Source organism: Paracoccus sp. PAR01 (genome assembly GCF_014851995.1).
GTDB lineage: Bacteria > Pseudomonadota > Alphaproteobacteria > Rhodobacterales > Rhodobacteraceae > Paracoccus > Paracoccus litorisediminis.
On the sequence record NZ_JACVAW010000011.1, the window covers coordinates 56,648 to 110,543 of the forward strand.

The following is a 53,896-nucleotide window of genomic DNA, read 5'->3' on the forward strand; positions in this document are numbered from 1 at the left end:
CGCGCAGTGAGACCAGCACCCGCATGCCGGGGGTCTTCTCGACACTCTCGACGATGAAGCGCTTGTTTACATAGCCGTTGCGGGCCGAGCTCCACGACACCATGTCCAGCGGCTCAAGGGCGTAAGCCTCGGCCGAGAGATAGAATTGGTGCGCACGGAAGCGCCGGAAGTCCTGCATCTGTGCACGCATCAGGCGCTGAACCTGCCGGGCATAGGGTGCGGCAGGGTAGCTCAGCGATACCGGCAGATATCGCCCGCCATCCTCGGCCGTGGCTGCCGCGTGGATGAACTCCTTTGCATCCTTGGTCGACCACTTTTCGTTCGGCTCGGGATAAGTCGCGCTGATCGCGTTGTAGGTGTCGCCCAAGCTGTTGAACGGCTTATAGCTCTGCCCCTCGGTGATCAGGATACCGCCGTCCGTGAACGAAAAGACCGATGCACCGGGCAGGTCAACCAGCGGCACCAACATGCCGCCGGTCTCGGCGAAGCGCATATTGGCGGCCCGGCCGATTTCCTCCAGCACGTCGGCGCCAGTCATGCTGGCCTCGATCTGGAGGCCGCAGCGGTAGGCTGGTTCGGTCGCGCCCGAGGCAAGGGTCACGCTGCGGGCGCAAGCGTTCATCGCCGCGACCCATGCGGAGCGCGGCAGCCGCCAAGCGGCGAGATTCTTGCCGCCGAATACCCATTCGTTGCCGAAATAAATGCCCCTGGCGATGTTATAGGAGATCACTGCCGGGTTGCGGCTCGGCTCATAGGTCGCGCGATTGCCCCAACGATGCGACCCGCTGCCGCCCGTGCTGCTATCCTTGCGCGGATCATACATGGGTAGCGGCTGCGGCTGGATCAGCACGTCAGGCCGGGCGGTCATCGACTCGGGGTCGTAGTAATAGGTCAGGACGGCATAGGCCTTGCCGGTGCCGATCATCGCAGCGGTCCAAGGGTAGTCCTCGTCCTCGCCAAAGCGGCTGATCAGGAAGCCGTCGGCAGAGGTCTGGGTGCCGTCGATGAACTTGATCCAGCAGCGGTCACGCTCATCGATGCCGCCGACGCCCTCGGAGAAATTCTTGACCGGGTAGCCCTGCAGGAAGCCGTCGCGCATTTCTGGCTGGTCAAAGCGAATGTCGCCCAGCTCGTCGTTGAACCAGACAGTCTGCACGCCCGGCACCGGCAGGGCCGAGAACTCGATGACTTCGGTGATGTAGCGGGTGTTCTTGCCCCAGCTGCCGACATATTTGCGTTTCCCGGCTGTGGCATAGTCGCCGACGATGAAGGACAGATCGGTGTCGTCGCCGAGCTGCACTTCAAATTGCACGTCAACCGCCGGACGTTCGGCGACCGCCTTGCCCAGCACGGTGGCAAGTAGGTTCGCGCCGATGCCGAAGGCCATTTGTGCCAACGCGGTGGCGGTGGCTCCGGCAATCGCGCCCCCCGTCACCGAGGTGATGAAGGTCGCCATGGCGGTGATCGGGTCAGCCGCGACCGGCCCGGCGAAGACGATCAGCGTTAGCAGGAAATGCAGGATGAATTGCATGGGGGTCCTATCCGACCTTGAACGCCCGCTGCATGTCCTCGCGGGGGCGGCGGCCGTGGCCGCTTTCGGTAATGACGATGAGGCCAGCGGCATCGACGACGCAGAGCGCCTGTTTCATCGGGCCGTCGCTCTCGATCACGCCGATATCGCCAACGTCGGCATCATCGGGGTGTATTTCGGGGGCAATCGCGGCGACGGCATCTGCCAGCGTGGAAAAGCCGCGCTTGTGCAGCGCCCGGCGCGCCCCTGCGGCGGTCTTGTAGCTGCCGCGCCAGCTGGTACACGGGTCGGCCCCGGTCAGCGCCTTGACCGCGCCAGCGGCCAGCCCAAGGGCGCAATCGGCCTTGCCCCACGCAAAGGGGTCGCGGCGCTGGCGGTCCATTTCGGCTGCCAGCCGCGCGCGCCAGTCCGGCAGGCGCATCAGTTGTCCGGGTCGCGATACCATTGGATTTTCCGGCTGTTGATGGTCGAGGCAAATTTGCAGAACAGATCGGCCGGGTTCCGGCGCTTCTGATGCGCATTCGAAGATTTCGCGGGATTGGTTGCGGTCAGCATCGCCATGATTTCCGAGCGGATCGACAGGCTGATGCCGCCGTCGCTGCCTACGGACGGGGTTGAAATTGGCCCCTCATCGACAATGCCGACGAATTGCAACTGTGGCGCGCTGACCAGCGCGGCCCCGGTCAGGGACGTGGCGTGGATCTCGCATTGCGCCAGCCGCAGATCGAGGCCGCGGATCAGGTATTGCGCGGCATCGGCGATCTGGCTCAGCGCCACGGTGATCGCGTTGTCGGTCAGGTCGGCGGTGTAATAGAGGCCAGAGACCGACAGGCCGCAGCCGCCGATATAGGTCCGCGTCTCCGCCCCGCTGCCGTCAGGCATTGCGACGTTCAGCGCGTAGTCGTGGTCACCGGACCAGAATCCCATATCCACCGCCGCGCCGGTATCCCGGTCGCGCCCGGTGAACCAGGCGAACCAGACCGGGACCACACCCTGATCCCGGACAGCCGCAATCGCGGCGGTGAAGCCGCTGTCGAAATAGCGCATGAGGGAGCCTTAGAGCTTCTGGATCAGCGTCAGGCTTGCGCCTGTGGACAGGCGGCCCGGCTGGTCGGTAAAGGGCGTGAAATTGCCCGCCGGCACACGCGCCCGAATGATCGGCTGTTCGATCCTGACCGCAGCCCCAAACGCGATCGGCAAGGGCAAGGGCGGATCGACCGGGATTGCCGTCGCCACGCCCGAGCCGTTGGCGGTGTCGTGGTCTGAAAACATGCCGAAATAGTATCGCCCCGAGCTATGGGTGATGCTGAGCCGGTCACCTGCTGCGATCCGGTATCCCGCAGGCAGGCCGGTGAGCGCGATTGTCGTTCGATCCGAGCCGATGGCCGAGATGGTTACGCCGGATCCAGCGGCCTGCCCATTGGCCGGGCTGTAACTGCCGTCCGCGAAAAGCAGCGACCGCATCGAACCGAGCGCTTGCAACTTGGCATTGATCTCGCGGGCGGCTTCCCAGTGGCGCGGGCCCAGTGACAGCGACACCTGCCAGAGCGGCGTGGCAAGCTGCGCGGTCCATTGCTGGCCGTTGCCCGAGCCGGATTGCTCCTCGAACCGCGAGAGGCTGAAGGCACAATCGGCCACGGGCGTCAGGATCGCCGACAGAAATGCCAGCGGATAGGGATCGGACAAAGCCATGTCAGCGCTTCCTGCTGTTGCGGCCGTATTGCTGGATCTGTGCAGGCACGGCCTTGCTGACCGCGCCTGCCGCGCTGGCCGCTTCCTGCTGGGCGATCTTGCGCACCTGCAGGTTGCCGCTCTCATCCATGCCGACGGTGACATGGACGTTGGCCATGGCGGGTTGGCCCTTGGTGTGGTCGATGACGGTTTCGCGGGGATGCATCATGGCAAGGAACCCGCCTTTGCCGTCGAGCCCCCCAGAACGCACGCCATTTCCGGTAGAACCGCCGCCGTCGAATGAGAGCAGGCTGCCAGCGGTGGCGATCAGCGACGAGCCCCACCCGGTCCCACCCAAGATGCCGAGCGCGCCCTTGGCGAACTGCACCTTGGCGATTTCCATCAGCAGGTTGGCAATGGCTTCTTTCGCGGCGTCTGCACCCTCCAGGACCGATCCGAAGAGATTGCGGAAAGCATCCTGACCGCGATTGGTCGCATTGCGCATGCTCTCAAGCTTTTCCTCGGCGTCGACATAGGCCTCGGCCATATCGGTGATGCCGCGTTTGACCTCCGGCGTAATCTCGACACCCGCCTTCTGCGCCGCAGTCAGGAGCTTCTGCTCCTCCTCGATCACTGAAAGAGCCCGCTCCCAATCGCCGCCAGCCGCCGTCACTTCAGCAAGGGCCTCTGCCTGCCGGAGATAGGCCTGCGTCTCGCCCTGGATATCAGCCACGCTGCGCTGGTATTCGTTCTGGCGCGCCGCACCAGCTCGCCCTTTGCGGGCCACCCCGCCTTTCCGGCCCCGGCCCGGCTTGCGCGGTTCGGTGAACAGCGCCGACCACGCATCCTGCTGCGCCGCATCCATGTCAATGTCGTCAAGTTGTCGCTGCACCTCGGCATCCGACATCCCGAAATACTGGGAATCAACGGTGTTGCGACCGTTCAGGATCTCCTGCTTTCGGCCGGCAATCTCGCCTGCCCGCCTGGCTTCCAGCGCACTACCCCCGGCATCGCGCACCGCCTGGGCGGCGTTGACCTTGGCATTCATGATCATCCTGCCGCCCATGTCCGAGATCAGGGAATAGGCCCCCTGCAGCTCGGCATTGACCTGCGCCATGGCATCGGCCCAGGCCAGCGTCTGGCTTTCGTTGTCATGGAGCGCGGCCAGCGCGTCGTAAAGCGCGTCCTTCTGCGCATCGGTGATGTTCAGTCCTTCGATCGCGGCGGCCTGTTTATCAAACTCCGCATCCAGCTCGGCTTGGCGGACTACCAGCGACTCCTTGCCATGTTCGGCGATCAGCTGGTTCATCGCCAGCTGGCCTTCCAGTGTCGACAGCAATTCCTCGGCCTTCGCAGCATCGGCGGCGCGGATTTCCGCACGTTTCGCTTCGCCTTCAAGCAGGGCCTGTTGAAGCGGCACCATGCTTGCGGTGATCGCGTTCAACGCCGCCTCGTCCGCGCCGGCCTCTTTCAGGGCGCTCAACTGCGAGGTGTAATCGTCGAGACGCTGGCGCAGGCCGACGAGATAGTCGTCAAGACCGCCTTCCGGGATGGGCTGGGCGACATAGTCATAGATCTCGCGCATGGCATTGCCGAGCTTCTCGGCAAGGGCGAGGTTTTCCCGGCTGACGCCGCCATATCCGAGCAGCGTATCGCTCCAGGTCTTGTCACCCAGCCCAAGCTGCAGTGCAGCCTCGGCGACATTTCCCGACTCGATCCGGCCAGCACCTTTGATGCCACGATCGCCGAATGCGTCGAAGCCCATATCGCTATAGGCCTTGGACAGGATGCCGGAGATGGAGGAGCGGGTCCTTTCCGCCTCGATCGTCATGATGCGGCGGGCGATTTCAGCCCCTTTCAGCGCCTCCTCGCCATATTTCTTCTCGGATTCGCCGGTATAGAGCAGCGAAAGGCTCAGCGCGTCGTTATAGGTCGACATGCTGTCCTTGAGGGCGTCGAAGGCATCCTTGGTCTTCCCTGCCTCATCCTGTGCCGGCATCAACCATTGCACGGCCGCCGCGCCGAAGCCGATGACGCCAATGGTCGCCAGAGAAACCGGGTTCAACATACCGACAAAAGCGGAGCCGACCGCGCGCAAGGCGCTGGTGCCGCCCCCCATCTGGGTCAGGACCTGACTGATCTGGGTGCCCTGTTGCAGCGCCAGCTGGAGCGGGCTTTGCCCGGCCGCCAGCATGACGCCAATGTCGTTGAACTGCGACACGAGGTTGGCATTGGCACCCGCTGCGGAACGCAGATCGCGGGCAGCAGCATCGGCCGTCTTCGCCAGCCCGCCGATTTCCGCCTTGGCCTTGCCGATCCCTGCGGAGAAGCCGGCCGCATCGAGGCCCAGCGTTGCCTTCAGAACCCCAACATTCGTGGCCATTCCCACTACCTCTCAATCAAATTTCAGGATGGCCGGCGATGCACGCTGCCGAAAGCTGCCGTCAGGTCCCGGACGGAGCATCTGCGCCCCAGGACGCGGCCAAGGCATACAAGGCCGCTTCCAACTGCGCGGCAGTTTGCGGGGTGGTGTCTGTCGCCACGGGTTCGACCGGAAAGAACTCGTCGTAGCGAGGCAACTTCCCGGCCATGGCCGCCCCGACCAAGGCGCCAGTGTTCCATGCCGCGCGGTTGCGCATGGTCATGTCCAGACGCAACCGCTCCAATGCGGCATGGATCTCGATCGCGTAGAGGCGCGGCGTCAGCGCCCAGAACCTGTCCCCCGAATGGCCGGCCTTCAGGAAGTTCCGGTAGAGCTGTGCCAGGGTTACGTCTTCGCCCGCCGCCCCCGCGGGCGTTTCACCTTTCCCGGCTTGGCCGTCGGATCGGGCGTGTCGCCCTCGGCCGGCATCGCCGCCCCGAGCGCCTGCAGCAGCATGTCGGGATTGGTGTCGATGATCTCTTCGGCGAGAGCGATCGTCATCTCGGGATCATGCGTCTTCAGACCGCCATAGAAAAGCGCGCGGATATCGCGCGCGCTGACCAAACCGGCATTCACGCCGCCCTGTGCCAGCAGGCGCAACATGGTTAAGCCGTTCTTCCCGGTTTCCGCTTCATAGGTGCAGATCGCGGCGAAGTTGACGGTCAGGGCATGGACCCTGCCCTTGTGGGTCAGGGTCATCTGTCCGTTCAGATTCATGGCGGCTCCTTACGGCGTGGCCGGAATCGTGGCGAGGGTTGGCTTTCCGGAGGGTTTGATGGTGACCTGCGCCGACAGCGCGCCCTCGGGCGAGATTTCGCCGGGCGTGTAATTGGTGACGATGCCGGCGAACTGCATGGCCAGCGTCCCAGACGGGAATGCAATCTGAAACTCGCCCTTGCCGGCCTCGAAGGCGGTGACCAACGGATCAGAGATCGCCGGGACCCAGTTGATGGTGAAGGTACAGTCCGAGGCGGTTTTCAGCCCGGCGATGAACTCGGCCCAACCATCGGGGCTCTGCAGATGCGTCACATCGACGGTATTGCGGGTCCAGCCCGGCAGGGTGATGTTCTTGACCTCGGCGGTATCGGTATAGGTCGAACCATTCTTGATCCCGAATTTGGAACCGAGGCCGATCTGGGCGGCGGTCTCAGGCATATTCTGCCCTCCTGATGATGGTTGGTTGGTCCGTCACCCCTCCGGGGTGATCGGCAAGGTTGCGGGCGAAAGCCACTGGGTCAGGCGGAAGCTCATCACCAGCGTGCCGACATTGCGCTGGCCATCGGTATTGGTGACCACCGAGGTCTCATCGAGAAAGCAGCCACGGCCCTGACGGCGGAGCGCCGCCGTGACCAGCGCCTCGATCACCGCGCTGTCTTGATCGAGAACGTCCTCGACCTCGTCATTGCCGGCGCGGCGCAGCGCGACCTGAAGCAGGGTCCGGCGCAGGGTGCTGGTCATGCTGTCCTGCTCGCAGCGATCCTGCGGCGTCAGCACCCCCAGCACCGGCAGGGTGTCGTGGTCGATCACGCCCGACCAGACCCGCAAGACGGTGAAGCCCTTGAAATGGCTGTGATCCGTCAGCGCCTCGCGCACCGCGTTGCGGTAATCCGTGCGGAAATGCGCCATCTTGCCCCCTCAGCTGCCGACGGTCTGCAATTCGCAGATCAGGCAAGCGTCCGAGGCGGGCGACCCGGTCGGATGCACCACCATGACCTTGTATGAGCGGCCACCCGGCACCGTGATATGATCACCGCGCCGGACCTCGGGTGCCAGATCGCGCCCGACCCGCCAGGTCGGGGCGTCGATGCGGACGATCTGGCCGTCGGCACCATCGATCTCGATCGGGGCTTCGCGAAAGATCGACTGGATCTCGCGCGCCGCCCCGCCGGCCGGGGCATATATGACCGGATCACCAAGGACACCTGCGATAATCCCTGCCATCCCATCAAAGATCGAGGCCATCAGCGGATGGAACCGTCGAGCAGCACGCTGCCGGTCACATCCGCCGCCAGCTTGGCCTCAACCGCCGCGCCGATCAGCGTATTTCCGGACGCCGTGGTGGTCACCAGCTTGTTGGTCGCGTCCCAATAGACCTTGACGCCCGCTGTCCACGCCTGCCCGGTGGTCTTGGGCAGGGTGAAGACGCCGGTCCGGGAAAGCGTCACCGAATCACCGGATGCGGCAGCAACCTGCGCCACCCCGAAGATCGCACCGACCAGCACCGCTTCCCCGCTCACCAGAGCGGCGGGAGCAGGCAGGGTGAGGCTGTCACCGGCCTGAAGATAGTTCTTTGCCATGGCATGAGCCTTTCAAAGGAGGTTTCGGAAAAACGAAGGGCACCCGAAGGCGCCCCACCGTCAGCTCAGGGGGCTCAGGCCCCGTTGTTCTTGTAGCCGCCGCGATAATCCGCAGCGCCCATGCCAAAATCATGCTCGAGGGTCATCGACAGACCCTGACGCCCAAAGGGCTCTTCGGTGCGCAGGCGCGGGGCCTCGGCACCTTCGAGATAGCCATGGATCCAGCAAGGATTGGCCGAGGACAGCAGGAACCACGCATTGCCGGCGATTTCGGCGGTTACCACCGGGGTCAGCCGGCCCGAGAATGGGTTCACGTTCGCCGTCGCGGTGGGCGTGATCGCCGCGACGAACATTTCCGCCTCGGTTTCCTTGTCCGGACCGACCAGCAGGATGTTCGGAACGATATTCAGCGTATTGCCGTCGATCGATTTCTGCTTGCGCATCGACGCCCGGCCCGCAGCGACAGCCGCAGTATTGATGGCCGAAGCCGATCCGCCCGAGGCAAGGTTGCCATGCGAGGCATGGAAGATCGCATTGCCGTCGGCCATCACCGCCGCCAAGGCGAAAGCATAGAAGGTGCGCTCCTCGAAGAGCGCGACGGTCATGCCGTAATTCGACAGCACCTCATCGATGGCACCCAGCTCATCATTGATCATCATCTGGCGGCTGATGGTGACGCCGACGCCGTAGGAGCTGATCAGCGCCTGCTCGCGGCCCTCGCCGAAGGTGCCCCATTTGATTTCGCCCGATTCCTTGATCGGTTGCAGCGTCGGGAAATCGCCGGTCCGGACCAGCGGCATCGGGCGGAAGTCGCGGAAATTGCGCTTGCGCGAGATCTGGCGATAGGTCGGGGCGGCCAGCTGGTATTTCTCCAGAAGCTGCTTGTTCAGGGCGTTCTCGAAGATCGCCGGGAAGTCGCTGGTGGTATGCATGGCCTGCATCATCACCTGCTCTTTTTCACCCCAGTTGCGCATCGGACCGCGATGGCCGATTGAGGCGGCAGCCATTTCGACAATGGACATGCCCATATAAGCCGAGGCCGGACCGGTCACATCGCGCTTACCCTGCAGCTGGGCTTGGATCGCGCCCGTCATGCCGACGCGGCTGGTATCGCGCTCATCGCGCTGGATGCGCGCCCGAGGCCCGCGGTTGGTGATGGTCATCTGGGTTCCCTGAAGTTCCGCTGCTGCCTGCGCGCAGGTCAGCCCGCGCCCGATCATCTCGAGGGCCGGGCCGACACCCAGCCCCTTGCGCTCGAAGAGATGCAGGATGGCCACGGCATCCGCTCCGAGGGTGGCCTCGGCATCACCCGCGTCATCCTCGCCCTGAGTGTCGGCACCGGGGCCGCTCTCCGATTCGGGGGTCTCGGCGTTGGTCGAGGTGTCATCCTCGTTGCGATCATCCTGATTTTCGTTCTCGGCGGTGGTCTCCGCCGAAACTGGGGGGTTCGCCATGGTGTGGTCTCCCGTAATGGCGGTGGAAATTGCAGCGCCGGCCATCATGGCCAGCACCGCAGAGAAAGGCCGTTGCCGCTGGATTGCGCTCGCCGCAGCCAGAAGCTGGGTCGGTGCGTGGCCATAGATGCGGTAGTCGAATGCGGCGGGCTCACTCGCCACGCCCTCACCCTCGACCGAGGTGGCAAAGCCTGCCTCGACAGCCGCGGGGCCGTCAAAATAGGTCTCGGCCTTCATGATCGCGCGGGCCTCATCGACCGAGATCCCGGCATGCTTGGCATAGATGCCGGCATAGGCGCTGGCGATCACCCCAAGCCCCTTGGCGGCCTGCAGGTGGTCCTCTTCGGTGCCGCGCCCATCGACGCCCCAAGAGGCCGGGTCATGGATCATCATGATTGCGCCCAGCGTCATGGTGATCGTGTCGCCGGCCATCGCGATCAGGCTGGCGGCTGAGGCCGCGATGCCTTCGACAATGATATGGACCTCGCCCTCATAGGCCCGCAGCGCCGAGTAAATCGCCTGTCCTTCGGTCGCGATCCCGCCGCCGGAATTGAGGCGCAGGGTCAGAGGTCCGGACATTCCGTCCAGTTGCTCACGCACCTGCCGCGCCGTGAAGTATTCCTCGTCCCAAAAGGACGAGCCGACCGTGCCGTAAAGGCGCAGTTCGTTCATCGCTGTCTCCTTAGCTGCTGGACTTGCGATTCCGGAGGATTTCCTCAGCCTCGCTCGGCACCGGGGCCTTTGCGCCTGCCGCCCCCGGATCGCTGTCGAAAGTGAGGCCGAGACGCTGCGCATCGGCCCGGTCCTGGGCGATTTCCTCGTTCAGCCGCTCGGGATCGACGCCGAGCTGGCGCACGACCTGCTGGCGCGAGGCAAAGCCGTTGCGCACCGCATCGCCGAGCGCCGAGATCTCGCGGGTCGGATCAACGATGACCTTGCGCGGCGGCTGCCATTCCAGCCGCAGATACTGCCAGATGTCTCCGGGCAGGTGATCCGCGACCATTTGGGTGCCATCGAGGGCGCTCCAGGCGTCGATGAAGGCCGCAGCCAAAGGCTGCATCATCTGCGGGATCAGCATCAGCCATTGCCAGGCGCTGATGTTCTGGTCCATCTCGAGCCGCCCCATCCGGGCGGATGAAAAATTCACCTGCCCCAGATCGCCGGTCAGCGCCTCATAGGTGATGCCCATGCCCGCCGCGACCGAGCGCAGCACCGAACGGGTGAATTCGTCATAACCGTCCACACCGGGCGGCTCGGCGAATTTCACGTCCTCGTCTTCGCCCAGCTCGTAGATCAGGCCGGGGCCCAGCTCGCCCAGTGCGGCCCCCTTCCCCTCGCTCCGGATGAGGAAGGCGGAAAAGCAGGCGGCGATCTTCTGCCGCATCAGCTGGGCGTCTTCGTGATCGGCCAGATCCTGCAGCCGCATCATCACCGGCGCGAACCACGTCACCCCGCGCATCTGGCCGGGACGGTCCTGCCGGAAGATGTGCAGGATCTCGCCCGCCGGGACGCGTTCCGATATGCCGGGTCGCTTGCCCGGAGACCAGTCGCCGCCGGGGTGCTGGGTGAACAGCCAATAGGCCACCCGGTGCCCGGCAGCATCATACTCGATGCCGTCGCGGATCTCGTTGCCGTCGGCCAGAAAGCCGAACTTGCCGTCATCCAGAAAATCCGGTTCCAGCACGTCGAGCTGCAGCTGCAACGCCTTGGGGTCGGGATGGCTGCGGTAGATCCTGACGAGACATTCCCCGGCATCAACCACGGTGTTCGCGACCAGACGCTGCAGCCCGTAAAGGTTCTGCCGGCCTTGGCGATCGATGTTGCAGCTGTCGAGACAGGTCTCGATCAGCTTCAGCCCGCGATCCCGCACCTTCTTGCGCGCGGTATCGTTCAGGCGCGGATGATCCAGCACCACCTTGGGCAAGATCCCGTCACCCACGATCCCGCCGCAAATCACCGCTTGCGCGCGAGTGGCGAAGGGGGTGTTTCGCACCATGTCGCGGGCATACCACGCCATGCGCTGGCGCTGACGCGCCGCAGCATCGGCATCGGTGCGCGCGGCCTTCATGGTCGAGGTCCGGCGTCCGACGCCTGCCGCGTCGTAATGCGCCGTCACCGCGCGGGCGCGGGCACGGCTCATCGCCCATTGCGGCGCAACGGCCGTAATGGCTCGTTCAAGCAGCTTCATCGCGTCAGCCCTTCCGATAGGTCGGGTAATGCAGCTGCGGCGCACGGGAGGTCGCGCCCAGCTCGGCTTCCATCAGCCCCTTGATCCGCAGCATCTCGGCAAGGCTGCGATAGGTGACCTTCTCGCCATTGACCTCGAGGCTGGTCACGCCCTTGGCGATCATCTTGCAGAGCGTCTGATACTGATCCTGTGTGTAGACACTCACAGCCATTTCCCCCTGCGGTTATTGAGCCAGCCAGATCCGGACGGGCGGGCTTCGGTTTGCGTTTTGGGCGGCTCGGGCGCGGGCGGCGGCGCAGTGGCCGTCGCGCGGACCGAAAGCGGCACCACGGGCAGGGCCGCGTCGAACAGGTCACCCTGCTCATCCGGGGCCGGGATCGAACGTTCGGCCTCGAGGATGTCCCATTGCCCGTCGGTCATCGCGCCCCAGCCCTTCTTGCGGGCCGCGGCCTCGGAATAGTTCATCGAATCGAGGCATTCGTTGCGCCTGCTGGCCTCGACCAACTCCCAGCGCGAGACCATGACGCCAGAGGCGGCGCGCTTCAGCACCCGGACCTCGGCGGTGATCTGGCGGTAGTATTCGTCACCCATGCCGACGGAAAAGGCGACATAGCCGCGTTCGGTCGGGTCCTCCTTGGCGAGCCAAGCGTAGAAATCCGCCTTCAGCTGGCTGACATTCAGGATCCAGCCCCGCTTCTGGCGCTTGACCTGCCGGCCGCTCGCCTTGCGGTCCGTCTGGGGGCGCAGGATCGGACCGTTGGACGAGGATGCCCCCTTGACCAGAATGACCCGTGTCCATGGATGGCGCTTGGCCCAGTCCCGGACATCCTCAGTAAAGCCGCCCTCGTCCACCGCCATCATGTCGAGCGGCAGGCGCAAGCCAAGTTCGGTGCGCCAGCTGGCCTTCAGCAGCGCGTCCAGCGCCTCGCGGCCCTCGGCATCGCCGATGTGATAGGGGATCACGACATGATCCACGACCCAGCGACGATAGTTCCGGCCATAGGCGCAGATCGTGACCTCGATGCGGTCGACCTGACAATCCGCCCCGGCCGTCAGCAGCACTCCGCAGGCGGGCACGATGCCGCGAGGCAGGAACTGGCCCGGTTCGGCAAGTTCCGTGCGGTCGCGCAGCGCTTCCCAGTCCGGCCCCTTCGATGCCTGCTCAAAGGGCAGACCCAAGACGTCGTTCCAGAAGGTCTGCTCGGTCTCGGCCTCGACCTTGCCGCGCATTTCCTCTTCGGTCGCCTGCGCGGCCGTCAGCCCGGTCCAGCCCATGACCTGCGCATATTCGACCGCGATCGAGGCCCAATCCCGCTGCGGCACATAGGCGCGCCAGAGATGAAAGCCGGGGTGATCGCCGCGCGGATTATGCGCGACCCACCTGCCACCGGCGACCATGGCCTGCTTGTGGCTGTGGGTGATCACCTCGTCGCAGGCCTCGCAGGTAAAATGCGCCGTATGCAACCGTTCCGGGTCGATCGAGCGCCGGAAATTCTCCCAGGTCAGCGGGGCCATGTTGCCGCAATGCGGGCATGGCACATGGTAGTGGCGTTGATCGCTGCGGGCGAAGGCCCGCGTGATCCGGCAGGTGCCGTCAATCTGCGGCGTCGAGATCCGCGCGATCTTGGCATCCTCAAAGCCCGAGGCCCGGCTTTCCGCCAGCTTCTCGGGATCGCCCTTGGGCGTCATCTCGAACTTGGCCGCGTCATCCATGATGACCAGACGGCGGGTGGTGCCGGCCAAATCGTCCGGGGATCCGGCACTGACCACCTTCAGCGAGCCGTCGCGGCGGATGGTCTCCTGATTGAACAGCGTATCCGTCTGCTCCCCGCGCCCCTCGCCGAAGATCTCGCGCAGGCTCGCGGCCTGCCGACGCATCGGCATCCACTTGTTGCGCACCCATTCGGTGGCGGCCGAGGTGGTCGGATGCACCACCAGACTGTCGAGCGGGCCATATTCATGCCATGCCGCCACGGTCGGGTTGAGCAGTGACACGGTCTTGCCCCATTGCGCGCTGCCGCGCACCGTCACCTCGCGCGCCGGATGCTCGGGGTTCAGCACCTCGTGAATCTCCCGCAGGAACGGGAATTTCTCGATCCGGAACGGCCCTGGCATCGGCGAGCGCTCGTCGAAGACGATGTTGTCTTCGCACCAGCGGGTGATGTCGGGCGATTGCGGCGGCACCAATGCCGCGGCGAGGCCGCGCAGCACCGCCGCCTCGGCCGAGGCCAGAAACCCCATCAGACATCGTCCTCATGTTCTGCGGCCGTCATCGCCATCGACTGCGCCTCGAGGCTGACGGCATCGGCCCGAGCGGCGCGGTAGCGACGCCATTCGTCCATCATCACCTTGCGCACCGAACGGAAATCGACGCCGAAGGTATCGGCTACCCCGCGGGCGGCATCCCGGATCACTGTTTCGAACTGCGCGATCTCCTGGCTCATGGCGCGGGCCGTATGGCGCTGCACCTCTTCGGCAAGCACCCAACTGCCCTCTTCGGCCATGTTCTGCCGCCGCAGCCGCCGCGCCTCTTCCTCGGCCTTGAGCGTCCGGGCCATCTCGTAGCGATCGGCATCGCTGGCCGGCAAAACGCTGTCAGGTCGGGGGCGCGACGATACAGAACCGTCGGAAGGGGTCAGATCGCGCAGCATGTCGCGGGTCGCCGCGCCGTTTCCCAGCATCTGGCCGGGATGCAGCTTGCGTCCCAGCGCATTGGCCACCTTGTCGAGGTCGAAGCGCCGTCCGCGCCCCTCACCCGAAAAGCAGCCATCCAGCTTTCCCTCGCTGACATATTGGCTGATCCGCGCTTTTGACACGGCCAGCCGCGCCGCGAGCTCCGTTGTGTTCAGCCCGGTCATCCTCTTACCGATCAGTTGTTAAGGGGGGTTAAGGCTTTCCCGACTGTTAAGGGGCGCGGAACCATCGAGGTGTGAATGACCCCCGTGCCGACCACCCCCGGAAGGACCCGAGGCCCGGTCGGGGGTGGTCGGTCGTCCAGCGCCTACGCCCCGCGCGCCGCCATCTTTTCGATGGTCCGCCGCAGATGATCGGGCAGCCGCGCTTGGTAGACATCCGCCGCGCCGTCGAAGAAGCCGAGGCGCTGGCCGTAGACCGGCATGGCGCGGGTGAAATGCAGCACCTTGCTGATGGTCCCGTCCGATGCCCGCTTCCAGATGCCAGCAGAGAGCTGGCTCTCCGCACTCGGCACGAAAAAGCCCGCGCGTTTGCGGTTGCGCCTGCGGGACGCCGAGGTTGTGTTCGTGGTCTTGTCGCGCTGTGCCTGCACAGCGGACAGCGCCTGATTGCGTTCCGCCGTCGACCAGTTGCCATAGGCATCAAGCCGCGCCTCGGAGGCCGGGGTCACCGCCGTGATGATGCCATCATAGGCCAGCCGCGCATCCAGCAGGCCCTCAAGACCGGTTCGGCTGCGCGCCCCGCCATGTTCCTGCACTTTCAGGAAATGGCGTCTGCCAACCGATGGCCGTTCCTTGACCTCGGCCTCAAGGTTGTCGGGGCGCGCGCCCCGGATCGTGAATGCGTTCAGCGTGAACCGGGTTGGCCGGTCGAAGACCTCGGCCATGCGATCCTGCACATGCGTCAGCACATCCTTGGCCGTATCGTTCAACGCCCAACTGGACGCGATGCGGATCTTGCGGTCACTCAGGGTCCGCAGGCTTTCCTGCAGCGCCCGATCGTCAATCGCGATCTTGAGCATGAGCATGAGCATGAGCCATGTTCCGGAAATGCAAAACGCCCGCGAGCTTCTCAGCTCCGGGCGCAATTGTGGTGACGGCAAGATGTCAACAAAGGCAGGGGGCAGTCAACAACTATTTGCAGCAATTTCATTCTTGGCCGTTTTGGCGCGGTCATTCACCGCCGCTGCTTCGCAACAATCATCATATTGCGTTCCCATCTACCCATTCCCCTACATCTTGTTTTCGTTGAATTCAGTCAGGGAGGATAGGGAGGATAAAGGAAAGAAAGGGAGGATGCAGGGAGGATAGCAGGGGAGGTTAAACGTATCAGAAACAGACACTTATGTCAGTTGGGGAGGATAGGGAGGATAATTCCCAACCACCGCACATGAGAGAGGATGAGGCAAAGCCCCAAGTTACGCGCGCGCATATGCGGGAGGTCGCACTTATCCTCCCTATCCTCCCTATCCTCCCCAAACGTCCCCTAACCCCTTGTTTCTGCCGCATCCGCCCCCGCGCCCCTTATCCTCCCCATCCTCCCCGCAGGGAGGATCATCCTCCCTGATCGCCGCGCCCAAAGAAGAGGTGCGGAGATCCGGCGATACCGAAACCCGCGATCAGCCGTTGCGCCCGCCGCGCCACGTCACCCGGCCCTCGATGTCGGTCGGCAGTTCGCGCCTGAACAGGTCGCTGAAGCGGATGCCGTCATAGCGCATGACGCCCTGACTCTTGCGATCGGCAAAGCCCTTGCCGCTGACCGCGCTGCGCCATGTCCGGGATTTTTCCTTGAGCCGCAGACTGATGGTGCGTTCCTTCCACTGACCTTCCCCGCGCTGGTCCATCCAATAGTTGAAGGCCAGCACCAGGTCCTTGGTCGGCACAGAGTCGGCCGAGTCTCCGGTGACGACGCAGGCGCTATCCAGAAACAGCCCGATCGGGTCAGACTGTTCGCGATATTCCTTGGTAGCGTCCAGCACGGCCGCAGGTTCGCGCAAGCCGCCTTCGAGATAGGACAGCAGTCCCGCGATCATCCAGTTCAGGATGCCCGACCGCTCGGCCCACAGCTTCTCGCCCAGGGCGGGATCACGCTCCGCCTTCGGGATCTGGACGTCGAAGGGCACCAGCAGCACCCGCCGCCAGATACCATCGTCCAAACCACGGATATCGGGCTTGTGGTTGCCGCTGATGGTCAGCTTGAACAGCGGATGGAATTCGAAGAAGTCCTTGTTCAACGCCCGAACCAGAATCGGCTCGCCGCCGGTCAGTTCCTTGATCAGGCCCTCCTGCAGCTTTTCGCCCTCCTCCGGTTCCGAGGCGCGCACCATCCGTGCCCCGACCAGCGGGATCAGGTCGGGCGTGGCCTCACCGCCCCCGCGACGATTGCGGCCGGTCAGGGACTCGATCTTCGCCGTGCTGGCATAATCGCCCATGATCCGGGCGATCAGATCGACCAGCACGGATTTGCCGTTGCCGCCGCCGCCGTAGAAGAAGCACAGCTTCTGCTCTCCGGTCAGGGCCGTCATCGACAGGCCAATCCAACGCTGCAGGAAGGCCCGCATTTCCGTTTGCGGCTGGATCCGGGTCAGGAATTTCTCAAACGCTGGCGCGCGGGCATCCGGGTCATAATCCACCGGCATCATCTTGGTCATCAGCAACTCGCGCGCATGCGCCAGCAGTGTTACCTTGGATTCAGGTCCGAAACCCATGTCACCGGTCGGATCGACGCTGAAGCGCAGCACACCTGAGGCGCAGTTCACGTCCAACCCCTCGGCATCCAGCACGGCCAGATAGCGGGCCAGATCAACAGCCCCCTCAGTCATAGCCGCCTGTATCCGGGCGGTATTGCCCGAGGTGCGGGCGAATCCGCGATGATCCTTGCGCTTACTGGTCAGCACCTTGCCGAGATTGTCGATATCGGCCAGCCGCGGGTTCAGGGCCGACCGCTCAGTGCGGGCGGCATCGGCCTCATCGCCGCCGCGGGCAATGATCTCATCGAGCTCGCCGGCGCGGCGGCGCAGATCCCGGCCCTCGCCCAACTTGCGCATCTGCCATTCCTCCAGCACGAGATGCGGGATTTCCTGCTCGATCAAGCCGCCCAGCCGTTGCGCGCGGCGGCGCACGGCGATCTCGTCGGCATCCTGTTCCCAGCGCTGCCCGGTCCAGACGAACCAGCCGACACGCGGCACCCAGATCACGTCATCGCCGAAATGGCGCACGAAACGCTGGCCATTGCCGTGATCATTCAGCGGAAGCTCGGCGCAATCACGGGGAGCTTGCGGGATATCGGGCGCGTCGGGATCAGGGGGTGCGGGGGATCCGAAATCGGCGGGCGGATCGAAGCGGCCTGAATCGTCGTCCTGATCGGCATCATCGAAACCATCCGCCAATCCCTCGGGCAGATCGATATCCTCGGCATTCCCCATCACAGCCCGCAGTTGCGCCAGCGGGTCATCATCGCTGCGGTCAGTCATCATGTTTTCCCATCAAGATGTCATTGAGGTCCCTGCCCTTCCCGGCATGGACGATGGCGCCGGTGAGGCCGGGCCGTTTCAGCATGGCACGGCGCAAACCGGCCTTGAGCTTCGCAGTTGTCAGATCGGGATCGCTGTCGCCGTCCTGGACAAAGATCAGCCGCCGCACCCAAGCGGGCGGCAGCCACGCATCCGCATCCCCCATGTCGGGCAGGCCGGCAAATTTCAGGCCGGGGCCGCGCTGCATACGACCCGCCATATTGCCCAGATCGACCCCGCACCAATAGGCAGCGGCCTGCGGGCCGGGTTCCGCGACCAGCGCCGAAAGCGTCGTTTCCACCCCCTCGGCCACGACCATCGCGAGCGCGCCCCGTGGCCTCAGGAAGCGGATCGCACCACCCTTCTTGGACCCCAACACCTTTTTGGAGGGCAGGGTCTCACCGGGCTTGCGCGGGTCAGGCAGAACCAGTTTGCCCTTGGGCTGATCCAGATCCAGCCATGTGCGATGCACCGCCGTCACCCGGCCCGAGGCATCGACCACGGCGCAGATCATGGCCGGGCCAACATGGATTACATCCCACTGGCCGGGACGATCTGCGGGGATGGTGTAGCGCGCAGCAGGATCAAAGCGGACGCATTGCGACAGAACAGGATATCGGTCCCGGCCTATGCCCCGGCGTGCCAGATAATCGCGCACCAGCGTGTTCTCTGCCGGCCCGGCCGCAAACCAGATGTCACGCGCCGAGCTGATCGAGGCCTCGCGATGGCGGCGGGCAATCTCGTCCTGCTGGCGCTGGTTGGCTGCGGCCTTGCGCCGGCGCTCGGCGCGATCGGCATCCGACAAGCCCTCAGCCGGGCCGCAAAGCCAATTCAGCGCCGCGCGGAAGTCCATGGTCAAGACATGCTGCACCAAGGCGATCTGATCACCCTTGGCGTTTGGTCCGCATTGCTTGCGGCACAGGAACTGTCCCGTCCGCAGGTTGATGCCGAAGCGGTCGCCCCCGCCGCATTGCGGGCAGGGCCCGACCAACTCACCCCCGGCGCGTACCAGACCGGTCAGTTCAAGCCGCGCAATGACATCTGTCATCGGCAGAGCTTTTGCCTCGGTCAAACGGTGATCATGGTTCACGATGCACCTACCCCATGCCAACAAAAAGGACGCGACGAGATGGAGCAGAAGCTAAGCGACGACGACGACGACGCGAAAATGGCTGACGACATCGACACATTAAATAGCCTGAACCGTCGCAACAGACGCGCGACCAGCGCTCTGGAGATTGCCGTGCTCACGCTGGTGGACACGCTTGAAAACATGTTTCCGGGCACGCGCGAACGTGTCGTCGCGGACATGTGCGTGGCTGCGGAAAGAGAAAGGGCGTTCATGCGCTATCTGCAAAGCGCAAGCGACGAAGGCGACCCGACCGACAAGGACATCGCGCGCGAACTGATGGCACTTGAGGATCTAATAACCAAACTGGAGAATCCCTGATCGGTAGCGGGCCAACCCTCATGCCCCACCACTCCGGACATGATCCCAGCCATCGGCCAGCCGCTGCCAGTCCCATGCATTCATTACGCGCCAAGCACAGTCATGCAGCCCGCCATAATAGCCGGGTGCCACGGTGCGAAAGGCCACGAACTGCTCGGCCGCGATGATCAGCGGCGCGAGACGCGGCTGATTGCGCGAGACCCGCCGCACCACGTCGCGTAAGATGCCAACCACGACCTCGAGGTCAGTGCGATCGGTCAACGCCGGGCGCGACAGCACCGACAGCGCCGAAATCATCACCCGATCATGCGCCGTGAGGCGAAGCGTGCCGCTCATGGCTCACACCGGGAGGCATTCGCCGCTGCCAGCAATGTGGCCGCCAACTGCCCGATCGGGCGAAAGTTGCCGCATGGTTTTGGGGACGCGGCTTCGACCGAGGCTGAGGCTGCAGTGATCGCTGGCTTCACGTGCTCAAGCTCCATGATCTCATAGGCGTATCGACGGGGGGTGACTTCGGAATGGCCTGCCCGGCGGGCAGCTTTGCCATGATCGAGCTCGCAGTTAAGGTGAGTCGCGATGCAGTATTGCTTTGGTAGCCCTCGCGGCGCGTGCCATGCTGCTCGTTCAGCGCGAGGAGGATCACATGTTGAAGTTCGAACAGATCCGCGACCTTGACGACATTCCCGACGATATGGCGTGTCTTGAGGTGTTTTCGAACGGCACAATCACCGTCCGTTATAGCTTTGAAGCTTCCGGCGGAACGAAGCCCGCAGCGGATCGAGAGCAACGTTATGTCAGCCCCCTTCGATGGCATCACTGCCGGCGTGGGGCCTATCTCCACCACGGGGCCAAGTGGAACCCTCGCTGGGGCGAGCTAATCCCACGGGCCTCATGAATTTCGGGCGAATATGCGCCGGCAACCTTTTTGAGGCACACTCGGCTCATCCAGATGGAAAGGTGAAACGAATGAGCGTCCCTGAAAATCTTCTGAGGTTGCAGCTGCCTAAACCCGCCCATCGCGATCCAGAAGGCGTACGTGTCTCCTATCACCTCAGCGTCCTGCAGAAGCAGAACGAACAACTGCAACGGCAGGTCAATGACATGACCGAGGTGGTGAACTGGCTCCTAGGTGAAGCCAGAAAGCGAGACGTTACCCAAGTCCAGTGGATCCGCTGAAGGCGGGTTCCGCGCGGCTTGCTGGTGAATTTCGGAAGGCGGCCCGCACGGCACGGAGGTGGCCGGGGTCAGCCTTCCCCGCTCGGGGAGGATCGAGCGGATGGTAATGGAAAGACCGCCGGATCAGTGCATAATCCGGCAATGTAGCTCTTGACTACATATGTAGCTATGCGCTACATATGGCCATGAAACAGATCACCTACACCAAAGCAGCCCTGAAAGCCCTGACGCGGATGCCGCGCAATATGGCTGACCGCGTCCGTGAGAAGATCGCCGAATACGCAGCCGATCCGGCATCGCAGGCGAACAACGTGAAGGTGCTGAAAGGCCGTGAGGGCATCCGGCTTCGGGTGGGTGACTGGCGTGTTATCATGGACGACCAAGGCAATGTGCTGGCCGTTCTGGAAATTGGCCCGCGCGGCGGGATTTATGACTGATAGGAGGCGAACATGAACGAGATGATCACGATCACCCGCGAAGAATATGACCGCCTGCGCGAAGCGGCGGAAGACCTTGCCGACCTGCAGGCCTATGACCGCGCCAAGGCGGCACTGGATGCGGGCGAAGAAAGCTACCCCGCAGATGTGGTCAACCGCATCGTGGACGGCGAGAACCCGATCAAGGTGCTGCGCGAGTTTCGCGGCCTGACCCAGATGGCCCTGGCCGAAGCATCCGGCGTCAACCGGGTGCAGCTGGTGACCATCGAGCAAGGTAAGCGCACCGGTTCGATTGCGACCCTGAAACGGATTGCCGAAGCCTTGTCCGTCGATCTCGACATGATCGCCTGATAAAGAAAACCCCGCGCCGATTGCTCGGGCGGCGCCGTATCGAGAGATCATGACGAAAAACCAATACGCCCGGACAGGCTGCCTGCCGTCCGGGCGCAATTGTGGTGACGGCAAGATGTCAACAAAGGCGGGGGGCAGTCAATGACTTTATGCACCTACCCGTTTCGAGCCGCAACACGGCGGCCTAGATCGGCTTACCTGAACGTCTCACATCCGGGCCATCACTCGCCATAAGGAAGCATTATCATGGACGTATAAACTGGCTTTCTGGACCTTGGACTCGGCTAGATTTGCGACCTTCCAGAACGGATACTGGCGGGGAGATCGTGGTTATACCACCGGATGGTTTTTGCAGGGAATTATGATGCGGATTATCGGAGTGGTCGCTGGTGCTACCTTGGCGCTTGGCACGAGCAGTGTTTTGGCTGGTGACACTTTCAAGAGCGGCAATGAGCTCCATGAACAGTGCCAAGATCATACTTCCCCTGCGGCCACGATCTATGTGATGGGGGTGTGGGATGCCTACAGCGCCTTGGAGGAACTGGAAGGCTTTGAGACAGGTATTTGCCCTCCCAAAGGGGTAAGTATGGGGCAGATGGAAGATATCGTCTGCACCTGGTTGCTGCAACATCCCGAGGATCGGCACCACGCGGCCTCTTCTCTGGCACTGAACGCTCTCCACCAGTCCTTCCCCTGCGCCAACTGACCTGCCCCAATAACGAAGATCGCATAGCCCGCTCTCTTCTGCGGGGATCGAAGGCCGGAAGCACTCAATCGCGCGATCCATGAAGACGGCTATGTGGCGGCCGGCATCTGTTTACCCTCCGTGACATAATGGGCGGTTTTCCGGGCGAGGCTCATGCCCCCGCCCTTCCGCGACCTTCCACGGCTCCACCGCTGGCATGCCGGCGGTGATCTCAATCGTGTGCAGCCGCCGCCAGCCCAACTCATATGCGAGGTGCAAAAGCGCCTCGCACCAATCGTGGTACTTCTGCCGCTTGTCGCTGATGGTACTCTCAAAGCCGGTATAGATGACCGGGCAGAACTTCCCTTTGACCTCGCGCCTTTCGCGCTTGCGGGTCTTCCAGCGATAGACGCTGCCCTTGTCGCTGACCTCCCAGCCGCTGGGGATGCATGCCGGGCGGTCCCACTTTCCCCAATCCTCGGATCGGTCGCCGCGCGCCAACTCGGCGACCCTCGTCGCCAATTTGCGCGTGATCACGCCCTGAAAGGTCAAATACTCCAAAGCGCCCACGATGATTTGCGCGTCCGCATGGGGATCGTAGCTGCCGCTGCCGTGGATCAGCACTCCACCCAACTCTTGCATCCGCATCCCGCGCCAAAGCGGATCAATGCCTTCGCGATCGAATTGGTGGGTGCCGTATTGATCGAAGTCCAACTGGGCCTTCTCGACCGAGAAAGCCCAGAACAGCGCAGCTTTGATCGACATGCGGCGCAGAACTGGCTGATGGATCACTGGCCCCTCATCATCTGCTTGAGCTTCTGCTTGCTGACGTGCCTCTCGGATTGCTTCGCAACCTTGGCCCATTCCCGGCGCTCTTGGCGCCTACGCTTGCTTTCGGGGCTCGGCTTGGCAGCCCCGCCCCTGATGGGATCGCTGAAATCAAGCATCAGCGGCCTCCGCCTTTGCGGCGTCGGTGCGGTACTTCAGCGCGGCCAGCAGCCATTTCTGGCCGTCGATGGTCAGCACCCCTTTCGGCGTCTTGATCTCGGGCAAGAGGAAGCTTTGCCACCGGGCGATGATCTGCTCCTCGGTCCAGCCGGTATCTGCGGCGAGGGCGTCGATTGCCATGCCCCGCGCCAGATGCGTCGCGATCAGGCGATCCTGCGCCGGGGTGAAATCTGCGGGCAGCGATTCCAGATGGGTGACAAGGCGTTGCTCGGCCTTGTTCAGCCCGGCCCAAGCCTTGGGGCGGTCGAGTTGGTCGATATCGCTCCGGCTCGCTGTGCGGGTCGCTGGCTGTCCTTTCGGCTTTTCGGCGGCAGAGGGGGTGGCGGCTGGGGCGGCTGGCACCACTGAGCGCGGGTCTGCGTCGGACTCCGTCACGGTCGCGGCGGGTGGGTCGGCGGGAACCTCGACGCGGACAGCTTCGCCTTTGATGAACTCGCGGGGCGGCGCTATCTTGATTTCCATAAGGTCCCAGTCAGCTGCCGACCCCAGATCCTCGGCGGGCGCTTCGCCCGGCATGAACTGCGAGGCCTGAACAGCAACCCAAGCCTCACCCGTCAGGGCCTGCATCTCGGTCAGCGCGGCGCTGAGGCGCTGCCGTGCATCGGCCTCGTCCCTCATGGACTTGGCTTGCAAGTCCAGCATCTCAGCGGTCAGGGGAAATTGAAAACTCATGCCGTCAGGCTCCTTGTCGTGTTTCGGTTTTGATGAGGGATTGGGATTGGCGACTGCAGGTCATACCGCCACCCCGACCTTGCGAAGCTCGGCTGCAGTGACCAGCCCCAGCGCGATCATGCGCCGCGCAGTCGTCGCGTTGATGGCCGAGGCGCAGTAGCTGTGCCCTGCCTTGACCGCCTCGGCCCAATGGCGGGCGACGGCATCCCGATCGGCGGCAACCGCAGGCGCAGCAGCCTCGGCCCCCTGCCCGGCTACAGCGACCCGCCAGCCGCCACGGGCCAGCCAGTTCGCGGCTTTCATCGGATAGCCACGCCCGACCTCCCGGCTCCCGGCATAGGCCTTGGCCGCTGCCACCAACGCCGGGCCATCGATCTCACCCGAGGCCAGAACCTTGGCAAAAGCTTTGCGGGCTGCATCGGGTTCGATCTGGCTGGGGAAGGCAGACCAGAATTCATCGAAATGAATATCCACCCCACCAGCCCCCACTCCCCGCAAAGGGGTAGGGGGTTGGTTTAAGGATGGTTCAAGGACGGTTAGGGGTTCACCCTGAACCGGGTGGGGGTTCACCCTGATACCGGTGGGGGTTCGTGGTGAACCGGGTTCACCCTGAACCGGGTTCACTGTGATACCGGTATCGCGTTGAACTGCCCCGATGCGGCGGCCATCCTTCCACTTCGGCAGTGCCAAAACCGCTTCAAGGTTCATGTCGTAAACGATGGTGTGGCCGTTCGCGCAGGCGCGGGTTTCGCCTGTCTCACGGATAAGCCCGCGCTCAAGAAGCGCCTTCACTTCGCGCTTGACCGTGGGCAGGCTCAGCTCCGTTTCAGCCGCAATCGTGGCCTTTGAACAGAACACACCTTCGCCGCCTGCGCTGGCCTTGTCGGCCATGTTCAGAAGCACGGCCTTTGCTGCCGCGCTGCCGACGATGCGACTGGAAACTAGGGTGATTACTTCGTGGCTCATTCGTCGGTGGCCTCATCCCCGACGATGCGGTCGCGCAGATCGCGATAGTCATTCTGCTGCCAGCCGCTGAAAGCGCGCGGGCACGGCCCGACCTCGACCAGCGTTTCGTTCCGTTCGCCCCAGATTTTCACCGTGCGAACGTCCGCAACCTGACTGTCGTCTCGCCACGCGATGCGGTTCATTCCGTCGCACAAGTTTTTGCAAAGATTGTCGAAATCCGGCTTTGACGTGTGCAGTGTGCCGAGCGCCTCGCGCTGGCGCTTCTTGCTCCAGCTCTTAGGGATCTCGAACACGGCGACAATCTGGACCCGGACGGGCCCCTCGATCGGCGCCGGGATCGCCTGCCCCGCGTAATGCGCGACGGACACCTCAGCCTCGGCGTTGCCGGGCGCGTTGAAGGTGATCGAGCGGCCGAGCTTCGGGCTGTAGCCAGCACGCGGGCGGCGCTTGGCGTAGGGCTTGCCGGGGATGGTGAAGCGATAGACGGTCATACCTGCAGCCTCCCTAGGGCCGTTGCCAGCCTCTGCCGCCAGCTCTGCGTTGCGATCGACTTGGGCGCGCGGCAAGGGCACTCACCCAGCGGGACGCGCGCGCCGTGCAACTCCGAGACAGGAAAGCGGATCTCAACCATATCGCCGTCGAGCCGCACGGCTGCGGTTTGGGTATTGGGGCTGCCGCTCATGTCAGGCCCTCGATGCCCGTTCGAGGATAGAGACGAGGGCCGCGCGCGATGCCGTCATGGCGGCCAAAGCGTCGTCGATTTCCTTGATCGCCTGGACAATGTCGCCGGCGCAGTTGGACTGCTCGGCCGCGAGGATGCTTGCGACCGCCTCCCCGCTTTCGCGCGAGATAGACGCCGCTTGCGCGATGGAGCTGGTGTTGGGGATCGTGCCCGAGATGGCGGCCTGCACGCGGACCTGGTCCATCAGCCGCGTGACCGGATAGGCGCCAAGCGCCGCCTCCATTGCCGCAACGTCCAGTACGCTCCAGTCGAGCGACCCGCTCAGCTTGCGGCTGATGGTGCCCTTGCTCACGCTTGCGCCAAACCGGGCGTTGATGGTCTCGGCGGCGGCGTCGAGGCAACCAAAGCGGGCAACCATTGACCGCATGTGCGCCGCCAAAATCAGTTTGAATTCAGACAACTGAAACCTCGTTTTCTTGATGGCCGCCCGGTCTCGTGAAACATCTGAATCATAAAAAAACGGCTGGGCCTTCTGGGGTGGTGGGAGCAGCTGGGGAAGCTGCGAAAAGTTGGGGTCAGGACTGCGACGGGTCCAATGGGTTGGGGTAGGAGAAAAGCTTTGCGAGATCGGGACGGACGGACTCGACCGGAACACCAAGGGCATCCGCGAAATCCTGAGCGCGATCGGGGCCGATCTGGCGCTTCCCGCTCTCGATCAGGCTGAGCATGGTGCGCGATATTTTTGCTTTCGCGCAGATTTGAGACCGCGACAGCCCATTGTTGACGATGTGTTCGGTGATGTTCATGCCAGTAATTTACACTATGTAAATTTTACATCAAGTGAATTTTTACTTTGAGTTTATGGATTGGAGAGGGAAACTGATGCAGTTCGAAGGCATGAAATTTCGCCTCAAAGAACTCCGCGACGCCCATGGCCTGACCCAAGAACAGATGGCCGAGCGGCTCGACATTTCGACCGGGCTCTACAACGGCCTCGAAAACGGCAAACGCCGAATGAATGCTGATTACATTGAGGCTGCTGCTGAGGTTTTCGGCATTCGGCCATCAAGCCTGATCGTCGACGCTCCGTGCCCGATCGCCGTTGCCGGCCGCGTCGGCGCGGGCGCCCAGGTTCCCCTGGTCGACGCTTATGCGAAGGGTGACGGCCTGTTCCATGTCGCCGCGCCGGAACCGCTGCTGCGCCACGGGCCACCCAAAGGCATCGTCGCGGTTGAGGTCGAGGGCGACAGCATGTCCCCGATGTATCAGCCCGGCGACGTCCTGTTTTACACCCGCTGCACGCATGAAGGCGTCCCCGATGAGGATGTCGGCCGACCGTGCATTGTCGAGGATGCTAACGGTATGGTCTGGGTCAAGCAGGTGAAACGCGGCGATGAGCCTGGTCTGTTTCATCTGATCTCGCTGAACCCGGCCTCCGAGACGCGGCATAACGTGCGGATCAAATGGGCCGCGCGGGTTAAGTTGGCCCTGCCGGCGGAGCTGGTGGAGCGGGTTTAGGTGAGGAACTGATATGTCGGTAATGGCGTGCGCCGAATGCGGATCTTATGTGCCGTCTGCGCAAATGGAATCCGGGGTGTGCCGATCTTGCATAAAGCGGGCAGCAGCAAGCGCCTCGGAGGATGAACGCGATGCCGAGATCTTCGCGAAAAATAGCCGATCGGCGCAGGCTCAGCAGGAAGATCAAGACAGCCTGAACCGCATCATCCTGACAACCGAACACTCCTCCAATTTGAAGATCGCTGAGAGGATAGACATCATCACCGCTGAGTGCGTTATCGGGATGCATGTCTTCAAAGACCTGATGGCAGGCGCGCGCGACCTGTTTGGCGGGCGCAGCGCCACGATTCAAAAGGGCCTCAAAGAGGCTCGCACGACAGCCCTTACCGAGCTTCGTCGAGAGGCCCGCAATGTTGGGGCTGACGCGGTGGTTGGCGTGAACCTAAGCTACAATGAGATTTCAACCGGGTCGACCATGCTGATGGTCGTCGCGACTGGCACCGCAGTCAGGCTCGCAACTGCCGGCTGGGATCAATGACGGATCGCGCATGACCGCGGAGGAGCCCGAGCAGATCGCCGCTGCCGCACGTGTCATCCTCGGGATACTGCGCCTTCAGACCGAGATGCCTGGCTCAATCACGAGTGATGACCTGCCGGACTTCGTCCTGATGGCCGCCGACGAACGGGAAAAGCACGGAGACTTCGGTGCGGCGCGGCTGCTGGAAGAGTGGGCTGATATGCTCGCGCGACCGCTGAAGGAGTGGGATTGAGGCGGATTGAGGGACACTAGATTACTCCCCAAAACCGATGATTAGCCTCGCCCCGGCGGGGCTTTTTGCGGCCTGCGGGGCAATCACGGCAAGCTGCAAATAGCACCGGGAGCAATATTTACATAATGTGAAATTTTGACTTGATCGTAAATTTACAATATGTAAAGTTAACCCATCGCCGGTGCGAAGAGGCCTTCGCTGATCCACCGGACGCCCGATGGAGTAAGCACATTGCATCAACCCCGTTTTACTGCGACGCCCGCCCCGATCCCGGTCTATGACGCCTGCCCGGCCGACGCGGCCCCCGGCTTTGGCTACATCGCCCCCGACCCAATCCCGTCCCTGCGCAGGATCATCATCGCCGTCGCCATCGTTATCGCCGCGGTGAACTGGGGCGGCCACATCGCGTCCATGCTGTTCCGGGCCATCGGGGGTGCTCTGTGATGGGCCGCGTTCTGAATGCCGTCGGCAACGCGCTCGTGCTGGCCTGCATCATCGGCGCAATCGTCGTCCTGATCGGGTCGGTTGCGTATGTCGCGATCGAAGTGTTGGCCCTACCGGAAGGCGGTGACGCATGATCACCCCCGACGAAACCCGCTGCCTGAACTGCGGCAATGGCAGCCCCTGCCGCTGCGCCGAGCCGATGCCAGCCGCGCAGGTCTACGCGAAGGCCAAGGAAGGGCGGGCCTCAAGCAGCATGACCGCTGCGGAGCTTCTGACCGCCTACGATGACCTTATGAGCACAAGCCGTCTACTCACCGCGAAGGAGCGGCACGGGGTCAGCGACCTTCTTGGCGCTGCTACCTTCGCGGCGGCGGCCTATGAAACTGTGGACGGTCGTGATGGTGCGATCATAGCCATGATGCGTGCATTCCTGCTGGCCTTGGTGGATCCGATACACCCCGATCTGGACTATTTGCGCCGCGATCCTGCCGCAGCCAAAGCCGCGCGGAGTGCAGCATGACGTCCGTCCGAGATCAGGTCGCGAACTGCGCGGCCCAAGGCATGACCATGTCCGAATCCGCGCGCAAGCTGGGCATCAATCACAGCACGATCAAATACTGGCAGGAAAAGCTCGGCCTCACTTTCCGCGCCCATGTCCGCCCATCAGCGGCCAAGACCCCGCGCGTTGGCGGCAAACCGACGCTGGACCGCGCCCCTTGGGAGGAAACCGGCCCTGACGCCCGGCGCGAGACTGAGCCCCGCCACCGCCGCATGATCAGCATCCCCCGCGTGAAGGAGGCCGAACCGGCGGCTGTCGCCGTTATCCGCGCCGAGCTGCGCGCGATGAAAGAAGGTGTGGCGTGAGCGCGATGAAGATCCTGATCGGCTGCGAGACCTCGGGCGTCATGCGCCGCGCCTTCGCCGCCCGTGGGCATGACGTCTGGTCCTGCGACCTGCTGGCGGCCGAGGATGGCAGCAACCGCCACATTCGCGGCGACGTGCGCGATCTGCTTGGCGACGGCTGGGACTTGCTCGCGGTGATGCATCCGCCCTGCACCCGGCTTTGCAACAGCGGCGTGCGCTGGCTGCACACCCCGCCGCCGGGCCGCAGCCTGGACGACATGTGGGCCGAGCTTGACGAAGGGGTCGCGCTGTTCGCGACCTGCTGGCAAGCCCCGGTGCCGCGCGTGGCTGTCGAAAACCCGATCATGCACAAGCACGCGCGCGAACGGATGCCGACCGACCTGCCGAAGCCGCAGATCGTCCAGCCGTGGTGGTTCGGTGAACAGGCATTCAAGGCAACCGGATTTTACCTGCGCGGCCTGCCGGAACTGACGGCAACCGAGCGGCTGACCCCGCCGAAAGCCACGATCGAGCCCGAGCGGCACAGGGCATGGTCCGCTATCCATCGCGCCTCGCCCGGCCCCGACCGCTGGAAGATCCGCAGCAGGACATTCGAGGGCATCGCGGAAGCCTGCGCCGACCAGTGGGGCGGCTATGCCATGGACGAAATCAGGAGCGCCGCGTGATGGCCCCCTCCCACAGCTTCACACTAACAAACGGATATGAAAGGGAAGGCGATGAGAGATAAGCCTGCGATGAGCGCTATAGAGATCCGCAGGGCGGTCGCGGAATGGGCGGCACTGGGTTTCTCTATCAAAGTAGACGCCAAGACCGGATTGATCGACGTGATGCCACCGCAGGTCATGGTCAAAGAGGCAAGCGCGGTCCAACCTGTTGATCTGATTCAGTGGGGTAAGCGTTGAAGCGAGACCTGCCCGCCTATTGCTATCGCCGTGGCCGCAGCCGCCATGTCTACTTCTGCAAGCACGGCAACAACATCCGCGTCCATGCAGAGCCGGGAACGCCGGAATTTGCCGCCGAGTATGCTTTACTATTACGTGGCCGCCCCCCTGCGCCCAAGCGGACTATCAAGGGCCTTATCCAAATTTACATGGGCAGTAACCGTTGGGAGGAACTTTCTCCGAACACCCGCCGGAACTACACCCGGCATTTCCGCTTCTTCGAGGAAAAAATGCCGAGTGTAGACCCTGCAACGCTTCGCACGGTCCATGTCTATGAAATGCGGGATGCCCTCAAAGACACACCAACAGATGCAACGCGAAAGGTTGGCGCTTTAGCCACGCTATTGGCCTATGGCGTCAGGATTGGGTGGCTTGATCAAAATGTCGCCAAAGGCGTTTCGGCCCTGAAAGGCAAACGCCCACCGCGCGTCCCCTGGCCGGTTGAGATGATCGCGGCATTTCGTCATGCAGCGCCAGAGGATACTCGGCTGATCTTTGACCTGCTATTGGGGACAGGGCAGCGCATCGGTGACGTCCTAAAAATGACGTGGGCCGATTGGGATGGGGCGGGGATCAGCGTAAAGCAAAGCAAGACAGGTGCAGCGCTCTATGTACCACTCACAGCTCAACTAGCAGCAGTACTACGCACCACACCTAAGCGTGGTCTGACTATTGTCGCGCAGAGCAACGGCAACCCCGTTACCTATATGCAGGCTCACAAGTGGCTCATGAAGATCCGCAAACAGATCGGGGCTCAAGCTTGGGACATTCACGCCCTGAGGCACTCCGCGGCAAGCGAGATTGCCGGATTGCCGGGAATGTCCGCCGAGCATGTGATGGCAATCACCGGTCACAAGACTAGTGGGATGGTGATGTTGTACGCCAGAGCTGCAGCGCAGAAAGCGCGGGCGAAAGAGGCCCAGAAGGCCCGCGACGAATAGGAACATTGTTCCCTAAGTTGTTCCCCAAAAATTTTATGGATAATTAGTAATAATATACAGCATGTTAGCCGATATGGCAAAATGACGCATTACCTGCTGCCGATGCTGCCTGCGGTTGCCGTCGCCTTTGCCCCGGCACTTGCGGATGCGCGCCTGTCAATGCGGCTGGCCGCCATCCTGCCCGCATCGCTGCTGCTGGTCTTCGGAGCGATCATGCTGGGCTTTGGACCGCAAGAATGGCACGCCGCCGCCGAACCGCTTGCCCCCATGCTTCTGAGCAGCGGCCTTGTGCTTCTGGCGCTGCTGCTTGTCTGGCGCGGCGGTCCCAACGCCGCATGCGCAAGCGCGCTGATCGCCCTGTCTTTGTCGGTCCTGTTTCTGGGCAGGATGTCCGAAATCTATGATGCCGGCCCGCTGGCCCGTCGCCTTGCCCCGCATGAGGCGGCCGGGATCGGTCTGGTCAGCCGCAGCTATGCCGGGGAATTCGGCTATGCCGGGCGTCTGCGCCAGCCGGTCCAACTGTTCGACCGCCCGCAAGATGGGCTTGACTGGCTGGCCCGGTGCCCCGCGCGCATCCTGGCCATGCCGATTGCGAAGGCCCCGCAGGCCATGCCTCCGTCCGAGGTCATGACCTTCCGCGACCAGACCTATGGGCTGTGGCTTTCCCCCGACCCAAGCAAACAACAAGAAACCGAGGCGTGCAGATGACCCTTCGTTCCCTTTCCGTCGTCATTCCTTGCCACAACGAAGAAGGCGCAATCGCGGCGCTGATCGCCGAGACCTTCGCCGCGCTGTCCGACCTTAAGCTTCAGATCATCGTCGTCGATGACGGCTCCGAGGACAACACGGCTGCGCGGGTGAGCGAACTGATCGAAACCGAGCCTCGCCTGCGCCTGATCCGCCATGCGCTGTGCAGCGGTCAGTCGGCTGCTATCCGCAGCGGCGTGCAGGCGGCGCGCCACGACTGGGTGGCGACGCTGGACGGGGACGGGCAGAACCCGCCCGACCAGATCAGGGCCCTGATCGCTCGGCTGGCCTCGGCCTCGGCTGCGCGCGTCGGTCTGGTTCAGGGACAACGGCTGAAGCGCAAGGACGTGGCCAGTCGGCAGCTTGCCTCGCGTGTGGCGAATGCGCTGCGCAATGCCGTGCTGCATGACGGCGTGACCGATTCCGGTTGCGGCTTGAAGCTGTTTCGACGCGAGGCGTGGCTGGCCATGCCTTTCTTCGACCATATCCACCGCTTCACCCCCGCCCTCATCCGCCGCGAGGGTTGGGAGGTTCTGGTCTGCCCCGTGACCCACCGGGCGCGGCAAGCCGGCAGATCGAACTATTCGAACCTGCAACGCGCCCTGGTCGGCGCAATCGACCTGCTGGGCGTCGCATGGCTGATCCGCCGCAGCGGCAAGCCCAAGGCAGCACCGACCGAGGTTGAAAGCGAGGCCGCCTTTACCCTGCCCTCGGGTGCTTTGCCCGATCCAGTGTCCCACCATCAGTGACGATACCCGCGCGCGACTCCAAGCGTCAGCCTCCACTGCGAGAGCGGCGGGACAAGCGCTGTAGGTCGGCCCTTGCGCAAGAAGACGAACGGCTTGCCAAGGCCACGGCGACGCTAGCCGTGACGGTTCAGGGTACGACACCACGTGTTACCATGGCTGTCATTTTGTCGGGTGATAGCGGCTGGTGCGATCCCGCCTAGATCGTCGTGCTATATTCGGCGCGACGGATTCCCTATGGTGCTGGGAAAAGGACATGGCATCCTTGCGGCGAGCGTTTGGCACTACGTTGCACGGCTGGGTACAGGAGACATCCTCTCGTGCTCAGAAACTCACAAGCGCCCGGATTGGAAAGCAAGGAACAGAGTGATCCGCCCCTCTGCTTCCACCATACCTGTCGAGGACATGACAAGGTGAGCGAACATGAGCAACGGCAAGATCCATATCGGCATTGGCGGCTGGACCTTTGAGCCATGGCGGGGCAGCTTCTATCCCGAGGGTCTCGCGCAGAAGCGCGAGCTGGAATATGCGTCGAGCCAGCTGACCTCGATCGAGGTAAACGGCACCTATTACGGCAGCCAAAAGCCCGAGAGTTTCCAGAAATGGCATGACGAGACACCGGACGGTTTCGTCTTTTCCTTGAAAGCCCCTCGATACGCCACCAACCGCAAGGTGCTGGCCGATGCTGGCGAAACCATCGAGCGGTTCTTCAACAGCGGCGTGATGCTGCTGGGCGACAAGCTTGGCCCGATCAACTGGCAGTTCATGGCGACCAAGAAATTCGACCCCGCGGATTTCGGCGCCTTCCTGAACCTGCTGCCCGCCACGCATGAGGGGCGCGCGCTGCGCCACGCGATCGAGGTCCGGCATGACAGTTTCCGCGATCCGGAATTTCTGAACATGGCGCGCGCGCATAACGTCGCGGTGGTCATATCCGCCGATGGCGAATTTCCGCAGATCGCCGATCCCACGGCGGATTTCATCTATGCGCGGATCATGGGGACGGTCGAGGACGAGCCTTTGGGCTACAGCCCTGCGGCGCTGGACCTCTGGGCAGAACGCGCGCGCATCTGGGCCGCGGGTGGTGTGCCCGATGGGCTGGACTATGTCGGCGATCCGGCACCTTCCGGCCCGCGCGACGTCTATCTGTACGTGATCAGCGGGCATAAGGTGCGCAACCCGCATGCCGCGATGGCATTGATCGAACGGCTGCGCTGATACCTCCCGCTCGGGGATATGAAACCGATCCCCTCAAGCGCCCAGATCTCATTGACCGCACAACGCGCTTGTCACAAGATCAACGGGCCCAGGGAGAGATCAAGCGATGTGCCAGGTCTTTGCGGGACAGGATCCCGGACGATACGAAACCGTGACGCGCAGGCTGCGGCTGAACGGACAGTCCACCTCGATCCGGCTTGAGCGGGCATTCTGGCGGATACTCGACGATATTGCCGCGCGGCAGGGCCTGACGACACCCGGGTTCATCTCAAAACTGCATGCCGAGGTGCTTGAACTGCATGGCGAGGCGAAAAACTTCACCTCGCTGCTGCGCTGCGCCTGCACCATCCATCTGGGCGAGGATCACCATCTGGCCGCGACCGCCGCCGAATAGGAAAAATCGCGCGTGTAGTATGCGGTTACTACCTTACACCGGAACCCCGCCACTAGCCTTGTGACAGGACCAAGTTAAAAGGCGGAAAGCATGGCAAAATACGTCCATTCGATGATCCGGGTTCTGGACGAGGCGCGCTCGGTCGACTTCTACGCCCGCTGCTTCGGACTGAAGGTTGCCGAGCGCCTGCCCTTCGACAGCTTCACGCTTGTCTATCTGTCCAATGACGAGAGCGAGACCGAGCTGGAGCTGACCGTCAACAAGGGCGGGACCGCGCCATATGATCTGGGCGATGGCTATGGCCACGTCGCCTTTTCCGTCGAAGATCTGGACGCCGTCCATGCGCGGCTTGAGACCGAGGGCTTTGCGCCCCGCAAGCTGGTCGATTTTGCCCCCGGAGGCGAGGTCATCGCGCGGTTCTTTTTCATTGCCGATCCGGATGGGTACCAGATCGAGGTTTTGCAGCGGGGCGGCCGCTACAAGTGACCGTCGAAGGCAGCCGGAGGAGGGCTGCCCGCGACGGATAGTGAGGGAGGAGGAGAAGGATCATGTCTGAACTCAGCAAGCAGGGGCTGACCCGGCGGGCGCTGTTGTCGCGTGCGGTGGCGGCCGGGGCGCTGGCGGTTGCCGGGACGGGCTTCATCGCTGCACCCAACGCGGCATGGGCGGTCGAGGTCACCCATGTCAGCGAACATCAGATGGCGACGCTGTTGCAGATGGCGCGCGACATCTATCCCCACGACCGGATCGGCGACCGCTTCTATGCGATCGCGGTCAAATCCTATGACAGCGCGGAGCAGAAGGCAGCGGTGGCCGAAGGGATCGCGGCGCTGGACAAGGCCGCGAAAGATGCTGGTTTCGAGGATTATCTGTCCGCCGGATGGGAGGACGAGCGCGTCGCGATCCTGCGCAAGATCGAGGAAACCAAGTTCTTCCAGACCCTGCGCGGCGGGTTGGTGACGGGCCTTTATAACCAGAAAGAGGTCTGGCCGATCTTTGGCTATGAGGGCGAGTCCTTTTCGAAGGGCGGCTATATCGACCGTGGTTTCGACGCCATCGACTGGCTGTGAGCAGAGGGGATAGATCATGGCACAAGCAGCCAAATTCGAACTAAGCGACAACAGCGTCACCGTCATCGTGGGCTCGGGTTCGGGCGGCGGGGTTCTGGCGAACGAGTTGGCGCAGAAGGGCGTCAAGGTCGTCGTGCTGGAGGCCGGGGGCCGCTACCTGCCCGAGGATTACGTCAATGACGAATGGGAAAGCTTTGGCCAGTTGGCTTGGACAGACCCGCGCACCACCTCGGGCGACTGGCGGGTGGCCAAGGATTTCTCGGGGCTTCCGGCATGGATCGTGAAGGCCGTGGGCGGAACGTCGATCCATTGGGCGGGGGCATCGCTGCGCTTTCAGGACCATGAGTGGAAGGCCAAGACCAATTACGGCGCGGTCGAGGGCGCAAACCTGCTGGACTGGCCGATCGACGGCGCGGAAATGCAGCCATGGTATGACAAGGCCGAGGCAAAGCTGGGTGTGACCGGCGTGGGGGGCCGTCCGCGCCTGCCGGGCAACAGCAATTACAAGGTCTTTGAAAAGGGGGCCAAGGCGCTTGGCTACAAGGAAGTCCATACCGGCAACATGGCCATCAACAGCGTCGACTATGATGAGCGCATGTCCTGCCAGCAGACTGGCTTCTGCTTTCAGGGCTGCAAATGGGGCGCGAAATGGTCCGCCGCCTATACCGACATCCCGCGCGGCGAGGCGACCGGCAATCTGGAGGTTCGCGACCACGCCCATGCCGCGCGCATCCTGCATGACGACGCGGGCAAGGTCACCGGCGTCGAATATTTCGACAAGGACGGCAATCTGCAGATGCAGAAGGCCCGCCTTGTCTGTGTCGCGGGCAATAGTTTCGAAAGCCCGCGTCTGCTGCTGAACTCACACAGCACGATGTTCCCCAACGGGCTGGGAAACCGTTCAGGGCAGGTCGGGCGGAACTACATGCGCCACACCACGGGCTCGGTCTATGGCGTCTTTGAAAAGCCGGTGCGCATGTGGCGCGGCACGACCATGGCGGGCATCATCCGCGACGAGGCGCGCCACGATCCCACGCGCGGCTTTGTCGGCGGCTATGAGCTGGAAACCCTGAGCCTTGGCCTGCCCTTCATGGCCGCCTTTCTTGATCCCGGTGCTTGGGGGCGCGAATTCACCACCGCGCTCGACAGTTACGAAAACATGGCCGGCATGTGGATCGTGGGCGAGGACATGCCGCAGGCCGACAATCGCGTCACGCTTTCCGATACCGAGGACAGCTTCGGCCTGAAGGTGGCGAACGTGAATTTCAGCGACCATCCCAACGACATTGCCATGCGCAATCACGCCTACAAGGTCGGACAGGCGATCTATCGCGAGGTGGGCGCCACGCGCACCATGCCGACCCCGCCCTATCCCTCGACCCATAATCTGGGCACGAACCGCATGTCGGAAAAACCCGAAGACGGTGTCGTCAACAAGAACGGGCAATCCCACGATGTGGCGAACCTGTTCATCAGCGATGGCAGCCAGTTCACGACCGGCGCGGCGGAAAACCCGACCCTGACCATCGTCGCCCTTGCGATCAGGCAGGCGGATCACATCGCGCGGGAAATGGCGGCTGGGAACGTCTGACCAAGGAACTGCCGACCGCTCTGCTGCGTGGCGCGGTCGGCAGTTTTCCCTAAGGCCGGTCGCCGTCTGCGAATATCTTTGTCACCCGATTTGTCGGCATGGCAGCCATTGCCGTCGCATTTCAGAGGGACGAGCGTGCATCCGCTTCCAGCTGTCATTCAGGACCATATCTCGGCCTAAATCGGAAAGACGTTGACGGCATGCTTGCCTGTCTTGCCGAGGACGCGATCTTCCACAACATTCCAGCGGGCACCGAAACGACAGCAGCCTCGAACAAGACGGTCTTCGCCGAGATGGCGGAAATCGCCGACAGCGCCCGGTGACGACTGATCCACCGAGTGGGTGGAAAGCCGGGCAAGACCTGAAGTTTTCCGGCACGCCCTTGCTCTGCGCGACGGAAGGATCGCCGACCCTTACTGCCGGACGTAGTCGATCTCTCGGGCCAGCCAGCAGCCAAGGCGCAGTCCCGCGATCTTGCCTTCCTCCTCGCGAAGCACCATGACCGTCCAATTCCCCGGCGCCGGCGCATCCATCGAGCGGCGCGTGGCGATCTGCCAGACGTCCTGCCCGGCCGGTTCCATCCGCTCCATCCGGCCTACACCCAGCATGCCACTGAAACGCACATAGGCCGCACCGTCTTGGGCCGCAATTTCCAGTGACGCGCCCAACTCGGCCGAGTGATAGCTCCCAGCGATCTCGATTGCATCGGCCGACTGGATCTCGGCAAGTGGCGTCAGCAGGGCTGTCGAGTTGTCGCCGGGGCGCTGCATCGTCATGGTGTCGCCATTGCGGGTCAGCGTCACCGTCGATGCGGCAAGCGTGCCTTCGGGCGTTGGCTTCACCTTCTCGGCCCCGGTCGCGTGATGCAAGACCGCCGCATGCCGACCGGATTCAATCCGGGTCAGCAATCCGTTCGGGCCAATCCACTGCCCGTCCCAACCATCCGGCAGCAGAACCGGTGCCGGTTCCGTCTCTCTCAGCGCGGCCCGGATCAGGCTGGCGGCGGCGTCAAATGCGCTGCCTTCGTGGTTGAAGATCACGACCACGGACAATCGGGCGTCGTGTGCATGCAGCCGTTGGGCGCGGAAGCCTCGCAGCGCACCGCCATGACCAGTCAGGGCATGACCAGCAATCGAGACATGGGCCAGCCCATATCCATAGCGTGCGGGCGTGCCATCGGCGAAATACGGTGGAGCCGAGATGCGGCGGTATGGACTGCCCGCATCCTCGCGGGTCGCGTCGATCCATGCCTCATAGGCCAGCATATCATTGAGCGAAGCCGAGATTCCGGCATCCCCGATCCAATGGATCGCATTCTGCGCCGGGAAAAATCCTGTTGCGTCGCTTCCCTCATAGCCGGTGACGCCATCCTCGGGACGGCTGGTATCCGAGGTCAGGACGGCGGTTTTCATTCCTGCGGGTTGCCAGATAATGCGGCGGTAAAGATCCTCAAGCGTCTCGCCCGTGTCGCTTTCGATCAGCTCGGAAAGGATGCGGTAATTGCAGTTGCAATAGGAGTATTGCGATCCGGGCAGGAAATGCCCCGACTTCATGCGCGCGATCATGGGAAGCGCGTCCTCGCGCCGGAACTGCTGCTCGGCCAAGGCCCCCTGCAGCACCGTCAGCGCCCAGTAGTCGCGCAGGCCGGATTGGTTGTCGCACAGATGTTGAACGGTCGGCAGCAGGCCGGTGAAGTCGGGCAGGAACTCGGCCACACGGGCATCCAGCCGCGACGGGTCCTTCTGTGTGGCCAGCAGGACGGCGCAGGTGAACTGTTTCGAGATCGAGCAGATCGGCAGCCGCGTTTCCCGCATCATCGGTTGGGCGCTGTCCAGATCGGCGTAGCCCCAGGCTCGGGCGGCCAGAACCTTGCCATCCTTGACGACGCCCGCGACGCCCCCCGGACCGGGAAAGCGTTTGGGCAAGGCGGCCAATGCGGCTTCGAGGGCGGGAAGATCGATATTGCTCATCTACGTGATCCGATGGTGGGCGTGGGTTGTGGGCTTCTGCGAAAGCGATCTATCGCTATTTTGGCAGGTCCTGCCCGGTCTGGTTTGTCAGTTGAACGCTAAGTTCGGATGCCACCCACAGGATCTTGGCCGCTTCGTCGCCAACCGCGACAAGTCGATGGCCCATCGAGCTGTCGAAATAGCAGCTGTCGCCCACTTTCAGGGTCAGTGGCGCATATAGCTCGGTCAGAAGCTGCACCGAGCCGGACAGGACATAGATGAATTCCTCGCCCCGGTGACGGATCTGGTCGGTGGCGGGGCCGGGTGGAATGGTGGCGACAATGGGGAAGAAATGCTTGCTTGAAATATCCGCGGACAGCAGCTCGTAATCATAGCGCTCGGTCCGGACCGGGATGCCTTCGCCCGCACGGGTGACGCTGCGCCGTCCCGCACCCATTTGCGAGGCGCGCTCGTCGATCAGCGTCTCGGGCCCCATTTCCAGCCCCGCGGCCAGCCTGACGATGCTGTCATAGGTCGGCGACATGCGGTCATTCTCGATCTTGGAAATCGTCGACGAGGCCAGCCCGCAACGCGCCGCAAGGTCACGGACCGTCAAGTTTCTGTCCTGCCGCAAGCTCTTGATGCGGGGACCGAAGCCTTTGATACGCTGGCGAATTTCGTCATCGGTCGGCATGGTTTGCGCCCCTTGGGTGTTCATTGTCTCGGTTTGTCTGGGAACCCCGGTCACGGGGATGCGGGTCCAGGAGCGACGCATCGAACCTATCACCCGCCCGGGTCGAGAGGCAATCGCGGGAATGCCGGTCAAGGGGCGCGCTCGGCCTATTTAGTCTAGACATATCAAGTTTTCGTTTGACGCGTGGCGCGATTTCTGTTCACTATAGGAAACATGATGCCTATCCGATACAAGAAATATCCGGGTAGCGCGGGCCTGATCGGCCACCGAAATTCAACCAATCTTGCCGGCAGAAAATCGGTCAAGAATGACCGGGAGAAAAGACGTGACAGGACGACATTTGTCATTCGACGACATGGTCGCAACCCTTGGCGACGTGCTGCGCGCGAATGGCTGCTCCGAGCAGGTTGCGCAGACGCTTGCCACGAATTGCGCCTCGGCGGAACGCGACGGCAGTAAAAGCCACGGGCTTTTCCGCATGGAGGGCTATGTCTCGACCCTGCGTTCGGGCTGGGTCGATGGCCGCGCGATCCCCGTTGTCGAGGATGCCGCGCCGGGTTTCGTCCGCGTCGATGCCCGGAACGGCTTCACCCTGCCCGCCCATGACGCCGCCCGCGCTTTGGTCGAGGAAAAGGCCCGCCAGAACGGCATTGCCGCCCTTGCCATCCGCAATTCGCATCATCTGGGCGCGCTGTATCTGGATGTCGAATCCTATGCCGAAAAGGGCCTGATCGCCCTTTCGGTGGTCAATTCCATGGCGGTCGTGGTTCATCCCGGATCGACCAAGCCGGTCTACGGGACCAACCCGATCGCATTCGCGACGCCCCGCGCCGAAGGTGGGCCGTTCCTGTTCGACTTTGCCACCTCGGCCATGGCGCATGGGGACGTGCAAGTCGCGGCCAAGCAGGACCGCCAGCTTCCCCCCGGCACGGGCGTGGATGCGAATGGCGCGCCTACTCAGGACCCCAATGCGATCCTGTCCGGCGGTGCGCTGCTGCCCTTTGGCGCGCATAAGGGCACGGCCCTTGCCATGATGGTCGAGATCCTCTGCGCCGCCCTTGTCGGCGGGCAATATTCCTACGAAGTCGATTGGAGCGAACATCCGGGCGCGCATACCCCACGGACCGGCCAGACCCTGATCGTGATCGACCCGACGGTGGGCGCCAGCAACCTTGCCCCCTTCGCGCAGCGCGTCGAGGCTCTGATCCAAGAGATCCGTTCCGGCGGCCCGGTCCGCCTGCCGAGCGAGGAAAGATATCCGGCGCGGGAAGCCGCTGCCCGAAACGGCATCGCGGTCGATGCGGCCCAATGGGACGCCATCCTTGCGCTGAAGGCCCCGGCTCAGACCGTCACGGCCTAAGACATTCTGATCATCGGATCAGCCTATTCACACCCATCCTCAGGAGGAGATGGCATTGACAACACATGTCCCGACCGCGGCCCATCGGCGCAAGGCGCTGATCGCCAGCCTGATCGGCAGCTCGATCGAATGGTTTGACTATTTCCTGTACGGCACCGCGGCGGCGCTGGTGTTCAACAAGCTGTATTTCGCCAGCGAAGACCCGACGATGGCCTTGCTGCTGTCCTATCTGTCCTTCTCACTGACTTTCTTCATCCGTCCGATTGGCGGGGTGATCTTCGCCCATATCGGCGACCGCATCGGCCGCAAGAAGACGCTTGTGATCACGCTGTCGCTGATGGGCACGGCGACGGTCGGCATTGGTCTGCTGCCAACCTATGAAATGATCGGCATCTGGGCGCCGATCCTGCTGGTCGGTCTGCGCATCATTCAGGGTCTGGGCATCGGCGGCGAATGGGGCGGCGCGCTGCTTCTGGCCTATGAATATGCCCCTGATAACCGCAAGGGCTTCTTCGGCTCGGTTCCTCAGATGGGCGCACCGATCGGCATGCTGCTGGCGACCCTGTCGATCACCAGCATTCTGGTGCTGCTTACCGAGGAAAGCTTCCTGTCCTGGGGTTGGCGTCTGCCCTTCCTGCTGAGCGCGACGCTGGTCTTCCTGGGCCTGTGGATTCGCTCGGGCATCGATGAGACCCCGGAATTCCGCGAAGCCAAGGCTACCGGCAAGGTCTCGCGCATGCCGCTGACCGAAACGCTGACCACGCAATGGCGCGAAGTGCTGATCGCGGCTGGCCTGAAGGTTGTCGAGACCGCGCCCTTCTATATCTTCACCACCTTCATCGTCAGCTATGCGGTGACCAACCTTGGCTTTGCCCGCGAAAGCATCCTGACCGCGGTCATGATGGGCGCGGCGGTGTCCTCGGTGATGATCCCGATCATGGGCTTCGTCGGCGATCTGATCGGCCGCCGTCTGCTTTATGTGCTGGGAACGCTTTCGATGGGCCTGTTCGCCTTTCCCTATTTCCACATGGTCAATAGCGGCAGCACGGCCTCGCTTTCGCTTGCGACGGTCATCATCTTTGGTCTGATGTGGTCGCCGATCACCGCCGTTCTGGGTACGCTTTGCTCGGAAATCTTTGCGACGAAGGTGCGCTATACCGGGATCACGCTGGGCTACCAGATCGGCGCGGCCCTTGCCGGCGGCACCGCACCTCTGATCGCGACCTGGCTTATTGGCCGCTATGACGCGTGGCAGCCGGTTGCCATTTACATCATGCTGCTTGCCGTGATCTCGCTGGCCAGCGCCTTTGCCATCCGCAAACGCACCGTCCATATCGGCGGGAAGTTTGCAGAAGCGGCCGAGTAAGACATTCAAGACGTAATAAGAACGGCGCCCCGAGCCATCGGGGCGCCGTTTGCATTTTGGCGGCCGACACGGTGCGAACGCCCAGTCTGCGCACTGGGTCGCGAGATATGCGATCACCATGTAGCGACAAGGAACGCCTACGAGGCAGTAGAAATTCAAGCCGGCCGTCAGTTGCGACTGCGCAAAGATCTCGATCACCCCGCTCGAATTCGCCAGATCCGGAATCGCCGCGACGATCACTTGCGGCAGTAGGACACACCGCCGCAACTGCGGATCGGCATAGGCCAGCGAATAGGCGTCGTCCGCCTGTCCGGTGTCGAAGGAATTCAACGCCCCTTCCCCACTTCAGCGCAACAGCGAAACCAGAAGCGTCACCCAGTTCGGCGTGAGATCGCCATTGAAGTCAATGCAGATAAGACAGGCCATGAACTCAAGCGCTTTCCGCAATCCGAGTAGAACAGAAAGAACAACACCACCATCGGCCCCCCTTGAGCGCGACCTTGCAGGCGATCATCAGCTCTCGCAGGACGGGATCTTGTTGGAATCGGAATGGGCGACGTGCTGCCCAGAAGGCGCGAGCAAGCAAAAACCGGCACGGCCATCGCCAGCGTAATCGGGACCGCAGCGCATCCGACCGGTCGTGCTAGGCGAGCTGAGCGCGAAGGCGCCTTCGAAAGATCGGCATGGCGGCGGGCATGAACAGCGGCGCGATATTTACAGCCATTGACTAGTGAGGTGCCAAGCGCGCCTAGTTCGAGGTCGGCACGGTCCAGCCTGTCTTCAGGATACATGATGGCGTTGAACAGGAAGGTGCGCGCCAGACAGCTTTCGGGTTCATGCGCGAGCATCAGCAGATGTTCCGACACACGTTTGGCCGAGGGCATCACCGCCAAGACCTCGTACTGCTCGGGCGTGACCGTCACCAGATCCACATGACGCGCAATGGTCGCAAGCGGTTCGGAAAGGCCCTCGGCCCCTTGAGCAAGCTGCATCACCGGATCATCGGCCGCGATTCTCACAAGCAGGCCAGCGACGATCGAGGATAGGAACTGCCCGATATGCATATCTAACGGTAGGTCCGAGGGGGAAAATTTAGCCAGTGTCGCCGGGATCAAATCGGTCCGGATGGCCGAGGTGGTTGCAATCCGCAGGATAGGTCCCTTGTCGGCCACAATCGTCTTGGCGCGCGCCGCGAGTTCCTCGAAGCACATCAGAAGGCCACGCCCAGCAGCAGGTCAAACCCCAGTCCGGACTCGGGATGGTCCGGGTTGCCAACGGCTGAGACTGGCCGAGCATCTCGGCCACTTTGGTTATGCTGTAGCAGGTCGCGACGGCAAGGAAGGTCTGGTGATGATGGGTTTCCATCGGCCTAAATGCGCAGATTTTACTATCGCGTTTTGCTGTCGTTGACCAAGCGGCAGGAAGACGGGCCGCGCGGACCTTGCCGTTGAGATGACCAAACCGCAACGGCGTCGCATGGCGGCGGGAGATGCGCCTAGCCGACCGGGAATAATAGAAGATGGCCGACAAATGCTGTCGGCCATCCCCACTGCCCCTTTGCCACTTACCAGTTGAAGTCGTCACCGTTGAGCTGGTTCAGGCGGGTATCCTCGATGATCAGATGATCGGTACCTGACCGGATGACGACGTCGCCGCCGACCTGGCTGGCCGCACCGCGGACATCCGACCAGCTGTCGAAGCGCGCATAGGAGGACAGGTCGATCGTGTCGTCGTCGCGGTCGAAATCGGTGACGCGGTCGCGCCCGCCATTCCAGACGAACACATCCGCCCCCTCGCCGCCGGTCATGGTGTCGTTCCCGGAGCCGCCGTTCAGGGTGTCATTGCCCTCATGCGCGACGATGCGGTCGGCACCTGCCTCGCCGAAGATGCGGTCGTCGCCTTCGCCGCCATAGATGACGTCGTTTCCGGCACCGGCACGGACGGTGTCATTGCCCTCGCCTGCGCTGATCGTATCGCGGCCCGACCCGCTGATCGAAAGGTCGTTGCCCGAGCCAAGGGTGATCGAATTATTACCGCCTCCGGCGCGGACGATATCGTTGCCTTCGCCGGCATTGATCACGTCATTGCCGCCAAGGGCATCGATCACGTCATTGCCCGAACCGCCAGTGACGCGGTTGTGGCCCGAGCCCGCATTGATGCGGTCATTGCCCTCGCCGCCATCAATGGTGTCATTGCCACCATGCCCCAGGATCGTATCGTCGCCGGACATGCCAAGGATCTTGTCGGCAAGGCTGGTGCCGTTCAGGCGGTTGTCATCGTCATTGCCACGGATATTGGCCATGGTTGCTCTCCGTCAGTCTGGAATGGACCGGCATGAAGGGCGGCACTTTGACCGCGGGTCCGCATTCGGCTGCCGGTTCGGCCGGTGCGGAATTCAGGCGCCGTCAGGCGCGGTGGCGATCTGCCAGTCGCTGACCGACCAGCAGCATCCGCATGGTGTTTTCGGCGGCATTGCGCAGCAGTTTGGCGCCCCCGCCGATGGCCTTCTGCAACGAACAGGGCCGCCGCATGATCGAGGCATAGGCACCGATCCCATGCTCATAGGTCTGGCGCGCGCCCTTGCCGATGGTTCCGGCCAGGGCGACGGTCGGGATGCCAAGCGCCGCGGCGCGACGGGCGACCTCGCAGGGGACCTTGCCGAAGGGGCTTTGCCCGTCCAGCGCGCCCTCGGCGGTGATGACCAGATCGGCGCGGCCCAACAGGTGGTCGAAATCCAGATAATCCAGCATGATCTGAAAGCGTGGATGCAACTCGGCCCCGGCAAAGGCGATCAGCCCCGCCCCCAACCCGCCCGAGGCCCCCGCGCCGGGCATCGGCCCGACATCCTTGCCGGTCGCGGCAAGGATCGCCTCGGCATAGCGGATCATGCCGCGATCAAGGCACTCGACCTGATCGGGCATCGCGCCCTTTTGCGGGCCAAAGACGCGGGCGACGCCGCGCGGGCCCAACAACATGTTGTGCCAGTTCACCGCCGCGTCGATCTTCACCCCCGCCAGCCGCGGGTCCAGCCCCGCCATATCGATCCGGGCTAACCGCTCCAGCGCGCCGCCACCTTCGGGCAGGTCATCGCCCTGTTCGTCCAGCAGCCGCGCACCCAACGCCCGCGCCATACCCGCGCCGCCGTCATTGATGCCGCTGTCGCCGCAGCCGATCAGGATGCGTTCGACCCCGTGATCCAGCGCTTGCAGGATCAGCTCTCCGACGCCGCGGCTGGTGGTCAGGGTCGGGTCGCGGCGGTCGCGGGGCACCAGCGACAGGCCCGCGGCGGCGGCCATCTCGATCACTGCGGTGCGGGGGCCGTCGCCGCCCATGATCCCCCAGAAGCTGGGAACTGGGTTGCCCACCGGGCCCGTCACGGTTGCCGGAACTATCCGGCCACCGGTCGCGACGATCAGCGCCTCGGTCGTGCCCTCGCCGCCATCCACCATCGGCGCGGTCAGGATCACCGCATGGGGGGCGGCGCGGCGCACACCACGGGCGATGGCCTCGGCCACATCCTTGACCGACAGCGATTCCTTGAAGCCCGAGGGCGCGATCAGAACGGTCAGTGACATCTCATATCCTTTCCGGTTGTCTGATGGGGTTACGCGCGGGGATGCGCCGCTATTCCCGACCCGCACGAAAAAAAATGAAAAAGGCGGCCGAGGCCGCCATTTATTTTGAAAACACTAGGAAAAATTATCTGATGGTCAGCCGAATTCCGGCGGGCCTGAGCACCCGGTTCAATCGATGCAGGGCATCTGGTGGGGTACTGCGTCGGGGGGACACTGCCCGACGCGTATTTTCCGAGGTGACCTCCCGTTTCGGGCGCGGGACCGGGCGCGCTGCGACCAAGGGGGCTGGCGCAGGGGTCAGGACCACGGCCGAGGCCACCAGCGTCGCGGCAGGCAGCGGTCGCGGTGCATCCCCGCGCAGCCCGGCAAGCTGCGCGGGCCAGACCAGCAACGCAAAGGCGATCAGCAGCGCCGTGACCGCAGGCGCCAGCGGCAGGGCCAGCCGCATAAGGTCGCGTTGGTCGAACCCGGCCCCTTCGGCATTGCCAAAGATCGCCACCGGCTTGGCCGAGGCCATCATGCTTTGGCAAAACCCCGTGCCCATGACCGCGATCAGGATCAACAACGCCGGATCATGCCCCAACGCCGCCAGCGGCAACGCCACGGCCGGGATCAGCACTGCCGCGCGGGCCGAGCGCGAGGTGATCGCCAGATGCGCCAGCACCGCCGTCACCGAGATCAGCACCACCACCATTGGCAAGCTGCCCGACCATGCAGGGGGCAGCACAGCCAGCGCCTGACCCGCCAGCCAGTGATCGGTGCTGGTCGCAGTCATCGCCTCGGCGATCAGCACGGTCGCGGTCATGTAAAGCAGCATCTCGGTATCGACGGCGCGAAAGATCTCTTTCGGTTTCTTGTCGGTAAAGGGCGGGGTCAGCAGGATCAGCGCGCCGATCAGCGCGACCAGCGACATGCCGATCCCGTGCAGCCCGGCGCTTAGCCACAATCCGACGATCAGGGTCAGGATCAGTCCGATCCGGGCCTGACGGCGGCGTGCCTCGGGCGACGGGGCGGGCAAGTCGATGCGGGGCAGCGGCCTCCACCAGTCGGCGCGCGGAACGAACAGCCACAGGATCAGCAGCGCCCCGATCAGGCTGGCCAAGACGGAAAACGGCAGGCCCAGCATCGCCCAGTCCAGATAGCCCAGCCGGATGCCGCTTGCGCCCCGGATCGCCTGCGCCGCCAGCAGATGCGCCCCGGCCCCGATCAGCGAGGCCCCCGCCGACAGCAGGATCACCGTCGGAAACAGCAGCGCCAGCGCCCGCACCAGCCTGGGATCGGGTAGCGCCCCGGCAATGGCGGCAAAGACCGGCAGCAAAAGCGCCGCCCGCCCCGAGGTCGAGGGCAGCACGAATGCCGTCGCCGCAATCGCCAGCGTCAGCGCCAGAAACAGCGGCAGCACCCGCATCCCCCGCACCAGCAGCGGCGCGACCAGACGCTGGGTCAGGCCGGCCTCCTTGGCGACGGCGGCGATGACAAAGGATGACAGCAGCAGCCAGACCAGCTCACTGCCAAGCGCGGTGAAAAGCTGGGCCTCTGTCAGCACGCCGCCCAGCACCAATGCCAGCACTGCCGCCAGCGCGACGAGGGATTCCGGGATTCGCGTGCCGACCCAGCCAAGGATCGCCAGCCCCGAGACAGCCAGCGCCATCCGCCCCTGCGGCGACAGATCCTGCGGCAGTGTCGACAGCAGGGCGATCCCCGCCGCCAGCGCCGCCACGATCAGATGGCGCGGGTCGGGCATCGGAAGGACCGATAGGCTGCGAGCGGTCATGGCGTTCTCCTGTGCATGTGCGTCACAGGGTTACGCATGGGCGTCGGCTTTATTCCCGCAGGGCGGCGGCCTCTTCCTCGGGCGTCATGGGGGCGGCGGCACCGATGGCCGCGATGGCGTCGTCGATGCTGCCCTGACCCGAGGCCGGGCGGTAATCCTGCCCCGCAGCCTCGGCCACCGCGGCATAGCGCGCGGCCCAGCCACCGGCCTCGCGGCAGGCCAAAACCACACGCTGCGCGGTTTCATATTCGCGGCAAAGCGCCCCGTCCTTGGCCCGGAACGAGGCGATCATCGCCAGTTCCCCACCACCCTCCAATGCCTGAACCTGCCCCGAGGGCAGGCTGTCAAGCGCCGCCAGTTCGGCCGGGATGAACCCTTGCGGGCCGGGCGCACCCGCCCATTCCCACCAACCCAAGCCGATCGCCACGATGGCGGCCGAGGCGGCGGCCGCCATCCAGGGCCTGCGGTTCAGGTTCGCGGATCGCTGCGGCGCACGGACGGGCGCGGCCAGCGGCGTACCGCCGGGCGGCACGACCGGGCGCGGGCCGGGGGCGTGGCTGGCGGTCGGGGATGGCACGACCGGGGCCGCAGTGCCGGTGGCGGATGCGCGGATCATCGCGGCCAGCGGGTCTTCGCCCGGCTGGTCCTGACGCAGTCCGGACAGCAGGCGCCGGGTTTCCTCGAACCGATGCAGCCGGGATTGCAGTTCCGGATCGGCGGCAATGGCGCGGCGCAGTTCCTCGGCCCGCACCGGGTCAAGCTCGCCATCCGCCAACGCCATCAGGATTTCGTCATCGATCTGCATGGGCCCGTCCTTTCCGCCATCCATGGCCGTATACGTCCCGCCGCTCATCTTATTCCCAGTCTTTCGGAAAGCGCCAGTCGGGCGCGGGACAGCCGGCTCATCACTGTGCCGGGCGGAATGTCCAGAATGCGCGCGGTTTCGGCATAGGTCATTTCCTCGACGCAGACGAGATGCAGGATCTCGCGCTGCTCGGGCGGCAGTTCGGCCATCGCCGCCTCGACGCTGCGCAGCATCAAGCGGGCCTCCAGCGCGGGGGCGGGGTCGATGGGCAGGGCCTCGGGCATGTCATGGACATCCAGTTGCACACCCGCGCTGCGTTGGCGCCGGGTCTGGTCGATGAACCCGTTACGCATGATGCGGAACAGCCACGGCTCCAGCCGCTGGGTCGGGTCATAGCTGGCCGCATTGGCGATGGCACGCTCGGCCGTCTGCTGGACCAGATCGTCGGCCTGATCGGCACGACGCGTCAGGGACAGCGCATAGCGCCGCAGATTGGGCAAAAGCGCAATCATCGCCTCGGCAAAAGCCGCGTCCATTCCACCTCCCTGCGTCAGAAATTGACGAGACCGGGGAATAATAGAGAGTGCAGAACGTAGAATGTCCAGAAACCCCGGCTGGAGGACATGATGCCGCGCCACCCCTTGCTGTTCCTGAGCCTTGCGCTGGCCGTGATGATGGCCGACCTGAATCCGCAACCACGGGGTTGGGGGCCTGCCGCCGCATGGGCCGATGACGACGATGATGACCGGGGGGATGACGACGATGATGATGACGATGCGCCCGTCCGTCGCCGTCCTGCGCCGCCGCCTGTCATCCGCGCCGCCCCCCTGCCCCAGCGCGCGCCGAACGAGGTGATCGCGCGCGGCCTGTCGCCTGCCGATCTGCAGGTCCTGCAGGATGCCGGTTTTCGCGTGCTGCGTAGGGTGACACTTGCCGATGGTGCGCCGCTGCACCGTCTGCGCAAACCCGATCGCATGTCGATGGAGGAAGCCCGCGCCATGGTGCGAGACATGGGGTCGGCCAATGCGGCGGATTTCAACCATTTCTACCGCCCCGGCAATGCCGCCCCGGCCTGTTCCGGCGCGGATTGCCCGGCGCGGCAGATGATAGCATGGCCAGCGGATACGTCTGGCTGCGGCAGCCCGGTGCGGATCGGCATGGTCGATACCGGGCTGAATGCCGATCACGCCGTGCTGAAGGATGCGCGCATGCGCATCCACCGCATCGATCAGGGCAAGGGGCTGGCGCGCTCGGATGCGCTGCATGGCACGGCAGTCGCAGCGCTGCTGGTCGGGCGGGCGGACAGCCGTTCCCCCGGCCTTGTGCCGCAGGCCGAACTGGTCGCCGTCGATGCCTTTCACAAGCAGCGCGAGGATGAGCGCGCCGATGCCTTTGCCTTGGTTGAGGCGCTGGACTATCTGACCGCGGAGCAGGTCGACATCGTCAACCTGTCGCTGGCCGGTCCCCCGAACGAGGCCTTGCGCCGCCAGATCCAACGCATGGCCCAACAGGATATCGTGCTGGTCGCCGCAGCGGGCAATGGCGGCCCGGCAGCGAAACCGGCCTTTCCCGCTGCCTATGAGCAGGTCATCGCCGTCACCGCTGTCGACCGGCGCGAACAGGTCTATCGTCGCGCCAACCGGGGCAAGCATATCGACCTGGCCGCGCCGGGGGTGAATGTCTGGACTGCGGCCTCGATCAGCGGGGCGCGGACCAAGACCGGCACCTCATTCGCCGCACCCTTCGTCACCGCCGCCGCGGCCCTGCTGCTACAATCCGAACCGCAGCTGACCGCCGCGCAAGTTCGCGCGCGACTGCAACAGGGCGCGCGCGATCTGGGCAAGGCCGGGCCGGATGATGTCTTTGGTCACGGGTTGGTCCGGCCCGCCCCGGCCTGCACGGCGGCGCGCGGGCTTTAGCGGCGGCTCACAGCGCCAGTTCGGGTGAACGGCCGCTGTCCTCAAGCTGCCAGCAGGCGTGCCATGCGCCGTTGCGGCGGTCCAGCGTCAGGTAATTCCGCTGGGCCACATAGCGCCCGACCTGACCCGGAATCCGCTCGATCCGGATATGCTTGCCCGCAATCGGATCGTCGCCCAGCGTCGACAGCGCCCCCAGAAACCGCGCCCAGCCCTTGGGCGGCGGGCGGTGAGCAATCCCCGAGGCGACCAGTTGGTGCAGCACCGCACCCGCATCAAGCGGCATCACCGCGCGAGTCGCCAGATGGATCTCGCCCGAGACGGCGATGACATTCTGCCCGGCGCGGCCCATCTCGACCATCAGGCGCAGCATCCGCCGCCATTCCTCACGATGGCCGCGGCTTTGCCATTGGTCGCGCAGGTCGTCCTCATAGCGCTGCATGCGCGGGACCACGATCATCAGCGCCTCAAGCAGCGACAACCGCGGCCCCAGCAACGGCACGCTGGACATCAGGATGCAGCGTTCATCCGGACGCAGGGGCGGCTGGGTTTCCATAAAGGCCCAGCCCCCCGGCCCCATGATCTGGCGGCGCGTGCGTTCCGATCGCAGGTCGGGCGCGACCAGCCGGAATCCCGGTGCATGGATCGCCCAGCCCAGATGACCGCCCTGCGGGTCCGCGAAACGCGCGGGCAGATCGCCATCCACCGCCGCAGCCTGAAAGATCAGATAAGCCTCGCGCGCGGCGGCAAAGATCGCCCGGCCCACAGCGGAATTCGTGGCCCGGCGCGCCAATGAGCCCCAGCCGTCGCAGATGTCGTGATCGTCCCATTGCATGACCGCCGGCACCCGCGCCGCCAGCCACGCGAAATCCGGCGAGGTATAAAGCGCGGCATAGCGTTCCAGAAAACGCTCTCGCAAATGACGGTGCAGGCTGCTCAGGTCACCGGGATCGTCGGGGATGCTTGAGGGCCAGCTCTGGGTCAGCGGATGGCCATCGGTCACCTCATCGGCATAGACCTGATCGCCCCCATGCAGCAGCAACGCGAAGGGGGCGGCGCGATGCTCGGCCCGCAGCCGCGCCCACATGACGTTCCGCTCAGACCCCTCGCGGTCCAGATCGCCGGTCTCCTCGCCATTGCAGGACACAAAGGCAAGTCGGGTGTCGTCCTGAAGGTTCAGGTGAAGCGGATAGGTTTCGCCATTCCAGCGATATTCCTGCGCGCCCGGCGGCAGGCTGAACCGCGCGCGATAGACCGTCGCCGCGTCATATTCCGTCAGTACCTGCGGCTGTACTTGCCCAAACGAGGTTTCCAGCGCGGGGATCTCGGCCCCTTTGGGCAGGATGAACAGCGCCGCCAGATGAAACTGCTGATCGTCGACATGATCCAGATAGAGGATCGGCCCGATGGCCTTGGTCGTCTGGGTCATGTGGTCCTTTCAAACTTCATTCGCGCCGTGCCGCTTGGGCGGCACGGTTCCTGCGGTCTTGCGTCTTCAGGAGAAAGTCACGCGAGTCCGCATGCGTCCTGAACCACGGGCAAAGCCCAACGGCTAAGGGCATGTAGTTGCGGCGATTCCGTGTCGCAACCTCGGCGCCCTATTTGACGCCTCACGATCAGGTCAGGTCGGGCGCTTGGTATGCCCGTCAAAGCGACCCGGTTATGCGGGCCATCTAGCAGCATGGGTTCGGGGAATGAATCCCCCACAGATCATCCTTGCAACGATCAGATGGGAAAGGTCGGATGGACCGACCTTTCCCACAAGGTTCCAGCAAAGCTGCGCCGCTATGTCTTATGCCAGCAGGCCCCGCGCGATGATCGTGCGCTGGATTTCGGAACTGCCTTCGTAGATGCGGAAGATCCGCAGGTCGCGCAGGTAGCGCTCCAGCGGGAAATCGCGGCAATAGCCATAGCCGCCATGAACCTGCAGCGCGCGGTCGGCGATGCGCCAAGCTGCCTCGGATGCGAAAAGTTTCGCATGCGCGCTTTCGGTGGCGTAGCGGGTGCCGGTGCCGCGCAGGCGTGCGGCGGCATATCCCAAGGCGCGCGCCGCCGCGAGGTCGTTGGCGCTGTCGGCCAGCATCCATTGCAGCCCCTGGAAATCGGCGATCGGATGGCCACCGACCCGACGTTCCTGCGCATAGCGGATCGAGGCGTCAAGGGCGGCGGCGGCAATGCCGGTTGCCTGCGCCGCGACCTCGATGCGTCCATTGTCCAGAACCCGCATGGCGGTGCGAAAACCAGAGCCCTCGGCGCCGATGCGGTTTTCCTCGGGGACCAGACAGTCGAAGGTCACGCCAAAGACATGACCACCGCGCAGGCCCATCGTGCGCTCGGCCGCCGCGACCGAGACACCCGGCGTCACCCCCGGCTCGACCAGAAAGGCCGAGACACCGCGCGCCCCGGCATCGGGGTCGGTCTTGGCAAAGACCACCATGAACTCCGCCGCGCCCGCATTCGAGATGAAGGCCTTGGAGCCACGGATACGGTATCCCGCACCCTCGCGCCGGGCCGTGGTCCGCATGTCGGCAGGATTCGACCCCGCCTCAGGCTCGGTCAGGGCAAAGGCGCCAAGCGCACCGGCCGCCGCGCGGGGCAGGATGCGCGCCCGCAGTTCGGCGTCCGCGCCCAGATGCAGGCTGTCGGTGGCAAGGTAATGCGCGGTCAGCATCGAGGCGGTCGATCCGCAGGCCCCGGCGATGATCTCGACCGCTCGGTAAAGTGCGGGACCGGACAGCCCCAGCCCGCCATCGTCTTCGGGCAGGTTCAGCCCCATCAGCCCCAGTTCGGACATCATCGGCAGATGGCAGATGGCAAAGGTCTGGGTCTCGTCAAGCTCTGCCGCGCGGGGGGCCAGCACATCGGCTGCGAACCGTTCGATCTGATCGAGGATCGCGCTTTCGTCTTCGGTCCAATCCATGTCTCAGCTCTCCAGTTCGGCACGGATCTGCGCGCCATGTTCATCAAGTCCGGGTGCGGGGCGGCGCATCCCACGGGGCGCGCCGGCGAAATGGACCGGCTGCTCGGGCAGGTCGATGCGGCCGAGCTGCGGGTGATCCACCGCCGAGACAAGCCCGCGCGCCATGACCTGATCCGAAGTCCAGGCCTCGCGCGCGGTTGACAGCGGCGCGGCAGGAATGCCCGCCGCCGAAAGCGCCGCAACCGCGCCCTCTGCATCAAGGCCCGCCGCCCAGGTGGTGATCGCCTCGGCCAATGCGGGCTCGTTCAGGCGGCGGTCGGCATCCGTGGCAAAGCGAGGGTCGTCGATCAGCTCGGGCCGGTCGATCGCCGCTGCAAAGCGCGCGAACAACCGGTCATTCAACACCGCCACCGCGAAATGCCCCTGCCCTGCCGGATAGGTTCCGAAAGGTGCCGACAGGGCATGACGGTTGCCGCTGCGCACCGGGTCCTGTCCGCAGACCAGCACCCGCGCCGCCGCCGTCGGCATCATCGAGGCCAGCGCGTCGAACAGCGCCACATCGATCTCCCTGCCCTGCCCGGTACGTTCCCGCTCATACAGCGCCGTCATGATGCCCCAGGCGGCGAACAGACCGCCCGCGACATCGGCGACCGCCTCACCCACCATCATCGGCGCGGCGTCTGGGTCCCCGGTCAGCGCCATCATCCCGCTCATCGCCTGCAGGATGATGTCATAGGCCGGACGTTCGTGGTTCGGGCCGCTTTGGCCGAAGCCCGAGATCGAGGCATAGACCAGACGCGGGTTGCGGGCGCGCAACTGATCCGGGCCAAGGCCCAGACGGGCCATCACGCCGGGGCGAAAGTTTTCGACAATCACATCGGCGCGGTCGGCCAGTGCCAGCGCGACATCGCGGTCGACCGGATCCTTGAGGTCCAGCAGGATCGAGCGCTTGCCCCGGTTGGCGGTCTGGAACAGCGCGCTTTCACCATCGCGGAATGGGCCTATATGGCGGTATTCGTCGCCGCCCGGCCCCTCGACCTTGATGATCTCGGCCCCCAGATCGGCCAGCAGCGCGGTGGCATAGGGCCCGGCCAGAAC

At 63.9% G+C, this 53,896-nt stretch carries 64 protein-coding genes (2 of these 64 cut by a window edge); 27 read left to right on the forward strand and 37 right to left on the reverse strand.

Features of this window, described 5'->3' with window-relative positions; translation table 11 throughout:
- From IB235_RS16270 to IB235_RS16360, 19 genes are all read right to left on the reverse strand, one after another.
- Positions 1 to 1,531, reverse strand: partial view of a phage tail protein gene (locus IB235_RS16270; protein WP_192337568.1) — the beginning only. Its footprint begins 1,874 nt before the window's first position; the window shows 1,531 of its 3,405 coding nt (coding positions 1-1,531); the start codon lies at positions 1,529 to 1,531; its stop codon lies off the left edge, out of view.
- A gap of 7 nt (positions 1,532 to 1,538) precedes the next feature.
- Entirely contained in the window at positions 1,539 to 1,976 is a 438-nt protein-coding gene (locus IB235_RS16275) for a hypothetical protein (RefSeq protein ID WP_192337569.1), read from the reverse strand.
- On the reverse strand, positions 1,952 to 2,578 hold the full coding sequence (locus IB235_RS16280) for a hypothetical protein (RefSeq protein WP_192337570.1): 627 nt from the start codon (positions 2,576 to 2,578) through the stop codon (positions 1,952 to 1,954). The genes IB235_RS16275 and IB235_RS16280 overlap by 25 nt, the downstream gene beginning before the upstream one ends.
- A gap of 9 nt (positions 2,579 to 2,587) precedes the next feature.
- Entirely contained in the window at positions 2,588 to 3,223 is a 636-nt protein-coding gene (locus IB235_RS16285; RefSeq protein ID WP_192337571.1) for a hypothetical protein, read from the reverse strand.
- 1 nt (position 3,224) lies between these two features.
- Positions 3,225 to 5,585: a phage tail length tape measure family protein gene (locus tag IB235_RS16290; RefSeq protein ID WP_192337572.1), complete on the reverse strand. Its 2,361-nt coding sequence runs from the start codon at positions 5,583 to 5,585 to the stop codon at positions 3,225 to 3,227.
- 61 nt (positions 5,586 to 5,646) lie between these two features.
- Positions 5,647 to 5,847 (reverse strand): hypothetical protein, encoded by a 201-nt coding sequence (locus tag IB235_RS16295; protein WP_192337573.1) that lies wholly within the window; start codon positions 5,845 to 5,847, stop codon positions 5,647 to 5,649.
- A 122-nt stretch (positions 5,848 to 5,969) separates the two neighbouring features.
- The gene (locus IB235_RS16300; RefSeq protein ID WP_192337574.1) at positions 5,970 to 6,341 is read right to left on the reverse strand and encodes a hypothetical protein; all 372 of its coding nucleotides are present in this window, start codon (positions 6,339 to 6,341) and stop codon (positions 5,970 to 5,972) included.
- A 9-nt stretch (positions 6,342 to 6,350) separates the two neighbouring features.
- Positions 6,351 to 6,779 (reverse strand): phage tail tube protein, encoded by a 429-nt coding sequence (locus tag IB235_RS16305; RefSeq protein WP_192337575.1) that lies wholly within the window; start codon positions 6,777 to 6,779, stop codon positions 6,351 to 6,353.
- A gap of 33 nt (positions 6,780 to 6,812) precedes the next feature.
- Positions 6,813 to 7,250: a hypothetical protein gene (locus tag IB235_RS16310; protein WP_192337576.1), complete on the reverse strand. Its 438-nt coding sequence runs from the start codon at positions 7,248 to 7,250 to the stop codon at positions 6,813 to 6,815.
- A gap of 9 nt (positions 7,251 to 7,259) precedes the next feature.
- A complete protein-coding gene (locus tag IB235_RS16315) occupies positions 7,260 to 7,565 on the reverse strand; it encodes a hypothetical protein (protein WP_192337577.1) in 306 nt (101 codons plus the stop codon).
- 20 nt (positions 7,566 to 7,585) lie between these two features.
- Entirely contained in the window at positions 7,586 to 7,921 is a 336-nt protein-coding gene (locus IB235_RS16320) for a DUF2190 family protein (protein WP_192337578.1), read from the reverse strand.
- 74 nt (positions 7,922 to 7,995) lie between these two features.
- A complete protein-coding gene (locus IB235_RS16325; RefSeq protein WP_192337579.1) occupies positions 7,996 to 10,047 on the reverse strand; it encodes a head maturation protease, ClpP-related in 2,052 nt (683 codons plus the stop codon).
- Between the two features lie 10 nt (positions 10,048 to 10,057).
- Positions 10,058 to 11,563, reverse strand: coding sequence for a phage portal protein (locus IB235_RS16330; protein ID WP_192337580.1), 1,506 nt, complete (start codon positions 11,561 to 11,563; stop codon positions 10,058 to 10,060).
- Between the two features lie 4 nt (positions 11,564 to 11,567).
- Complete coding sequence (locus IB235_RS16335; RefSeq protein WP_225612409.1) at positions 11,568 to 11,768, reverse strand: phage head-tail joining protein; 201 nt, start codon at positions 11,766 to 11,768, stop codon at positions 11,568 to 11,570.
- On the reverse strand, positions 11,765 to 13,804 hold the full coding sequence (locus tag IB235_RS16340) for a phage terminase large subunit family protein (protein ID WP_192337582.1): 2,040 nt from the start codon (positions 13,802 to 13,804) through the stop codon (positions 11,765 to 11,767). The genes IB235_RS16335 and IB235_RS16340 overlap by 4 nt, the downstream gene beginning before the upstream one ends.
- Positions 13,804 to 14,421 (reverse strand): hypothetical protein, encoded by a 618-nt coding sequence (locus IB235_RS16345; protein ID WP_192337583.1) that lies wholly within the window; start codon positions 14,419 to 14,421, stop codon positions 13,804 to 13,806. The genes IB235_RS16340 and IB235_RS16345 overlap by 1 nt, the downstream gene beginning before the upstream one ends.
- 143 nt (positions 14,422 to 14,564) lie before the next feature.
- On the reverse strand, positions 14,565 to 15,290 hold the full coding sequence (locus tag IB235_RS16350) for a hypothetical protein (RefSeq protein WP_225612392.1): 726 nt from the start codon (positions 15,288 to 15,290) through the stop codon (positions 14,565 to 14,567).
- A gap of 585 nt (positions 15,291 to 15,875) precedes the next feature.
- The gene (locus IB235_RS16355) at positions 15,876 to 17,729 is read right to left on the reverse strand and encodes a phage/plasmid primase, P4 family (protein WP_192337584.1); all 1,854 of its coding nucleotides are present in this window, start codon (positions 17,727 to 17,729) and stop codon (positions 15,876 to 15,878) included.
- Positions 17,722 to 18,639, reverse strand: coding sequence for a hypothetical protein (locus IB235_RS16360; protein WP_370576912.1), 918 nt, complete (start codon positions 18,637 to 18,639; stop codon positions 17,722 to 17,724). The genes IB235_RS16355 and IB235_RS16360 overlap by 8 nt, the downstream gene beginning before the upstream one ends.
- Here IB235_RS16360 and IB235_RS25185 point away from each other — a divergent pair.
- A complete protein-coding gene (locus IB235_RS25185) occupies positions 18,631 to 19,218 on the forward strand; it encodes a hypothetical protein (protein ID WP_225612393.1) in 588 nt (195 codons plus the stop codon). The genes IB235_RS16360 and IB235_RS25185 overlap by 9 nt on opposite strands.
- Before the next feature lie 18 nt (positions 19,219 to 19,236).
- Here the strand turns inward: IB235_RS25185 and IB235_RS16370 are convergent, their stop codons facing one another.
- The gene (locus tag IB235_RS16370) at positions 19,237 to 19,554 is read right to left on the reverse strand and encodes a hypothetical protein (RefSeq protein ID WP_225612394.1); all 318 of its coding nucleotides are present in this window, start codon (positions 19,552 to 19,554) and stop codon (positions 19,237 to 19,239) included.
- A 307-nt stretch (positions 19,555 to 19,861) separates the two neighbouring features.
- Between IB235_RS16370 and IB235_RS16375 the strand changes: the two genes are divergently transcribed.
- The 5 genes from IB235_RS16375 to IB235_RS16395 all read left to right on the forward strand — a co-directional run bounded on the left by IB235_RS16375 (position 19,862) and on the right by IB235_RS16395 (position 21,888).
- A complete protein-coding gene (locus IB235_RS16375; protein WP_192337586.1) occupies positions 19,862 to 20,113 on the forward strand; it encodes a hypothetical protein in 252 nt (83 codons plus the stop codon).
- A gap of 71 nt (positions 20,114 to 20,184) precedes the next feature.
- Positions 20,185 to 20,394, forward strand: a complete 210-nt coding sequence (locus IB235_RS16380) for a hypothetical protein (RefSeq protein WP_192337587.1) — start codon at positions 20,185 to 20,187, stop codon at positions 20,392 to 20,394.
- Between the two features lie 185 nt (positions 20,395 to 20,579).
- Positions 20,580 to 20,831, forward strand: a complete 252-nt coding sequence (locus IB235_RS16385) for a type II toxin-antitoxin system RelE/ParE family toxin (RefSeq protein WP_192337588.1) — start codon at positions 20,580 to 20,582, stop codon at positions 20,829 to 20,831.
- A gap of 12 nt (positions 20,832 to 20,843) precedes the next feature.
- Entirely contained in the window at positions 20,844 to 21,182 is a 339-nt protein-coding gene (locus IB235_RS16390; RefSeq protein ID WP_192337589.1) for a helix-turn-helix transcriptional regulator, read from the forward strand.
- Positions 21,183 to 21,546: 364 nt separating this feature from the next.
- Complete coding sequence (locus IB235_RS16395; protein ID WP_192337590.1) at positions 21,547 to 21,888, forward strand: Rap1a/Tai family immunity protein; 342 nt, start codon at positions 21,547 to 21,549, stop codon at positions 21,886 to 21,888.
- A 111-nt stretch (positions 21,889 to 21,999) separates the two neighbouring features.
- Here the strand turns inward: IB235_RS16395 and IB235_RS16400 are convergent, their stop codons facing one another.
- The 6 genes from IB235_RS16400 to IB235_RS16425 all read right to left on the reverse strand — a co-directional run bounded on the left by IB235_RS16400 (position 22,000) and on the right by IB235_RS16425 (position 26,001).
- On the reverse strand, positions 22,000 to 22,731 hold the full coding sequence (locus IB235_RS16400) for a hypothetical protein (protein WP_192337591.1): 732 nt from the start codon (positions 22,729 to 22,731) through the stop codon (positions 22,000 to 22,002).
- A gap of 75 nt (positions 22,732 to 22,806) precedes the next feature.
- Positions 22,807 to 23,547, reverse strand: a complete 741-nt coding sequence (locus IB235_RS16405; protein WP_192337592.1) for a hypothetical protein — start codon at positions 23,545 to 23,547, stop codon at positions 22,807 to 22,809.
- Positions 23,548 to 23,607: 60 nt separating this feature from the next.
- Positions 23,608 to 24,513, reverse strand: coding sequence for a helix-turn-helix domain-containing protein (locus IB235_RS16410; RefSeq protein WP_192337593.1), 906 nt, complete (start codon positions 24,511 to 24,513; stop codon positions 23,608 to 23,610).
- Positions 24,510 to 25,004: a RusA family crossover junction endodeoxyribonuclease gene (locus IB235_RS16415; protein ID WP_192337594.1), complete on the reverse strand. Its 495-nt coding sequence runs from the start codon at positions 25,002 to 25,004 to the stop codon at positions 24,510 to 24,512. The genes IB235_RS16410 and IB235_RS16415 overlap by 4 nt, the downstream gene beginning before the upstream one ends.
- 192 nt (positions 25,005 to 25,196) lie before the next feature.
- A complete protein-coding gene (locus tag IB235_RS16420; protein WP_192337595.1) occupies positions 25,197 to 25,655 on the reverse strand; it encodes a hypothetical protein in 459 nt (152 codons plus the stop codon).
- 115 nt (positions 25,656 to 25,770) lie between these two features.
- Positions 25,771 to 26,001 (reverse strand): helix-turn-helix transcriptional regulator, encoded by a 231-nt coding sequence (locus tag IB235_RS16425; protein ID WP_192337596.1) that lies wholly within the window; start codon positions 25,999 to 26,001, stop codon positions 25,771 to 25,773.
- Between the two features lie 76 nt (positions 26,002 to 26,077).
- On the opposite strand from IB235_RS16425, the gene IB235_RS16430 reads away from it, so the two are divergent.
- The 18 genes from IB235_RS16430 (at position 26,078) to IB235_RS25590 (ending at position 36,762) form a co-directional block, all read left to right on the forward strand.
- On the forward strand, positions 26,078 to 26,713 hold the full coding sequence (locus IB235_RS16430; RefSeq protein ID WP_192337597.1) for an XRE family transcriptional regulator: 636 nt from the start codon (positions 26,078 to 26,080) through the stop codon (positions 26,711 to 26,713).
- A 13-nt stretch (positions 26,714 to 26,726) separates the two neighbouring features.
- Entirely contained in the window at positions 26,727 to 27,251 is a 525-nt protein-coding gene (locus IB235_RS16435; protein WP_225612395.1) for a YbjQ family protein, read from the forward strand.
- Between the two features lie 10 nt (positions 27,252 to 27,261).
- Entirely contained in the window at positions 27,262 to 27,483 is a 222-nt protein-coding gene (locus tag IB235_RS16440; protein ID WP_192337598.1) for a hypothetical protein, read from the forward strand.
- A 231-nt stretch (positions 27,484 to 27,714) separates the two neighbouring features.
- Complete coding sequence (locus IB235_RS16445) at positions 27,715 to 27,927, forward strand: hypothetical protein (RefSeq protein WP_192337599.1); 213 nt, start codon at positions 27,715 to 27,717, stop codon at positions 27,925 to 27,927.
- Positions 27,927 to 28,061, forward strand: coding sequence for a hypothetical protein (locus IB235_RS25585; protein ID WP_255524358.1), 135 nt, complete (start codon positions 27,927 to 27,929; stop codon positions 28,059 to 28,061). The genes IB235_RS16445 and IB235_RS25585 overlap by 1 nt, the downstream gene beginning before the upstream one ends.
- Positions 28,058 to 28,447, forward strand: a complete 390-nt coding sequence (locus tag IB235_RS16450) for a hypothetical protein (protein ID WP_192337600.1) — start codon at positions 28,058 to 28,060, stop codon at positions 28,445 to 28,447. The genes IB235_RS25585 and IB235_RS16450 overlap by 4 nt, the downstream gene beginning before the upstream one ends.
- Complete coding sequence (locus IB235_RS16455; protein WP_192337601.1) at positions 28,444 to 28,791, forward strand: MerR family transcriptional regulator; 348 nt, start codon at positions 28,444 to 28,446, stop codon at positions 28,789 to 28,791. Before IB235_RS16450 ends, IB235_RS16455 begins: the two co-directional genes overlap by 4 nt.
- 5 nt (positions 28,792 to 28,796) lie before the next feature.
- The gene (locus IB235_RS16460; protein WP_192337646.1) at positions 28,797 to 29,456 is read left to right on the forward strand and encodes a hypothetical protein; all 660 of its coding nucleotides are present in this window, start codon (positions 28,797 to 28,799) and stop codon (positions 29,454 to 29,456) included.
- 51 nt (positions 29,457 to 29,507) lie between these two features.
- Positions 29,508 to 29,693 carry a hypothetical protein gene (locus tag IB235_RS16465; protein WP_192337602.1) on the forward strand — a complete coding sequence of 62 codons (186 nt, stop codon included), beginning with the start codon at positions 29,508 to 29,510 and terminating at the stop codon, positions 29,691 to 29,693.
- Positions 29,690 to 30,673, forward strand: coding sequence for a tyrosine-type recombinase/integrase (locus IB235_RS16470; RefSeq protein WP_192337603.1), 984 nt, complete (start codon positions 29,690 to 29,692; stop codon positions 30,671 to 30,673). The genes IB235_RS16465 and IB235_RS16470 overlap by 4 nt, the downstream gene beginning before the upstream one ends.
- 81 nt (positions 30,674 to 30,754) lie before the next feature.
- Positions 30,755 to 31,381, forward strand: a complete 627-nt coding sequence (locus tag IB235_RS16475; protein ID WP_192337604.1) for a hypothetical protein — start codon at positions 30,755 to 30,757, stop codon at positions 31,379 to 31,381.
- Positions 31,378 to 32,169, forward strand: coding sequence for a glycosyltransferase family 2 protein (locus tag IB235_RS16480; RefSeq protein ID WP_192337605.1), 792 nt, complete (start codon positions 31,378 to 31,380; stop codon positions 32,167 to 32,169). The genes IB235_RS16475 and IB235_RS16480 overlap by 4 nt, the downstream gene beginning before the upstream one ends.
- 420 nt (positions 32,170 to 32,589) lie before the next feature.
- Complete coding sequence (locus tag IB235_RS16485) at positions 32,590 to 33,384, forward strand: DUF72 domain-containing protein (protein WP_192337606.1); 795 nt, start codon at positions 32,590 to 32,592, stop codon at positions 33,382 to 33,384.
- A 106-nt stretch (positions 33,385 to 33,490) separates the two neighbouring features.
- Entirely contained in the window at positions 33,491 to 33,778 is a 288-nt protein-coding gene (locus IB235_RS16490) for a ribbon-helix-helix domain-containing protein (RefSeq protein ID WP_155041739.1), read from the forward strand.
- A 90-nt stretch (positions 33,779 to 33,868) separates the two neighbouring features.
- A complete protein-coding gene (locus IB235_RS16495) occupies positions 33,869 to 34,264 on the forward strand; it encodes a VOC family protein (protein ID WP_192337607.1) in 396 nt (131 codons plus the stop codon).
- Positions 34,265 to 34,326: 62 nt separating this feature from the next.
- The gene (locus IB235_RS16500) at positions 34,327 to 34,848 is read left to right on the forward strand and encodes a Twin-arginine translocation pathway signal (protein WP_192337608.1); all 522 of its coding nucleotides are present in this window, start codon (positions 34,327 to 34,329) and stop codon (positions 34,846 to 34,848) included.
- Between the two features lie 16 nt (positions 34,849 to 34,864).
- Positions 34,865 to 36,439 (forward strand): GMC family oxidoreductase, encoded by a 1,575-nt coding sequence (locus IB235_RS16505; RefSeq protein ID WP_192337609.1) that lies wholly within the window; start codon positions 34,865 to 34,867, stop codon positions 36,437 to 36,439.
- A 200-nt stretch (positions 36,440 to 36,639) separates the two neighbouring features.
- Positions 36,640 to 36,762, forward strand: a complete 123-nt coding sequence (locus tag IB235_RS25590; RefSeq protein WP_255524359.1) for a hypothetical protein — start codon at positions 36,640 to 36,642, stop codon at positions 36,760 to 36,762.
- 90 nt (positions 36,763 to 36,852) lie between these two features.
- Here IB235_RS25590 and IB235_RS16510 read toward each other — a convergent pair whose 3' ends face one another.
- Complete coding sequence (locus IB235_RS16510; RefSeq protein WP_192337610.1) at positions 36,853 to 38,409, reverse strand: D-aminopeptidase; 1,557 nt, start codon at positions 38,407 to 38,409, stop codon at positions 36,853 to 36,855.
- Positions 38,410 to 38,464: 55 nt separating this feature from the next.
- Positions 38,465 to 39,163 carry a helix-turn-helix domain-containing protein gene (locus tag IB235_RS16515; protein WP_370576913.1) on the reverse strand — a complete coding sequence of 233 codons (699 nt, stop codon included), beginning with the start codon at positions 39,161 to 39,163 and terminating at the stop codon, positions 38,465 to 38,467.
- 244 nt (positions 39,164 to 39,407) lie between these two features.
- Here IB235_RS16515 and IB235_RS16520 point away from each other — a divergent pair, with 244 nt between their 5' ends.
- Positions 39,408 to 40,442 carry an Ldh family oxidoreductase gene (locus tag IB235_RS16520; RefSeq protein WP_370576914.1) on the forward strand — a complete coding sequence of 345 codons (1,035 nt, stop codon included), beginning with the start codon at positions 39,408 to 39,410 and terminating at the stop codon, positions 40,440 to 40,442.
- 55 nt (positions 40,443 to 40,497) lie between these two features.
- Entirely contained in the window at positions 40,498 to 41,808 is a 1,311-nt protein-coding gene (locus tag IB235_RS16525; RefSeq protein WP_225612398.1) for an MFS transporter, read from the forward strand.
- A 371-nt stretch (positions 41,809 to 42,179) separates the two neighbouring features.
- Here the strand turns inward: IB235_RS16525 and IB235_RS25190 are convergent, their stop codons facing one another.
- From IB235_RS25190 to IB235_RS16555, 6 genes are all read right to left on the reverse strand, one after another.
- Positions 42,180 to 43,019 carry a carboxymuconolactone decarboxylase family protein gene (locus tag IB235_RS25190; protein ID WP_225612400.1) on the reverse strand — a complete coding sequence of 280 codons (840 nt, stop codon included), beginning with the start codon at positions 43,017 to 43,019 and terminating at the stop codon, positions 42,180 to 42,182.
- Between the two features lie 353 nt (positions 43,020 to 43,372).
- Positions 43,373 to 44,110 carry a calcium-binding protein gene (locus tag IB235_RS16535; protein WP_192337614.1) on the reverse strand — a complete coding sequence of 246 codons (738 nt, stop codon included), beginning with the start codon at positions 44,108 to 44,110 and terminating at the stop codon, positions 43,373 to 43,375.
- Positions 44,111 to 44,213: 103 nt separating this feature from the next.
- Positions 44,214 to 45,383, reverse strand: coding sequence for a glycerate kinase (locus IB235_RS16540; protein ID WP_192337615.1), 1,170 nt, complete (start codon positions 45,381 to 45,383; stop codon positions 44,214 to 44,216).
- A gap of 124 nt (positions 45,384 to 45,507) precedes the next feature.
- Positions 45,508 to 47,157, reverse strand: a complete 1,650-nt coding sequence (locus IB235_RS16545; RefSeq protein WP_192337616.1) for an SLC13 family permease — start codon at positions 47,155 to 47,157, stop codon at positions 45,508 to 45,510.
- A gap of 49 nt (positions 47,158 to 47,206) precedes the next feature.
- A complete protein-coding gene (locus IB235_RS16550) occupies positions 47,207 to 47,962 on the reverse strand; it encodes an anti-sigma factor (RefSeq protein WP_225612402.1) in 756 nt (251 codons plus the stop codon).
- 44 nt (positions 47,963 to 48,006) lie between these two features.
- Complete coding sequence (locus tag IB235_RS16555; RefSeq protein WP_192337618.1) at positions 48,007 to 48,498, reverse strand: RNA polymerase sigma factor; 492 nt, start codon at positions 48,496 to 48,498, stop codon at positions 48,007 to 48,009.
- Positions 48,499 to 48,588: 90 nt separating this feature from the next.
- On the opposite strand from IB235_RS16555, the gene IB235_RS25595 reads away from it, so the two are divergent.
- On the forward strand, positions 48,589 to 49,881 hold the full coding sequence (locus tag IB235_RS25595) for a S8 family serine peptidase (protein ID WP_255524362.1): 1,293 nt from the start codon (positions 48,589 to 48,591) through the stop codon (positions 49,879 to 49,881).
- A 7-nt stretch (positions 49,882 to 49,888) separates the two neighbouring features.
- Here the strand turns inward: IB235_RS25595 and IB235_RS16565 are convergent, their stop codons facing one another.
- From IB235_RS16565 to IB235_RS16575, 3 genes are all read right to left on the reverse strand, one after another.
- Complete coding sequence (locus IB235_RS16565; protein WP_192337619.1) at positions 49,889 to 51,307, reverse strand: alkaline phosphatase D family protein; 1,419 nt, start codon at positions 51,305 to 51,307, stop codon at positions 49,889 to 49,891.
- Positions 51,308 to 51,670: 363 nt separating this feature from the next.
- Positions 51,671 to 52,798: an acyl-CoA dehydrogenase family protein gene (locus IB235_RS16570; RefSeq protein ID WP_192337620.1), complete on the reverse strand. Its 1,128-nt coding sequence runs from the start codon at positions 52,796 to 52,798 to the stop codon at positions 51,671 to 51,673.
- A gap of 3 nt (positions 52,799 to 52,801) precedes the next feature.
- Positions 52,802 to 53,896, reverse strand: partial view of a CaiB/BaiF CoA-transferase family protein gene (locus IB235_RS16575; RefSeq protein ID WP_192337621.1) — the 3' portion only. Its footprint extends 48 nt past the window's final position; the window shows 1,095 of its 1,143 coding nt (coding positions 49-1,143); its start codon lies off the right edge, out of view; its stop codon occupies positions 52,802 to 52,804.

Coding starts and splice junctions, on each gene's coding strand:
- IB235_RS16275 (WP_192337569.1), bottom strand. CDS start 1,976: ATGGTATCGCGACCCGGACAACTGATGCGCCTGCCGGACTGGCGCGCG.
- IB235_RS16280 (WP_192337570.1), bottom strand. CDS start 2,578: ATGCGCTATTTCGACAGCGGCTTCACCGCCGCGATTGCGGCTGTCCGG.
- IB235_RS16285 (WP_192337571.1), bottom strand. CDS start 3,223: ATGGCTTTGTCCGATCCCTATCCGCTGGCATTTCTGTCGGCGATCCTG.
- IB235_RS16290 (WP_192337572.1), bottom strand. CDS start 5,585: ATGGCCACGAATGTTGGGGTTCTGAAGGCAACGCTGGGCCTCGATGCG.
- IB235_RS16295 (WP_192337573.1), bottom strand. CDS start 5,847: ATGACCATGCGCAACCGCGCGGCATGGAACACTGGCGCCTTGGTCGGG.
- IB235_RS16300 (WP_192337574.1), bottom strand. CDS start 6,341: ATGAATCTGAACGGACAGATGACCCTGACCCACAAGGGCAGGGTCCAT.
- IB235_RS16305 (WP_192337575.1), bottom strand. CDS start 6,779: ATGCCTGAGACCGCCGCCCAGATCGGCCTCGGTTCCAAATTCGGGATC.
- IB235_RS16310 (WP_192337576.1), bottom strand. CDS start 7,250: ATGGCGCATTTCCGCACGGATTACCGCAACGCGGTGCGCGAGGCGCTG.
- IB235_RS16315 (WP_192337577.1), bottom strand. CDS start 7,565: ATGGCAGGGATTATCGCAGGTGTCCTTGGTGATCCGGTCATATATGCC.
- IB235_RS16320 (WP_192337578.1), bottom strand. CDS start 7,921: ATGGCAAAGAACTATCTTCAGGCCGGTGACAGCCTCACCCTGCCTGCT.
- IB235_RS16325 (WP_192337579.1), bottom strand. CDS start 10,047: ATGAACGAACTGCGCCTTTACGGCACGGTCGGCTCGTCCTTTTGGGAC.
- IB235_RS16330 (WP_192337580.1), bottom strand. CDS start 11,563: ATGAAGCTGCTTGAACGAGCCATTACGGCCGTTGCGCCGCAATGGGCG.
- IB235_RS16340 (WP_192337582.1), bottom strand. CDS start 13,804: ATGGGGTTTCTGGCCTCGGCCGAGGCGGCGGTGCTGCGCGGCCTCGCC.
- IB235_RS16345 (WP_192337583.1), bottom strand. CDS start 14,421: ATGACCGGGCTGAACACAACGGAGCTCGCGGCGCGGCTGGCCGTGTCA.
- IB235_RS16350 (WP_225612392.1), bottom strand. CDS start 15,290: ATGCTCATGCTCATGCTCAAGATCGCGATTGACGATCGGGCGCTGCAG.
- IB235_RS16355 (WP_192337584.1), bottom strand. CDS start 17,729: ATGACTGACCGCAGCGATGATGACCCGCTGGCGCAACTGCGGGCTGTG.
- IB235_RS25185 (WP_225612393.1), top strand. CDS start 18,631: ATGCTGCACCAAGGCGATCTGATCACCCTTGGCGTTTGGTCCGCATTG.
- IB235_RS16370 (WP_225612394.1), bottom strand. CDS start 19,554: ATGAGCGGCACGCTTCGCCTCACGGCGCATGATCGGGTGATGATTTCG.
- IB235_RS16375 (WP_192337586.1), top strand. CDS start 19,862: ATGTTGAAGTTCGAACAGATCCGCGACCTTGACGACATTCCCGACGAT.
- IB235_RS16380 (WP_192337587.1), top strand. CDS start 20,185: ATGAGCGTCCCTGAAAATCTTCTGAGGTTGCAGCTGCCTAAACCCGCC.
- IB235_RS16385 (WP_192337588.1), top strand. CDS start 20,580: ATGAAACAGATCACCTACACCAAAGCAGCCCTGAAAGCCCTGACGCGG.
- IB235_RS16390 (WP_192337589.1), top strand. CDS start 20,844: ATGAACGAGATGATCACGATCACCCGCGAAGAATATGACCGCCTGCGC.
- IB235_RS16395 (WP_192337590.1), top strand. CDS start 21,547: ATGCGGATTATCGGAGTGGTCGCTGGTGCTACCTTGGCGCTTGGCACG.
- IB235_RS16400 (WP_192337591.1), bottom strand. CDS start 22,731: ATGGGCCAAGGTTGCGAAGCAATCCGAGAGGCACGTCAGCAAGCAGAA.
- IB235_RS16405 (WP_192337592.1), bottom strand. CDS start 23,547: ATGAGTTTTCAATTTCCCCTGACCGCTGAGATGCTGGACTTGCAAGCC.
- IB235_RS16410 (WP_192337593.1), bottom strand. CDS start 24,513: ATGAGCCACGAAGTAATCACCCTAGTTTCCAGTCGCATCGTCGGCAGC.
- IB235_RS16415 (WP_192337594.1), bottom strand. CDS start 25,004: ATGACCGTCTATCGCTTCACCATCCCCGGCAAGCCCTACGCCAAGCGC.
- IB235_RS16425 (WP_192337596.1), bottom strand. CDS start 26,001: ATGAACATCACCGAACACATCGTCAACAATGGGCTGTCGCGGTCTCAA.
- IB235_RS16430 (WP_192337597.1), top strand. CDS start 26,078: ATGCAGTTCGAAGGCATGAAATTTCGCCTCAAAGAACTCCGCGACGCC.
- IB235_RS16435 (WP_225612395.1), top strand. CDS start 26,727: ATGTCGGTAATGGCGTGCGCCGAATGCGGATCTTATGTGCCGTCTGCG.
- IB235_RS16440 (WP_192337598.1), top strand. CDS start 27,262: ATGACCGCGGAGGAGCCCGAGCAGATCGCCGCTGCCGCACGTGTCATC.
- IB235_RS25585 (WP_255524358.1), top strand. CDS start 27,927: ATGGGCCGCGTTCTGAATGCCGTCGGCAACGCGCTCGTGCTGGCCTGC.
- IB235_RS16450 (WP_192337600.1), top strand. CDS start 28,058: ATGATCACCCCCGACGAAACCCGCTGCCTGAACTGCGGCAATGGCAGC.
- IB235_RS16455 (WP_192337601.1), top strand. CDS start 28,444: ATGACGTCCGTCCGAGATCAGGTCGCGAACTGCGCGGCCCAAGGCATG.
- IB235_RS16460 (WP_192337646.1), top strand. CDS start 28,797: ATGAAGATCCTGATCGGCTGCGAGACCTCGGGCGTCATGCGCCGCGCC.
- IB235_RS16465 (WP_192337602.1), top strand. CDS start 29,508: ATGAGAGATAAGCCTGCGATGAGCGCTATAGAGATCCGCAGGGCGGTC.
- IB235_RS16475 (WP_192337604.1), top strand. CDS start 30,755: ATGACGCATTACCTGCTGCCGATGCTGCCTGCGGTTGCCGTCGCCTTT.
- IB235_RS16480 (WP_192337605.1), top strand. CDS start 31,378: ATGACCCTTCGTTCCCTTTCCGTCGTCATTCCTTGCCACAACGAAGAA.
- IB235_RS16485 (WP_192337606.1), top strand. CDS start 32,590: ATGAGCAACGGCAAGATCCATATCGGCATTGGCGGCTGGACCTTTGAG.
- IB235_RS16490 (WP_155041739.1), top strand. CDS start 33,491: ATGTGCCAGGTCTTTGCGGGACAGGATCCCGGACGATACGAAACCGTG.
- IB235_RS16495 (WP_192337607.1), top strand. CDS start 33,869: ATGGCAAAATACGTCCATTCGATGATCCGGGTTCTGGACGAGGCGCGC.
- IB235_RS16500 (WP_192337608.1), top strand. CDS start 34,327: ATGTCTGAACTCAGCAAGCAGGGGCTGACCCGGCGGGCGCTGTTGTCG.
- IB235_RS16505 (WP_192337609.1), top strand. CDS start 34,865: ATGGCACAAGCAGCCAAATTCGAACTAAGCGACAACAGCGTCACCGTC.
- IB235_RS25590 (WP_255524359.1), top strand. CDS start 36,640: ATGCTTGCCTGTCTTGCCGAGGACGCGATCTTCCACAACATTCCAGCG.
- IB235_RS16510 (WP_192337610.1), bottom strand. CDS start 38,409: ATGAGCAATATCGATCTTCCCGCCCTCGAAGCCGCATTGGCCGCCTTG.
- IB235_RS16515 (WP_370576913.1), bottom strand. CDS start 39,163: ATGCGTCGCTCCTGGACCCGCATCCCCGTGACCGGGGTTCCCAGACAA.
- IB235_RS25190 (WP_225612400.1), bottom strand. CDS start 43,019: ATGTGCTTCGAGGAACTCGCGGCGCGCGCCAAGACGATTGTGGCCGAC.
- IB235_RS16535 (WP_192337614.1), bottom strand. CDS start 44,110: ATGGCCAATATCCGTGGCAATGACGATGACAACCGCCTGAACGGCACC.
- IB235_RS16540 (WP_192337615.1), bottom strand. CDS start 45,383: ATGTCACTGACCGTTCTGATCGCGCCCTCGGGCTTCAAGGAATCGCTG.
- IB235_RS16545 (WP_192337616.1), bottom strand. CDS start 47,157: ATGACCGCTCGCAGCCTATCGGTCCTTCCGATGCCCGACCCGCGCCAT.
- IB235_RS16550 (WP_225612402.1), bottom strand. CDS start 47,962: ATGCAGATCGATGACGAAATCCTGATGGCGTTGGCGGATGGCGAGCTT.
- IB235_RS16555 (WP_192337618.1), bottom strand. CDS start 48,498: ATGGACGCGGCTTTTGCCGAGGCGATGATTGCGCTTTTGCCCAATCTG.
- IB235_RS25595 (WP_255524362.1), top strand. CDS start 48,589: ATGCCGCGCCACCCCTTGCTGTTCCTGAGCCTTGCGCTGGCCGTGATG.
- IB235_RS16565 (WP_192337619.1), bottom strand. CDS start 51,307: ATGACCCAGACGACCAAGGCCATCGGGCCGATCCTCTATCTGGATCAT.
- IB235_RS16570 (WP_192337620.1), bottom strand. CDS start 52,798: ATGGATTGGACCGAAGACGAAAGCGCGATCCTCGATCAGATCGAACGG.